This window comes from Arthrobacter sp. Soil762, from assembly GCF_001428335.1.
Lineage (GTDB): Bacteria > Actinomycetota > Actinomycetes > Actinomycetales > Micrococcaceae > Arthrobacter.
The window spans coordinates 396,576-454,246 of record NZ_LMSG01000019.1 but is presented as its reverse complement, the minus strand read 5'-3'; the positions used below and the strand labels follow the sequence as shown (position 1 = coordinate 454,246).

The following is a 57,671-nucleotide window of genomic DNA, read 5'->3' as shown; positions in this document are numbered from 1 at the left end:
AGGATGGGCGTGAGCGGAAACAGCGGGACCCGGAAGGTCCGCTTGAGTTCGGGCCGGGTGCGGCGCAGGTAGATCACGGCCACGTTGACCAGGGCGAAGGCGAACAGGGTTCCGATGCTGGTGGCGTCAGCCAAGGCGCCGAGTGGAACCAGGCCGGCCGTGACTGCCACGAGGAGGCCCACGATCAGGGTGCCGGCAACCGGTGTGCCGGTCCTCGCGGAGACCCGGCCGAAGATTTTTGGAATGAGCCCGTCGCGGGCCATGGAGAGAAGAATGCGCGTCTGTCCGTAAAGGACAGTCAGCACGATGCTGGCGATGGCAAGGACCGCGCCGACGGCGAAGACCAGGGCGATCCACGGCTGTCCGGTGGTTTCCTCAAGGATCTTCACGAGTGCTGCTTCATTACCGTCGAACCAGCCCCAGGGACGGGCGCCGACGGCCGCGACGGCAACCAGGACATAGATGGTGGTGACGATCAGCATGGAGAGCATGATGGCCCGCGGCAGGTCGCGCTTGGGATTGCGGGCTTCCTCACCGGCCGTGGACGCCGCGTCGAAGCCGATGTAGGAGAAGAAGACGCTGGACGCGGCGGCTGAGACACCAGCTGCGCCCATGGGCAGGAGAGGCTCGAAGTTGCCGGCGCTGAAGGCGGTGAAAGCCACGGCGCAGAAGAAGATCAGGATTCCCACCTTGATCACCACGATGGCGGTGTTAATCCAGGCGCTTTCCTTGGCGCCGCGAACCAGCAGGATCATGGCGAGCAGAACGATGACCATCGCCGGGACGTTCATCACGCCGCCGTCTCCGGGTGGCTGGGAGATTGCGTCGGGCAGGAACTGGCCGAAGACCGCCAGGGACTCGTTCACGTACTGGCCGGCCCCAACTGCCACCGCCGCGACCGAGACTGCGTATTCGAGCACGAGGCACCAGCCACAGATCCAGGCCATGCCCTCGCCCAAAGTGGCGTAGCTGTAGGAATAGCTGGAACCTGCCACCGGAACCAGGCCGGCCATTTCGGCGTAGGACACCGCGGACAGCAGGGCGGCGAGTCCAGCGATGGCAAAGGAGATCCAGATGGCCGGCCCGGCCAGCGGAACCGATTCGCCCAGGATCACCAGAATACCGGTTCCCAGGGTCGCGCCGACGCTGATCATGGTCAACTGGAAAACGCCAAAGCTGCGGATCAGGCGGGTGCCGCCATGGCCTGTTTCGGCCTCATTGACCATCTGTCCGATCGGCTTGCGGCGCAGCAGCTGCGCGGCCAGGCCGGGCCTGCCGGCAGGCGGTGCCGGCCGGCGTTCTGTGTAGGTGGGCACAGTCATCGTTGACGTCCGTTCGTGAGTAGTTGTCGTTTCCCCTCGCCCAGCTTAGGCATGTGAGCCACCTCTCATAATTGTGCAAAATGACCTATAGTGTTCTGGCATGAGACGTAATGCACAACAGACCAGCACGCCTTCGGCAGTGCTTTCCGGCCGGGTCAGCGTTGATCTGGCCGCGATTTCCGATAATGTCCGCGCCCTCCGGAAACTCACTCCCGCACCGCACTTCATGGCGGTGGTGAAAGGCAACGCCTATGGCCACGGGCTTGTCGAGGTGGCGCAGGCTGCCCTGTCTGCCGGCGCTGACTGGCTCGGAACGGCACAGCTCACGGAGGCTCTTGCGCTACGCCGCGCAGGCATCACGGCGCCGGTGCTGTCCTGGCTGTACCTCGCCACAGCGTCCAGCGAGATCATTCGCGAAGCTGTGGAAAACGACGTGGACCTGTCCTTGGGCAGCACCGCCCAGCTGGAAGTCGTGGCCGGCATTGCCCGCACGCTCGGAAGGCCGGCCGCGGTCCACCTTGAGCTGGACAGCGGGTTGAGCCGCGGCGGCGCCCGCGCGGAAGACTGGCTTGACCTCGTGGCCGCCGCACGCAACGCCGAGCGCGAGGGGACCCTCACTGTCCGGGGCGTCTGGACCCACTTGGCCTGGGCCGACGTACCGGCCCATCCAGGGAACGCCGCAGCGGTGGAAGCCTTCGGGGAAGCCGTACGGCAGGCCAGGGAAGGCGGCCTGGACCCGGAGCTGAGGCATGTGTCCAGCTCTGCCAACATCCTGGACCGCGCTGAGTTTGCCTTCGACATGGTGCGGGCCGGGCTGGCCATCTATGGCCTGGCGCCCGCCGACCATCTTGACCCCGCGGATTTCGGGCTGCGCCCGGCCCTGACTGTCACGGCTCCCGTGGTGCTCATGAAGAAGGTTCCGGCCGGCACCGGCGTGAGCTACGAACACCAGGCCATCACCCATGAGGCAAGGTACCTGGGGCTGATCCCCCTCGGCTATGCGGACGGTATCCCGAAAGGCATCTCGGGACGCAACATTGTCCAACTGGGCGGCAGGCGGGTGCCCGTGATCGGCAAGGTGTGCATGGACCAGTTCATGGTGGACCTCGGCCCGGAAGCCCACGGAGTTTCCGTCGGCGACACGGCCGTGCTGTTCGGTGATCCGGGCACCGGGGCGGCGAGCGCGGACGAATGGGGCTCGGCCATCGGCAGCCACGGCGACGAAATCATCAACCGGATCGCGCCGCGCCTGCCCAGGGCCTACGAGTGCCCCGACTACCAGGAACCTGAAGACGGTGTGCCGCATGTCGCCTGAAGCTGCCGCCGGAGCGGGAACCAGAGCCGTAACCGGAAGGGGGACCGGTGCGGAGCGGCTCAGCGCCGTCACGTTGGAGCAGTTCCTGGAAAAGTTGCCGCCGGAGTTGACGATTCTGCACGACGGCGGCAACGGTTCCGGCCTGCTGCGCTGGGTGGAGCCCAGCGAGCTGGAGGACCCCACGCCGTACCTGCTCGACGGTGAGTTCCTCCTCACGGCGGGTCTGCCGTTTGTGGGCGAGGCAGGCAACCAGCCCCGGGTCGACGCGTACGTGCGGCGTCTGGTGGGAGCCGGGGTGGGGGCCCTGGGCTTCGGGCTGGAACCCTACTTCGACGCAGTGCCGGAGGCACTGGTGAAGGCCTGCGTCCGGCATAACCTGACTCTGGTTCAGGTACCAGGCACTGTGCCGTTCGCTGCCATCGGGCTGGAATTTTCGCAGCTGCTCGAATCGGATAACGCCAAAGCCTTCAGGCAGCTGGCGGACATCAACCGGCAGCTGATGCGCGCAGTCCTCTCCGCCCGCCCCGAGCATGAACTCCTGGCCGCACTGGCCCAGCGGGTTCCCGTGTGGGCAGTGCTGGTCGGCGCGGACGGAAGGGTCCGCGCCCGGGCGGGCACCGGCGTCGAACGTCCCGCCCTGCAGCAGATCCTCGACCGGCTGCTCGGCGGCAGCGGCCCCCGGGTGGAAATGGATTCCTTCGACATTCCCGGCTCTGCCCTGGTGTTCGGGCACCCCCTCCGGAGCACCAAGGACGCCACCCTCGGCGCTTTGATTCTCGGGACGGACAGGGCGCTGACCCCGGCGCAGAACAGTGTGGTGTCCTCGGTAGTGGGGCTGCTGGAACTGCTGGTCCGCCAGCGCACCAGCGGCTCGCTCGCCCCCAGCCAGCTGGCAACGGCGCTGCTGCTGCATCCGGAGAGCCTGGCCGCCGGCTCAACCCGGCAGCTGAACGCCCTCAGGGACCTCCTGGCGCAAAGCGTTTCCGGAACCCGGTCCGGTGCCCTCCGGGTGGTTCAGGGCGTGCGGGCGGACGCGTCGGCGCCCGCGTCGGCCGATGGCCCTGTCAGGGAACTGCTGCAGTGGCGCAGGCTGTTCGACACGAAGATGGTGGAACTGACGGACTATGGGTTTGCCGCCGTCACCCGGTTCAAGGTGGACGACACGCTGCTGCATGAAGTGGAGGAACTGGGCTGGCGCCTGGTGGTGGGCGATCCGACGGAAATGGCCGGACTTCCTGCCGCATACCAGCGCGCGGCGTCGCTGCGGGCCCGCGTCCAGGCCAGCGGAGAAAGCGTGCGCGTGGATGACGTGACGTGGTCGGTCACGGGGCTGTTGGGCCGCAGCGCCGGCACCATGCTTGCCGCCCGGCTGCTGGAACCGATCCTGGCGCAGGAGCCTGACCGAATCAGCCCCCAACTCAGTGTCCTGAAGTCGTGGCTGGGCGAAAACGGCAACTGGGATGCCACTGCCAAGGTCCTGGGGATGCACCGGAACAGCGTGCGGCGCCAGATCAACGCACTGGCCGAGCTGCTGGCCACGGACCTTGGCTCCGCCCAGGTGCGGGCAGAGCTGTGGATTGCCCTGCAGTACGTGGACAGCCTGGAGGACGGGTAGGGCAAGATGCCTCAGATGCCCCAGAACCGGTAGAGCTCCGGGCGGCGTTCCCGGAGATAGGGCACCACGTCACGGGCATGTCGGGCGGCGTCCGGATCCACTTCGGCGAACAGGAGTTCGGCTCCCGGTCCCGCCGTGGCCAGCAGCGAACCATCCGGTCCGGCAATGACACTGCCGCCGAGGAATTCGCAGCCGTCCTCGGTTCCTGAGTGGTTGGCATAGGCGATGGTCAGCTGGCTTTCCAGCGCGCGGGCCCGGAGCAGGACCTGGGGAACTGTCTCGAAACCGTGCGCCAGTGCGGTGGGCACCAGGAGCAGCTCTGCCCCACCCAGCGCGGCGGCCCTGACCGTTTCCGGAAATTCCACGTCATAGCAGATCACCATTGACGTCCGGAAGCCGTTGAAATCGACGACGGCGGGACCCGCCTCCGCGGGGCTGAACGCCGCGCGTTCGTCATCGCCAAAGAGGTGCACTTTTGCGTAGGTGAGAAGCTCACCCCCCGTGGCGTCCACGAGCGTGGAGGTGATGTGCCAGCTGCCCCTTTCCGTGACTGACGGCAGGCTGTAGACCAGTCCGATTCCGTAGCGGCGTGCGATGCCTGCCAGCGCCTCCCTGATGGCGGGAAGCCCAGTGGGGTCCAGCTCCGCGCGAACCCTCACCGGGGCATAGCCCACGGCAAACAGTTCGGGAGTGACAAGGACTGCTGCGCCTGCCGCGGCAGCCGCCCGGGCCGCCGCATCCAGGGCAGCGCAGTTCGCATCGACGTCCAGCACGCGGGCGTTTGCCTGCATCAGGGCCAGCAGCACTGTTACCACCTCATATGATCAGGACGGCCACAGGAAGTATGTGTCCGGCTTTTCCAGCCTAGCCACCGGCCCTGAACGGCATCCCGGGCCAATTGCACCGGCCAAGCCTGGGAGTGGGCGGATCGTCCCATCATTTCGTCTTATCCGACAGACTCCTTGCGTTAACTTCTTGACTACAACAGTCAATGTAGGGCAATCTTCTTTTCATGTCCGCCACACCGCGCTCAACGAGGAGCAAGCCAAAAAATCCGGGATCCCAGTCAGCCCTCCGGCAACTGAACCAGCAACGGATCATCGAGACCCTCATGAGCGGTCCGTCCACCCAGGCCGAGCTTGCCCGCCAGACCGGCCTCTCCACCGCCACGGTCTCCAATATCGTCAAAATCATGCAGGATGCGGGCCTGGCGTCGACCGAACCGATCACCAGCTCCGGCCGCCGGGCACTCAATGTGCGGCTCAACAGCAACGGCGCGGTGGCGGTGGGGATCGACTTCGGGCGGCGGCATCTCCGTGTGGTCCTGGCGTCCCTGAGCTACCACGTGATCGCCGAGGAATCCGTCCTGCTGCCACTGGGACACCAGGCCGACGAAGGCATCCGGGCAGCCGTCGGGCTACTGGACAAACTGCTGCAGCAAAGCGGCGTGGAGCGGACCCTGGTGGTCGGCGCCGGCGTCGGGATTCCCGGCCCCATCGACCGCCGGACCGGCACCGTGGCGCAGGGCGCCATCCTCCCGGAATGGGTGGGAATCAACATCCTTCACCATCTGGAGGAAACCCTCAAAATACCCGTCTTCGTTGACAACGACGCCAATCTTGGCGCTTGGTCCGAGGTTACTTGGGGGCCACATTCGGGCGTGAGCAACCTGATGTTCCTCAAGATCGGCTCGGGCATCGGCGCGGGCCTGATCCTCAACGGCGCGCCCTACTACGGCAACGTGGGCATTACCGGCGAAATCGGCCATGCCACTATCCACGAGCACGGACTCGTGTGCCGCTGCGGCAACCGCGGCTGCCTGGAAACCATTGCCTCCACCACCACCATGATGGAGCTGCTCGGCCGCGGGGAAGACCCACCCCTCACACCTGCGGACATCGTGCGCAAAGCCCTGGCGCGCGACTCCGCAACGCTCAGGGTGGTGGACGATGCAGGCCTGGCAGTTGGACGCGCCCTGGGCAACGTCGCGAACCTGATCAACCCTGAAGTCATCGTGGTGGGCGGTCCCCTTGCGGGCCTGGGCGACCTGCTGCTCGACCCCATTCGGCGGGGGCTTATCCGGCATGCAGTGCCGGTGATCGGCGAGACCACCACACTGACGATGTCCTCACTTGGGGACCGCGCGGAGGCTTTGGGAGCAGCCGCACTGGTGTTCCAGCATGCCGGGATCCGGCGTACGTAGCCGTTTCGTTATCCCGCTAATTGCGTTAAAGACTTGACGACAACCCGTGTGATCCAGTTTACTTTTTCATCAGACGACCCTGCGCTTTGCTGGGCGGACAAAGAAGTCATGCATTGGAGGCGTAAGGACAAATGTCGTCCCACACCACGCACACTGACCCGGTCATCCTCGAGATGCGCTCAATTACCAAGGAATTTCCCGGCGTCAAGGCTTTGGCGGAAGTAAGCCTCCGGGTCAAGGCCGGCGAGATCCACGCAATCTGCGGCGAAAACGGCGCTGGCAAGTCCACGCTGATGAAGGTGCTTTCGGGCGTCTACCCGTACGGCAGCTACGACGGCGACATCGTGTACCAGACCGAGGTCCAGCAGTTCAAGGACATCCGCGCGAGCGAGCACGCCGGCATTGTGATCATCCACCAGGAGCTGGCCCTGATCCCGGAACTGTCCATCATGGAGAACATCTTCCTGGGCAACGAACCGACCAAACGCGGCGTCATCAACTGGGCGGAGGCCCGGCAGCGGTCCACGGAGCTGCTGGCCCGGGTGGGCCTCAGGGAAGACCCGGACACCCCCATCAAGGAGATCGGCGTCGGCAAGCAGCAGCTGGTGGAGATCGCCAAGGCCCTGAACAAGTCGGTCAAGATCCTCATTCTGGACGAGCCCACCGCTGCGCTCAACGAATCCGATTCCCAGCATCTCCTGGACCTGATGCTCGGCCTCAAGGGCAAGGGCATCACCTCGATCATCATTTCCCACAAGCTCAATGAGATTGAGCAGATCGCCGATTCCATCACCATCATCCGGGACGGCAAGGCGATCGAAACGCTCGACGTCAAGGCCGACGGCGTCGACGAGGACCGCATCATCAAGGGCATGGTGGGCCGGGCCCTCGAGTCCCGCTTTCCTGACCACACGCCGAAGATCGGCGAGGTGTTCTTCGAAGTCAAGGACTGGTCCGTGGGCCACCCCGCCATCCAGGACAGGCTTGTCTGCAAGGGCTCCAACTTCTTCGTACGCCGCGGGGAAATTGTGGGATTCGCCGGGCTGATGGGTGCCGGCCGCACCGAGCTGGCCCGTTCTGTCTTCGGCCGCTCGTACGGACGGTTCATCAATGGCCACATCTACAAAGACGGCAAGGAAGTCGTCCTCAAAAACGTTCGGCAGGCGATTGACGCCGGACTGGGTTATGTGACGGAGGACCGAAAGTCCCTGGGCCTGAACCTGCTCGATGACATCAAGGCCACCACAGTTTCAGCGAACCTCAAGAAGATCAGCCGAAACAGCGTGGTGGACACTGCCAAGGAATTCGCAGTAGCCGAGCAGTACCGCAAGGCACTGCGTACCAAGGCGCCCTCCGTGGAGGAAGGCGTCGCCAAGCTCTCGGGCGGCAACCAGCAGAAGGTGGTCCTGGCGAAGTGGATGTTCACGGACCCGGACCTCCTCATCCTGGATGAACCGACGCGGGGCATCGATGTGGGCGCCAAGTACGAGATCTACGGCATCATCCAGCAGTTGGCCAACCAGGGCAAGGGCGTCGTGGTCATCTCTTCCGAGCTGCCCGAGCTGCTGGGTCTTTCCGACCGCATCTACACCATCTTCGAGGGCGCCATCACCGGCGTCCTGAACAAAGAGGAAGCGAGCCAGGAAAGCCTCATGAAGCTGATGACCTCCGCCCGCAAGGCCGCCTGACCCTCTGGAATCCTCCAGATCCTTCCAGATACAAGGACTGAAACAATGAACGCGCTTAAGAAGCTTTTTGGCGGCAACACCCGCCAATTCGGGATGATTTTCGCTCTGGTCGCGCTGATCATCTTCTTCCAATTCACCACAGAGGGCCGCACGCTCACCCCGGGCAACGTCATCAACCTCTTCAATGGCAACTCGTACATCCTCATCCTCGCCATCGGCATGGTGCTGGTCATCATCGCCGGTCACATCGACCTCTCCGTAGGATCCGTGGCCGCATTTGTGGGTGTGACAGTGGCCCTGGCCATCCGCGACTGGGGTATCCCCTGGTACGCCGGAGTGCTCCTCGGCCTGCTGCTCGGTGCGCTGATCGGAGCCTGGCAAGGTCTATGGACGGCGTACGTGGGCATTCCCGCGTTCATCGTCACCCTGGCCGGCATGCTGCTGTTCCGCGGCTTCAACCAGTTCGTGGGCAAGTCCAACACCATCCCGGTACCCAATGACTTCCAGTACCTGGGTTCCGGCTACCTTCCTGAGGTTGGGCCCAGCACCGGATACAACAACCTCACCCTGCTGATCGGCCTCGCTGCTGTCACCTTTGTGATCTTCAGCGAAATCCGCCGCCGCCGGACCGCGAAGGTGCTGGGCGCCGAAGTGGCAGAGACCTGGGTGGTCGTCCTGAAGCTTGTCCTGGTCTGCGCGGCCATCCTGTACGCCACGTACCTCTTTGCCACCGGCCGTCCGGGCACGTCCTTCCCCATCCCCGGCCTGATCCTCGCCGTCCTGGTCCTGATTTACGGTTTCGTCTCCTCCAAGACCGTGGTGGGCCGCCACATTTACGCCGTGGGTGGCAACCGGCATGCAGCCGAACTCTCCGGCGTCCAGTCCAAGAAGGTCAACTTCCTGGTCATGATGAACATGTCCATCCTGGCCGGCCTCGCGGGCATGATCTTCGTGGGCCGCTCCACCGCTTCGGGCCCGTTCGACGGCGTCGGCTGGGAACTGGACGCCATCGCCGCAGTCTTCATCGGCGGCGCGGCCGTGACAGGCGGCGTGGGCACCGTGATCGGTTCCATCATCGGTGGCCTGGTCATGGCAGTCCTGAACAACGGTCTGCAGCTCCTCGGCGTCGGCGCCGACCTCACCCAGATCATTAAGGGCCTGGTCCTGCTGATCGCCGTGGCGTTCGACGTCTACAACAAGTCTCAGGGCAAGCGGTCCATCATCGGACTGATGATGCAGAACTTCAACCGCCCAACCGGCGGGCCCGGCACAACCCTGCAGCCCGACGAAACCACCTCCACCAAGGAAACGATCGCCAGGGAAGCCTGAGCGATTCAGGTTCCGGAACCAATACCCCCAAAGAGAAAGTGGACCAAGAAATGCGAATGATTGGTAAAGCAGGAAAGGCAGCAGCGATAGCTGCAATCGCAGCACTGGCGCTGACAGCCTGCGGACGGGCCGAACCCGGCACCACCAGCACTACCGGAGCCGGCGGCTTCGAGAAGAACTCCTCCATCGGCGTCGCGCTTCCCCAGAAGACCAGCGAAAACTGGGTACTGGCGGAGAAGCTGTTCAACGACGGGCTCTCCAGCGCAGGCTTCAAGCCCGACGTGCAGTTCGCCAACGGCGGCGTCTCTGAGCAGCAGAACCAGATCAGTGCCATGATCACCAAGGGCGCCAAGGTCATCATTGTCGGTGCCATCGACGGCGCCCAGCTGGGCACCCAGCTGAAGCAGGCGAAGGACTCCGGCGCGACGATCATTGCGTATGACCGGCTACTGCTCAACACCGAGAACGTGGACTACTACGTGGCCTACGACAACTTCAAGGTGGGCGTGCTGCAGGGCCAGGCGCTGCTCGACGGAATGAAGACCAAGAAGCCGACCGGCCCTTACAACATCGAGCTCTTCGCCGGTTCACCGGATGATGCCAACGCGAAGGTCTTCTTCGACGGTGCCATGAGCATCCTGAAGCCCAAGATCGACGACGGCACGCTGAAGGTACTCTCCGGCCAGGCCAGCTTCGAACAGGCCGTCACCCAGGGCTGGAAGGCTGAGAACGCCCAGCGCCGCGCCGACACCCTGCTGACCGGTTCCTATGGAACCGCTTCGCTGGACGGCGTCCTTTCACCGAACGACACCTTGGCCCGCGCTGTCCTGACTTCGGTCAAGGCCGCCGGCAAGCCGCTGCCCATCATCACCGGCCAGGACTCGGAAGTTGAATCCGTCAAGTCCATCCTTGCCGGCGAGCAGTACTCCACCATCAACAAGGACACCCGCAAGCTCGTTGAGCACGCGATCGTGATGGTCAAGGATCTCCAGGCAGGCAAGACGCCTGAGATCAACGACGACAAGTCCTACAACAACACGGTGAAGACCGTACCCGCCTTCCTGCTGCCGCCGGTCATCGTGACCGCCGCCAACGTGAAGACGGCCTACGCGGACGATCCGGTACTGGGCCCGCTGACCAAGTAACGCGGTCTAAGTAACGCGGTCTAAGTAACGCGGTCTAAGTAACGCGGTCCGCCGGTCACCACCGGTTTACATCGAATGCCCCGGCTCCCCACAGGGAGCCGGGGCATTCCGTGTCCCAACGCTCTCTCACTTAATGCACGCTTTTCACTAACGCTCTCTCAGTGCCCGCCGCCTTTCACAGCCCAAACACAGCTTCGGCCGCCTTCCTGCACAGGCCCGGCCGCGAGGGTAGGAGCAGATGCCGGCCTTCCGCTGGCCCCAGATCCTAGGAGTACAGTGAGCGTCCTTGCCCGGAGTGTTGGCAGTGCCTTCAGAAACAAGGTCCGAACAGCCGCGGTGGTGGCAGTCCTGGCCGTCGCGATCGGACTTGCGCTGGCCATGCTGGTGGCCAATCAGGCCGTCGGAGCCAAAGTCCAGGAGCTGAACGCGTCCGTCGGGACAGTCCTGACCGTCAACCCGGCCGGCGGCCAGGGCTTCGAAGGCGGCGGCGAACCGCTGACTTCCGAGCAGGCCGCCACCGCAGCGGCCGTCCCCAACGTCAGCTCCGTCGTCGGAACCAGTTCACTCCGGCTGCGGAACGCCGCCGAAGCTGCAGCGCAGGCGGCGTCCGGCACCCAAGCTGGCCCCGGCGGCGGCCAGGGCGGTCCCGCCGGACAGAACGCCACCACGTTGACCACCAGCCTTACCGCAGCCATCGACGCCGGCACCCTCGGTGGACGGAACCAGGCGGCAAACGGCACCACGGGAACCACCACCGCACAGCCGGTACACTCGCTTCCCATCACTGCGACAGGAATCGGCGGCGAAGTGGACTCCACCGGCAAGGCCCTGACCATCACCGCAGGCACCGGGCTCGGCGACTACACGGCTGAATCCGCCAACGCCCTCCTGGGAACCACCCTGGCCGAGAAGAACAACCTGACCATCGGTTCAACGTTCACCATCAACGACCAGACGTTTACCGTGGCAGGCCTCTTCGATTCAGGCACCACGTTCGGCAACAACGCCCTGTACCTGACCCTCCCCACGGCGCAGACCGTCGCGGAACTGCCGGGCGAGCTGTCATCGATGATCGTCACGGTGGACAGCATGGAAAACCTCGAGGCGGCCAAGGCCGCGCTTGAGTCCGCCCTCGGCACGGACAAGGCCGACGTCACCCAGGGCCAGAACCTGGAGTCGGCGGTCAGCTCGCTCGGCAGTGTCAAAAACATCTCCTTCATCGCCTTCGTAGCAGCCCTGGGCACCGCCGGACTGATCATCCTGCTGATCATGGTCATGCTGGTCCGCGAACGCCGCCGGGAAATCGGTGTCCTGAAGGCGATCGGAGCACCCAACCGCACGATTGGCCTGCAGTTCGTGCTGGAGGCACTGGTCCTCGTGGCCATGGGCAGCGCCGTGGGCGCCGCCGTCGCCTCCTTTGCCAGCGGCGGCATCGCTTCCGCGCTGATCAGCACCAACACCACCACGACGGCGGCAACCACCACCGGTCGCGGGGCCGCCATGGCCGGCGCTGCAGGCGGCGCCGGAATGCCGGGCGGCGGTGCTGGCTTCCCCGGCGGCGCTGGCCTTCCCTCCGGGAACCCCCTTGGTGGCGCTTCCCAGCTGCTGACATCGGTCACCGCCAGCGCCTCCCCCGGCGTCATCGCCGCCGGCATCGCAGCGGTGTTCGGCGTGGCCATCATCGGCGCGCTGGTCCCTGCACTGCTCACGGCACGCATCCGTCCCATCGAAGTCCTGCGAGGAGAATAGCCATGATTGAAGTCAAGAACCTGGTCCGCACTTTCAACTCCGGTGACCGCACCATCAAGCCGGTCAACGACGTCAGTTTTGTTCTGGAGCAGGGCACGCTGGCGTCCATTGTCGGCAAGAGCGGCAGCGGCAAGAGCACACTGTTGTCCCTCCTGGGTGCGTTGGACAAACCGACCAGCGGAGACGTCTTCGTCAACGGCGTGAGCCTGGCCGGGATGCCGGACGGCAAGCTGACCGAGTACCGGCGCCGGGATATCGGGTTCGTTTTCCAGCAGTTCAACCTGATCCCGAATCTTTCTGCGATGGACAACGTCATGCTGCCCATGGAGTTCGCGGGCGTGCACAGGACGGAGCGTCGGCAGCGGGCAACGGACCTTCTGGAGCAGGTGCAGCTGGACCCGGAGAAACAGGTGCGGCGCATCAACCGGCTGTCCGGCGGCGAGCAGCAGCGCGTGGCAATTGCCCGGGCGCTGGCCAACGAACCCAAGCTGATCCTCGCGGACGAACCCACCGGCAACCTGGATGAGCAGACGGGCGATCACATCATTGAGCTGCTCAGCTCGCTCAGCCGTGACCACAACACCACCATCCTCGTGGTCACGCACGACAAGGCGTTGGCCAACAAGACGGACCGCCGCTTCAGGCTCCAGCAGGGCAGGCTGACGGAAGAACCGGCGCGCGCCTTGGTCTGACGCCCGCACTGGTCACAATGAGAGGATGGGCACCATGAGCGCGCCCATTGCCACACCGTGGCTGTCCACCCAGTCCGATCCGGATCCCCGGTCTGCCACCGGAAAACGCCTGCGGTGGGGCGTCATAGCCACCGGCGGGATCGCGCGGTCAGTGTCGCAGGACCTGGCACTGCTCCCAGACGCCGAGCTCTATGCCGTCAGTTCCCGCTCACAGGGCACTGCGGAGAGTTTCGCGGCGGACTACGGTTTCGCCAAGGCCTACGGGGACGACGACGGCGTGCCCGGCTACCAGCGGCTGCTCGCCGATGACTCGGTGGACGTTGTCTACGTCGCCACCCCGCACGCCCAGCACCACCAGATTGTGCTCGCTGCGCTCAATGCGGGCAAGCACGTCCTGTGCGAAAAGGCGTTCACCATCAACGGCAGGGAAGCGAGCGATCTCGTCGCACTTGCCCGGGAGCGGAAGCTCTTCCTCATGGAGGCAGTGTGGTCCCGCTTCCTCCCGGGCATGCAGCGGGCGTTCGAGATTGCCGCGTCCGGGGAGCTCGGGGACGTGCACTGGGTGAGCGCTGACCTGGGTTTTCCCGCGCCCTATTCCCCGACGTCCAGGTTGTGGGCCAGACAGGACGGTGGCGGCGCCCTCCTGGACATCTCGGTCTACCCCCTGCTGTGGGCAGTGGGAACACTGGGGTTCCCGCAGACCGTCAGTGCCACCGGCTTCATTAATGACGACGGCGTGGACGCCCAGAATGCGTTGACGCTCGGCTACAACCATGGTGCCCAGGCCCAGCTGACGTCCTCGCTCTTGGCGTACGGTCCGCGGACTGCCACCGTGGCCGGCAGCCTGGGCTACCTCCAGAGTGTCGGTTCCATCAACAATCCGCGGGAGTTGGTGATCGGCATCGGACGGGAGGGCCTGCGCACGGAGGCGTTCGACGTCGTCGGCATCGGCTATACCTACGAACTGCGCGAGGTGACGCGCTGCATCCAACAGGGTCTGACCGAGAGCCCGGTCATGCCGTTGGAGGATTCCATCAAAACCATGCGACTATTTGACGGAGTGCGCGGGCAACTGGGGGTTAGCTACCCGAACGATGCCCATTGAAGGGCAGAATCTCTCCGTTCGGGCCTATGACTTTTTTGTAAATAAGTTTTGACACTCCAGTTTCGAATATCGATGGCTGAGTGACAAGTTAGTAAGCTTGCTGGATTTATTTTCCGTTTCCCTAGACTTCCTGCACGCGAGAGTCCTACGCTGTTGAAATCGTTAGGTCTCAACGGTACTGGGGGTGGTACGCATGGCTAAAGTTCGCTCGCCGTGGCGTGCCCTCCGGCCGCTTCTCCTCGCAGGTGCGGTGACCGCCACTTGGCTGACACTCTCCGCTTCAGCCGCGACGGCAGACTCTTCACGAGATTCAGGATCCCTTCTGGGCGGCCTCACGTCATCAGATTGGTCCCTGACTGCACCGTCGGCCAGCGCCGTCTCCCCCATTCTTGAGGCCGCGTCGCCGGCTCCTTCACCCACCGGACTCCTGCAGCCCGTAGTAGGCAGCGTGTCGGGCACGGCTGATCAACTGATCGCCGCCGTCCCTGTAGTCAACAGCGTGGTTCCGGCGGGGACCGTCGCGGTCGTGGCTGTCCCGATTGCCGCAGTGGTGGATACCGCTGCAGATGACCTGGTTGAGACAGTCGCCTCTCCGCTCACCGATGCCGCACCGGTTCTTGAGCCTGTTCTGAAGCCCGTAGTGGATCTGGTAGATGCGACTGTTCCGTCCGCACCGGTCAAGCTTCCCGGGCTGCTGCCGCTTGAAGAGACTGCCGTTGCCGGCGCGATCTCGACTGGCACGGACGCACCCGCTGCAGGGCACATCACAGCCGACTCCCCCGGCACTTCCGAGACCCCGCTGTCCGTTACGGGAACGTCTTCGCTGCCGGTTCCGTCCGGCACAGAAATGCACGCAGTCCCAGCAGAAAGCCCCTGGACCGCCGACGACCTTTCCACGCCACCGGCTCCGGCAGGACCTGCATCGGGAGTAGGGAGCGGCGCTTCGCCCTCCGGCGCCTCAGGCTCTGCTGTATGGCTGGACGAGTTCCGTTTAAACCTGCCGCTTTCGGGAGCCTTCCCCATCAGCGGATCACCTGAGCATGCCCCTTCACCGGTGTCATTCGACCCCGGTTCCTCACCTGACTAGTTGATGCCTCCTGCCCTTGTAATGGGCAGAACACGGCCTCCAGGCGCTGACAAGCGCCCCACATCAACTTCTCAGGAGACACCATCATGAATTGCAACCTTCGCAGGGGGCTGCTCAGCACCCTCTTTGCCGGCGGGCTACTGGCCTTCGGCGCCACCGCGGCCAGCGCCGCGGACACAACCAGCGGACCGGACCTTTCCGCATCCGCCCTGGTCTCGGCAGCGGCATCCGTTGACACGACGTCGTTGGGCCTGCTGGGTGGCCCAACGCAGTCGGATACTGCGGATGTCGCTGCCGTAGTCGACGTCAACCTTGGCCTTGGCAACGGCCTCCTCGGCAACACCAACAGCGGCGGGACCGACAGCACCACCGCCGTAGCCGCAGCGGCCGACATCAACCTCGGCCTCGGTGACGGCCTCCTCGGCAACACCAACAGCGGCGGGACCGACAGCACCACCGCCGCCGCCGCCGTAGCCGCAGCGGCCGACATCAACCTCGGCCTCGGTGACGGCCTCCTCGGCAACACCAACAGCGGCGGGACCGACAGCACCACCGCCGCCGTAGCCGCAGCGGCCGACATCAACCTCGGCCTGGGCACGTCCGGCGTTCTTGACGGCGCGAATGTTGCTATTGATGCATGCGTCATCATTGGCGGCGGCACCGATGGCTGTGGAACCCCAGGTACTGAAACCCCCGGTACGGAAATGCCCGTTACGGACACAACGGACCCGGGAACCGGCACGACGGGTGACACGGACACCACGGACCCGGGTACCGGAACTACCGGCACCACCGATCCGGGTACCGGAACTACCGGCACCACGGACCCAGGTACCGGAACGACAGGCACCACGGGAGGTGGCACGGGAGGTGGCACGACCGGTATCACTGTTGTTCCCGCCGGCACCACCCCCGGTACGGTATCTTCCGCAGCAAACACCATGGGCAACACCTCGGGCCAGGGCGGCACCGCTGCCCTGGCCAAGACGGGCATGGATGCTTCACTGATCCCTCTGGCCGCCATCCTGCTGCTTGCCGGACTGCTGATGCTCAAGCGGCGCCGGAAGGCCTAGCAGACTCCGCACTCAGCGGACTGCGACGGCTAAGACCGTCAACGCACCGGCTCCGCCGTTCGCGGCCTAGCCAACTTTTCAGAGAGGAGGTGGCCACCAGAGAGCTCAACTACCAGCGCTTGTCCTTGTGACCGGAGGTCCGGCTGAGAAAGTCCCAATCACTTCTTAGCCGGGCCGCCGGCGTGCCGGCAGACGGCTCAAAGGATGCCCTACCGGCCGGTATTATTGAGCAGGAATAGTGCCGCAGCGCACCGGGAGGAACTGGTCATGGTGGCGGATTCGCCTAGCTCAATTAAGAATGAAATGCTCGGCGGACGCTATCGGCTGGCGGACATTATTGGCCGCGGCGGCATGTCATCCGTCTACCGCGCCCGGGACGAAAACCTGGGCAGGGATGTCGCCCTGAAGCTCTTTGCCCCACAGGCACCGGATGCCAATGAGCTCAGGCGCCAGGAAGCCGAAATCCAACTGCTGGCAACGCTCAACCATCCCAGCCTGGTCACGCTGTTCGATGCAGGCATCGATACCCGTGTCCTGGACGAACCTCGGCCGTTCCTGACAATGGAGCTCGTGGAGGGCCAGGACCTCCGCAGCCGGATCAGGCATAGTGCAGTTCCCTTGGACGAGCTTGCAGTCATCGGGGCAGGCGTAGCTGACGCGCTGGCCTACGTGCACAGCGTGGGCATCATCCACCGCGACATCAAGCCCGGGAACATCCTGCTCGTGCAGATCCGTCCGGGTGAACCTTTGCGACCCAAACTCACGGATTTTGGCATCGCCAGGATGGCGGATTCAGCCCGGCTGACCGCCACGGGAACCATGGTGGGGACGGCCGCGTATCTCAGTCCGGAGCAGGCCATGGGTTCTCCCCTGTCGCCCGCCACTGATATCTACTCGCTGGGTCTGGTACTGCTGGAATGCGTCAAGCAAACCGTTGAGTTCCCGGGCAGCGCCGTGGAATCCGCAGTGGCCCGGTTGCACCGGGCACCCGAGATCCCCGCTGACCTTCCAGCGGAGTGGGCTGATCTGATCCGTTCAATGACTGCCATTGAACCGCTGGAACGTCCCGTCGCGTCCGATGTTGAATTCGTTTTGCGTCAAGCCCTGGTGTCACCCGTGTCCGCACCGGGCGAGCTCGCGCCGGAGACAACCCGCGTACTCCCGGCTATGCCGTTCAGGCCGCCGTCCATCGCCATCACCGCGGAATCAGATCTGCCTCTAGTTCGGTCCAGCAAAGGCAAGCTGGACATCACCCGCGGTCCTGACGCGCGGGCGTGGGTCCCGGACTTGTCTCGTCTCCGCCACACCGGAAGGCGCTTCTGGACTGTCACCGCACTGAGCGTGCTCGCCGCTGGAGCAGCCGCGGCGGGGCTGACCTTGAGCCTGGCACCTCAGCCAACGCCCGACGTCGTTCCTTACCCCGCCGTCAACGGCACCTTGGGCGACCACCTCAAGGAACTTCAGGAGAGCGTGGAACCATGAACCCTGCACCGAAGCACGGCGGGCGTTCGGCCACTGCCAAATGCCTGACAGCTGCAGCAGCATTTCTGCTCGCCGGTTCACTGGCAGCGTGCGGTCCGGCTGAGACCGGCCTTCAAGGTGATGCCGCCCGCCAACTCCAGGAACGAGTCCTCGGCGTCACCCAGGCCTCAGCAAATAATGACCCCGCTGGCGGATTGGCAGCTTTGGATAGCCTCGAGGCCGACCTCGCGTCCGCTGCGGGGACCGGGCAGGTTTCCGAGGAACGCCGGCGCAGCATCACGACGGCCGCCACAGCCGTCCGGGCAGACCTGACGGCGGCCAAGGCCGTAGCCGACGCCGCAGCAGCGAAGGCCGCAGAGGACGCAGCCGCTGCGCAAAAGCAGGCAGACGCCGATGCGTCCCAGAAAGCGGTCACCGCGCCCGTAGCTCCCGCACCCGATGACAGCAAGGGAAATAGAGGCAAGGGCAAGGACGGCGACTGAGTGCGGGCGGACGGACGGCACATGAGGTTACTAACCCATCTGTGCTTCATCGGCTCCCGTCGCCTAAGCGATGTCGATTAGACGAAAGAGGCGGCGCCCCGGTGTCATGTCCCGGGGGCGCCGCCTTCTAAGGTTCGGTGCCGCTTAGTTCAGGGTCGCAATGACCTTGTTCAGCGTGGCGGACGGACGCATCACGGCAGAGGCCTTGGCCTCGTCCGGCCGGTAGTAACCGCCGACGTCCACCGCTGAGCCCTGCACCGCGGCCAGCTCGCCCACGATAGTTTCCTCGTTGGCGGAAAGCTCCTTGGCCACAGCCGCGAACGATGCCGCCAGCTCCGCATCCTCGGTCTGCTTGGCCAGTTCCTCGGCCCAGTAGCGGGCGAGGAAGTAGTGGCTGCCACGGTTGTCCAGCTCGCCGGCGCGGCGGCTCGGGGACTTGTTTTCCAGCAGGAAAGTTCCCGTCGCCTTGTCCAGGGTGTCTGCCAGGACCTGCGCGCGGGCGTTGTCCGTGGTGGTGGCCAGGTGCTCGAAGCTGACGGCCAGAGCCAGGAATTCACCCAGGCTGTCCCAGCGCAGGTGGTTTTCCTTGAGCAGCTGCTGGACGTGCTTGGGAGCAGATCCGCCGGCGCCGGTCTCGAAAAGGCCGCCACCGTTCATCAGCGGAACAACCGACAGCATCTTGGCGCTGGTGCCCAGTTCCAGGATGGGGAACAGGTCCGTGAGGTAGTCGCGGAGGACGTTGCCGGAGACGGAGATGGTGTCCTCGCCCTTGCGGATGCGCTCCAGGGTGAAGGCCGTTGCCTTCACCGGGGACATAATTTCGATCTGCAGGCCCTCGGTGTCGTGGTCCTGGAGGTATTCGTTGACCTTGGCGATGAGGTTGCGGTCGTGGGCGCGGGTCTCGTCGAGCCAGAAGACGGCAGGCGTCTTGGAAGCGCGGGCGCGGGTGACGGCCAGCTTAACCCAATCGCGGATGGGGGCATCCTTGGCCTGGCAGGCGCGCCAGATGTCACCGGGAGCAACCTCGTGTTCGATCAGCACGGCGCCGGAACCGTCCACGATCTGCACCGTGCCGGCTTCCTGGATCTCGAACGTCTTGTCGTGGCTGCCGTATTCCTCGGCGGCCTGGGCCATCAGGCCGACGTTCGGGACGGTGCCCATGGTGGTGGGGTCGAAGGCGCCGTGGGCACGGCAGTCGTCCACAACAACCTGGTAGATGCCGGCGTAGGAGCTGTCCGGAAGGACCGCCAGGGTGTCGGCTTCCTTGCCGTCCGGGCCCCACATGTGGCCGGAGGAGCGGATCATGGCGGGCATGGAAGCGTCCACGATGATGTCGGAGGGAACGTTGAGGCTGGTGATGCCCTTGTCCGAGTCCACCATGGCCAGTGCGGGGCCGTCGTCGAGGCCCTTCTGGATGAGCGCCTTCACGCCTGCACGGACGTCTTCCGGCAGCTCCTCGAGGCCGCTGAGGATGGCGGCCAGGCCGTTGTTGGCGCTCAGGCCGGCGGCGGTGAGCTGCTTGCCGTAGGTCTCGAACAGTTCGGAGAAGTAGGCCTTCACCACGTGGCCGAAGATGATGGGGTCCGAGACCTTCATCATGGTGGCCTTCAGGTGCGCGGAGAACAGGACGCCCTCTTCCTTGGCGCGGACTACCTGGGCTGCCAGGAACTCGTCCAGCGCGGCGGCGCGCATAACGGTACCGTCGATGACTTCACCGGCCAGCACGGGGAAGGCCTTCTTCAGGACCTTGACCGAGCCGTCTTCGCGGACCAGCTGGATGGCGATGGTTCCGTCAGACTCGATGACCACGGACTTCTCGTTCGCGCGGAAGTCGTCAGCCGTCATGTATGCGACGTTGGTCTTGGAATCCGCGGACCAGGCACCCATGGAGTGCGGGTTCTGGCGGGCGTAGTTCTTGACGGACAGCGGCGCACGGCGGTCCGAGTTTCCCTCGCGCAGGACCGGGTTCACAGCGGAGCCCTTGATCTTGTCGTAGCGGGAGCGGACGGCCGTTTCCTCGTCCGAGGAGGGGTTGTCCGGGTAGTCGGGCAGGTTGTAGCCCTTGCCCTGCAGCTCGGCGATGGCGGCCTTCAGCTGCGGGATGGAAGCGCTGATGTTGGGCAGCTTGATGATGTTGGCGTCCGGCGTCTTTGCCAGCTCACCCAGTTCAGCAAGGGCGTCGCCGATCTGCTGTTCCGGGGTGAGGTAGTCACCGAACACGGAGATGATGCGGCCTGCGAGCGAAATGTCACGGGTCTCCACCTCCACACCTGCGGTCGAAGCAAACGCCTCGATGATCGGCAAGAACGAATAAGTAGCCAGCATCGGCGCTTCGTCGGTGTGGGTATAGATAATCTTGGACATGCGCGGGCGTCTCCCTGGAGGTCGGCTGATTTTTTTGGAAATTTTGTTCTATTTCACCACCCCCTAACTTACCCGAGGACACGGCTTTGAACCGTACTGGGGCGGCCAGACGGCCCTGCATTACAGCGGATTGGGGCATGGGAAAACGCCCGACGGCGGTGCGCACGCGCCGGGCGGCCAGCCGCCGTCGCGCCTTACCGCCGGGAGCCACCGGCACAGGTGCGGATCCGGTCAGCGCCTCTTGTGGGGTATGTCACTGGGCCAGAGCTGCACGTATTTGGGGTCCTGACGGCGCAGCTCCTCCGTCGCTGTGAACGAATGGATGGGATCAACGTCCCGCAATTGCAGGCCTGCTGCGTAGGCTTCAACATCCGGGGAAGCACTTTGGCCCCCGGCGTTGGCTGTTACGTGCCGGCCATTGACGACGGACCTTTTGGCGGACTTCCAGAAAGCAATCACGAGGGGACCCCAATTCGCTGAGAGTCCGGAGCCCAGATCGGACGTGTAACTGTATAGAGAAAAGTACCCTCCGGCGGTCGTTTTTGCCAGAGCGGCGCACCCGCACCACCAGATCCGAGCCGTGTTTGCGGACCATACTTCTGGCGTCACTACTATTTACAAACTTGTCATGTCTCGATAGGTTACATGGGTCACGCGGCTGGCTCTCCCGGGCACGCCTTCGAACGTTTTAGACAGGACAATAATGACGCGTACCAGGTCCTTGGCTGCCACCCTCCTGAGCCTTTCGGCGGCTGCCCTCCTGGCGCTGGTTGGCGCCGGAAGTGCCCATGCTGCCCCATCGTCGTCGGGCGATAAAGCAGCTCCTTCGGTGGCCAGCGCAATCGTAGACGGCACCGGGGCGGCGGACTACTGGACATCAGACCGCATGCGCGCCGCGATTCCCGGTGATGTCCTGGCCGGAAAGGCGCTGGAGCGCGGTAAATCATCCAGTGCGGCCAGTGTGCTGAAGGGACCCAAAACCAAGGTGGCGGGCACCACGGGAAAGCCCTCACTCGCTCAGCCTGCGAACCCTGTAGCCCACATCGGTAAGGTGTTCTTCACCCTCGGCGGGGCGAACTACGTCTGTTCCGGAAATGCCGTATCGGCGCCGAACAAGAGTACCGTGGCCACCGCCGGGCACTGCCTCAATGAAGGTCCCGGCGCGTTCGCCACCAACTTTGTCTTTGTACCGGCCTACGAGAATGGCGCCAGGCCTTACGGTACCTGGACAGCCAAGGCGCTTTACACCACGGCCCAGTGGAAGGGCTCCGGGGACATCAGCTACGACACCGGCTTTGCGGTCATGAGTCAGCTTGGCGGCAAGTTGCTGACCGACGTCGTCGGGGGCTCCGGCGTGGCATTCAATGAAGACCGCGGCCTTCAGTACACCTCCTACGGCTACCCGGCCGCCAAGCCCTTCAGCGGCCAACGGCTCTGGAGCTGCACTGGCACAGCCACCAATGACACCAACAACACGGCGTTCACGACCCAGGGCATCCCCTGCGACATGACCGGCGGCTCCTCCGGCGGCCCGTGGTTCATCGGCAGCGGCTCCGACGGCCTCCAGAACTCCATCAACAGTTACGGCTACAGCCCGAAACCCGTGATGTACGGCCCGTACTGGGGCGCCGCCATCAAAACGGCCTACGACATTGCCGCAGCAGCCTAGGAAATCCCCGCCTGAGAAGGCATCCGGGAACGGAACCGTCAGCCACAGCGAATCGGGCCAGACCCGCGGGGAGATCCTCGAATACTGGACCAAACAGCGAATGGCCGCTGCAAAGCCCCGGGAGCTTCGGCTTCCGGAAGGGGGTCCGCGCCTCATGCAGCGGGGCGCGGACCCGGCACCACGACCTTCCTAGAAGCTGCCCGTTAAGGCCCGACGGCGCCTGTCCCCTCAGCGGGGACAGGCGCCGTCGACGTTTAACCCTGGGCCCACGCCGGCAGGGTTCCCTGACCGAGCTTGCGAGGTTAGGGAACCGGTGGGGACTAGTGGAAGAAGTGGCGGGCACCCGTGAAGTACATGGTGATGCCGGCCGCGTTGGCCGCGGCTACGACTTCCTCATCCCGGACGGAACCGCCCGGCTGGACCACGGCGCGGACGCCGGCGTCGATCAGGATCTGCAGGCCGTCAGCGAACGGAAAGAACGCGTCGGAGGCTGCGACGGCGCCGCGGGCACGCGCGGGTGCGCCGGTCGCGTCGGCGTTTGACGCACCGCCAGCACCTTCGACGTCGGACTCCACCGAAACGCCCAGCGTGTTGGCACGCTCGACGGCCAGGCGGCAGGAGTCCAGCCGGTTGACCTGGCCCATGCCGATGCCCACGGCTGCGCCGTGATCGGCGAGCAGGATGGCGTTGGACTTGGCGGCACGGCAGGCAGTCCAGGCGAAGGCGAGGTCCGCGAGGGTCTTTTCGTCAGCGGCTTCGCCGGCGGCGAGGGTCCAGTTGGCGGGGTTATCGCCGTCGGCGTCCACCTTGTCGCTCATCTGGACCAAGACACCGCCGGAAACCTGGCGCATTTCTGCCGGGTAGCGGTCGTAGCCTTCGGGCAGGGCCAGCAGGCGGATGTTCTTCTTCTTGGAGAGGATCTCCACGGCTTCCGGCTCGAAGTCCGGGGCGATGACAACCTCGGTGAAGATGCCGGCAACCGTCTCGGCCATGGCGGCAGTGACCGTCCGGTTGGCAGCGATGACGCCGCCGAAGGCCGAAACGGGGTCGCAGGCGTGGGCCTTGGCGTGGGCGTCGGCGATCGGGTCTGCAGCATCAGCGGAACCGACGGCGACACCGCACGGGTTGGCGTGCTTGATGATGGCGACGGCGGGCTCGGCGAAGTCGAACGCGGCACGGAGGGCGGCGTCGGCGTCGACAAAGTTGTTGTAGCTCATGGCCTTGCCGTGCAGCTGGTCGGCCTGCGCGATCCCGGCCGGGGCTGCCTTGTCGACGTAGAGCGCAGCCTGCTGGTGCGGGTTTTCGCCGTAGCGGAGAACCTCGGAGCGCTCCAGCGACAGGCCGGCGTAGGCAGGCCAGTCGATGACGCCGTCGCCGTCTTCATCCAGGAACTGGCTGGCAGTCCAAGTGGCCACGGCGTTGTCGTAGGACGCGGTGTGGGCGAACGCCTTGGCGGCCAGCCGCCGACGGGTCTTCAGGTCAAAGCCGCCCTCAGCGGCGGCGGTGACCACTGAGCCGTAGAACGCGGGGTCAACAACAATCGCGACGGCGGCGTGGTTCTTCGCTGCCGAACGGACCATCGCGGGGCCGCCGATGTCGATCTGTTCAACGACATCGTCCTGCGCGGCGCCGGACTTCACGGTCTCAACGAACGGGTAGAGGTTCACCACCACCAGGTCGAAGGTTTCAATCTCCATACCGGCGAGGGTTTCCATGTGCGCGGGGACGCGGCGGTCCGCCAGGATGCCGCCGTGGACGCGCGGGTGCAGCGTCTTGACGCGGCCGTCCAGCATTTCCGGAGACCCTGTGACTTCTTCGACTTCCTGGACCGGGATACCGGCCGCGGCGATCTTCTTGGCCGTGGAACCGGTGGAGACGAGCTTCACGCCGGCTGCGTGCAGGCCCTTGGCGAGATCCTCCAGACCGGTCTTGTCGTAGACCGAGATCAGCGCCCGGCGGATGGGAACACGGTCGATGGATACACGGTCAGGCTGCGTGACGCTCACAAAAAGTCTCCGTCTGATCTCGCGGAACAGTGCCGCGGTTGGTGGGGATGGGCTCAGTTTATCGTGTTGCGCGGTTTGCCCCGCTTGCCGGCGGCAGTGTGAACGTCAGTGGGCACGGTTAGAGTTTTCACAGGAGGCTGCGATGAATACTTACACCACTGTGCCCAGCGGCGAACAGGTGGTCCAGGAACTGCCCTGGCGTTGGAAAGTCCAGGGCAGGATCTTCGTGATCGGCGGCCTCGGCTTTATGTTCGATGCCTGGGACGTGACGCTTAACGGCATCCTCATCCCGCTGCTCTCGACGCACTGGGCCCTGGCTCCCGGCGAAGTGGCCTGGGTGGGTACGTCCAACCTGATCGGCATGGCCCTGGGCGCGTTTGTGTGGGGAACCATCGCGGACACGATCGGGAGGAAGAAGGCGTTTACGGCCACGCTGCTGATCTTCTCGCTCTTCACGGTCCTGGGCGCCTTCTCCCCCGACTTCATCTGGTTCTGCGTGTTCCGCTTTATGGCCGGCTTCGGTCTGGGCGGCTGCATTCCCGTGGACTATGCGCTGGTGGGTGAGTTCACACCCCGCAAGCAGCGCGGGAAGGTCCTCACCGCGATGGACGGCTGGTGGCCGGTGGGCGCGGCCCTTGCCGGTTTTGTGTCCGCCGGCCTCGTGGCGGTGTTCGGCGACTGGCGGCTGACCATGCTGGTGATGGTGCTGCCTGCGCTCCTGGTGTTCTGGGTCCGGCGCAGCGTTCCGGAGTCTCCGCTGTTCCTCATCCGCAAGGGCCGCCGCGAGGAAGCCGCCAAGGTCATCGACGACCTCGTGGTTGCCACCGGCGCCGAACCCCGCGCCTACAGCCTGCCCGACGCGCAGGAAGTTCCGCGGCTCTCCGCCGGCAGCGCCTGGCATCAGCTGAGGCTGGTGTGGCAGTTCAACTGGAAGATCACGGCCACGGCCTGGGCCCTGTTCTTCAGCATCCTGCTGGTCTACTACCTGTCCCTGACGTGGATGCCACGGATCCTGATCGGCGCGGGCTTCGCCGAATACAAGGCGTTTGTCACCACGGCTTCCATGGCGGCTGTTGGGCTCTTGGGTGTGGGTGTTGCCGCGCTGCTGGTGGAGCGTGTGGGCCGCAAATGGATCCTGGCCATCACCGGCCCGCTGTCCGCCCTGACCCTGGTGATCGTGGCGATTGTGGTGGACATCCCCACGGCAGCCGTGTTCTGGCTCCTGGTATTCGGCTTTGTGGTGCAGATAGCGATTCCGGTGCTCTACGCGTACGTGTCTGAGCTGTACCCCACCGAGCTCCGCGGCACGGGTTTCGGCTGGGCGTCAACATTTTCGCGGCTGGGGGCTGGTTTTGGGCCCCTGATATTTGCGAACTACTTCTGGCCCGAGCTCGGCCTGGCCACGTCCTTCGCCCTGGCCGGCGGGCTGGTGCTGGTGGCCGTCCTGTGGATGGCGTTCTTCTCCCCGGAGACCAAGCAGCGCCGCCTCGAGTAGCCCCCGGAGCCGCCGGAAAATCAGGCGGCGGCGAGGGCGGCCAGGGTGTTGACCAGGAGGCGGCGCTCCACCACCTTGATGCGTTCGTGCAGCGATTCCTCGGTCTCCCCCGGTTCAACCGTGACGGCTTCCTGGGCGATGATGGGCCCGGTGTCCACCCCGGCGTCCGCCCAGTGCACCGTGCAGCCGGTGACCTTCACGCCGTAGGCCATCGCATCGCGCACTCCGTGGGCGCCGGGGAACGCAGGCAGCAGGGCCGGGTGGGTGTTGAGGTACTTGCCGTGGAACGCAGCGATGAAGTCGGCGCTGACGATGCGCATAAAGCCGGAGGAGACCACCACGTCCGGGGCGTAGGACGCCACGCGGGCGGTCAGTGCGGCATCCCATTCGTCGCGGGTGGGGAAGGAATTGAAGTTGACCACAAACGTCTCCAGCCCGGCTTCGGAGGATCGTTCGACGCCGTAGGTCCCCTCCCGGTCGGCACCCACCGCGGCGATTTCCACGTCCAGCTCCCCTGCCTTGACGGCGTCGATGACTGACTGGAGATTGGACCCGGTACCGGAAACGAGGACTACGATGCGCATGGGTCTAGCTTATGGGCACGCTCGCGTAGGCTGGAAAACATGAACAACACCCCGGAACCGGCTGGCCAGCAACGGACCAAACAGCCGCTCAGCGACGCCGCCAAGGACTCGCTCACCAAAACCCGCAACCTGTTCCGGATCTTCATTGTCACCGTGCTGGGCGCCTTCTTCGTCTACCAGCTCGACGTCAGCTACCTCTGGCTCACCGGCATCCTGACCGCGGCGAGCTTTGTGCTGGGTGTCCTTCTGCTGGTCAGGTCGGCCAGGCTCAAGGAGTCCAAGCTGGTCCTGTTCGGCACCATCTCGGGGCTGGTGGTATCGCTGATCATGCTGCTGGTCATCCTGGCCACGGCGTTGTTTTTCCGCCAGGTCCAGGACTTCCAGACTTGCTCACGCGAGGCCCTTACCGACCAGGCGCTCTCCAATTGCCGGGTCCAGCTGGAAAGCTCGCTGCCGGGTCTCCGGTAGCAGCCACACCACTGGCAGCCACACCAGCAGCCGCCACGAAAGTCAGCGGGCCAGTTCCGCTTCCTCATCCACGTGCTGCTGGCGTTCCAGCCACGGTCCGGCCGCGTAACCGATCACGACGCCGATGCCCACCTCCGCGGCAATCCAGAGTCCCATCCACAAGGGGTCGGGTCCGATGGCCGTGAGGCGGCCCAGCCCGGCGGAGCCGCGGGCCAGCCAGGCCAGGCCCGCGGCCAGCAGCCCGGACACACCGCCGACCAGCGCTCCGAGGGCAAGGGTGGACACCGTGGCCGTGAACCAGCGCGCGTCAATCTTGATGGAGAGCCACTCGTCGAAGTGGTTTTCGCCTTCGCGCAGGAACCACCAGCCGGCCAGGATCCCCGCCAGAACGGGCAGCACCAGCGCCACGAACCCGTAGTCCAGCGGACCCGACGGGATAGCGGCGAAGACCGGAATGGACGGCAGCGGCCCAGTGGCGGTGCCCAGCGGCCCCACCTGCGAGCCCACGCCCAGGGCGAAGCCCGAACCCGAGACCCAGGCCAGCGCAAAAACCACAAGGTTGGGCAGATACCCAAGCTGCGCGATGGTGAGGGCGGCACCCCCTACCGCGCCGGCGTCGAGCGCTTCATAGACAGCAATCACCAGGTTCCAGTGGATAAAGAAGTCCACGGCCAGGAGCACACCTGCGAGCGCAAAGGCCGCCAGAAGAGCCACACAGCCCGCCTTCGCCGCGGAGCCAAAATAGGAGCCGGCCCAGCGGGAATGCTGGCTGGTGCGCGAGATCCAGTCGACGGCGTCGACGCCGATCAGCCGGCTCCATGAGCCTGCCTCGCGGCGGGCGCCGATCACCATGCCGAGGGCGAACGGGACGAGCGGGATGAGCATTGCCAACCAGATGTTAATGACGACGTCGGCCGTGCGGCACACAAAGCCGGTGGCAGCGCCGAACGCCGAGTAGACCACCCAGGACCCGAGCAGCGCCTGCCACAGCTGGTCCGTATAGGAGGCCCGGGCCAGGCGCCGCCCCGCACGCCAGGCGAGCAAAAACGGGATCAGGGTCAGGCCGAGGGGCACCAGGGTCAGCAGGCCGGAGCCTGGACGGCCGGCCGCACCAGCCTCGCCGGAGACCACGGCGAGCTGCAGCGGCACCCCGTGAATCAGCAGCCAGCCCTGCCCGGCGAGTCGGGCCAGGGAATCAAAAGCGGTGTTCTCGAAGCCCGCAGTGGCCCACACGGCCACAATGGGAACCACCGCCAGGAGCGCGGAGATGATGGCAGCCTGCGCCGTTTCGAGGCCTCCCTGCAGCCACAAGGGCATGGGAAGGCCTCGGTCTCCGGTCTGATCAGCGCGCAGTTTCATCGTGTCCCATGGTGTCACGGCCGGGGCTTCGGACCGGGCTTCGACAGGCTCATTCTCCCTGCGAGACGCGCCTCACCAGAGTTCGTAGTCCGCCTCGCTGAACGCGAACCCGCGACGGGTGCGGAGGTGGGCGCAGGCCATCCAGCCCGGCTCCCGCGAACACACCATGTTGCACTGCCTGTCGGGGCGCCTCGTCCGGGTCGCTCATGTCGCTGGGCAGATGTCCCCATCCGGGCCTGATTCGGCGCTTTTTCCGCGGGTCCGCCGTAAAATTGGAATGTCCGCAATCAGTGGTTGGAGGCAGAAAAAATGACTACCGCATCCCCACATGCACACGTTCATTTTGGGCGCGCAGACGTCCAGAATGCCGGCATGGGAGTAGGTATCCTGTTGTTGGTGGTGGGTGCCCTGGGCTTTATCCCCGGCGTCACCACCCAGTACAGCGAATTGATGTTCCTGGGACCTGATTCCCATGCCATGTTCCTTGGGCTGTTCCAGGTGTCCATGCTGCTCAATATTGTGCAGCTGGCCATCGGCGCAACGGGCTGGGCGATGTCCCGGACCGAACATGGCGCACGGAACTTCCTCATCGGAGCAGGCGCGCTGTACATCATCCTCAGCATTTTCGGGCTCAGTGTCGGCGTTGACTCGGCGGCCAACTTCCTGTCGTTCAACATGGCTGACAACTGGACCCACCTGGTGCTGGGCGTAGCGATGATAGCTGCTGGCTGGCTGTTCTCCAGGAACATGTCCGGCGAGAGGAAATAGCCCGGAAATGACAAGCCGGGATACGGGAGCCGCGAATGAGAAATGATCAATAAGTTCTGAATTTTCGTCCTACTCGCCGGTGCAGTTGCCGCGTTCCGCGAACAGCTGCACCGGCTTCTTGGTGCGCGACGGCGGTGAAAACTAATGCTGGACGGCGGCCGGGGCCGAGCGTACGCTAATCGGCGAGGGGGGAATCGGATGGGGGCGATACTGCGGGCTCGTTGCCGCTCCGCGTCCCGGCCTGTCTTGTTGGCCCTCCTGGTCGCGCTGGCGTGGCTCGTCTGGGGAGCCGGAACAGCCACCGCGTCCAGCCCCGTCCCGGATGCCGGAGACCTCCTGAAGCCGGCTTCCGCGGCACTTGCGAAACCGCTTCCTGTACCGGCGCATCCCGCCGTGGTGAGCTCAAGCGGAACTGCACTGGCAACCGCAACGTCCCTGGCGGATTCGGCCGCGGCCGCCGCAAACGCGTTGGCTGCCCCTGCGCTGCCGGCGGTCACCGGCACTGTTGATACTGCCACTGCTTTGGTGCCCGGGCTTCCCGATCTGCCGCTGGTACAGGCGCCCCTCCCGCTTCCCCTCCCCGATGTCCTGCCGCTGCCTGAGCAGTTGCCGCCGCTCCTGCCCGCGCCTGGCATCGCCCCGCTGCCTGGCCTGCCGCGTACGACGACGGCACCCGGCCCCCTGCCGACGGCGGCACCCAGCCTCCCGGCGTCGAGCGCGGCTGCGAAGGGCAGCATTGCGAGCGTTAGCCCGGCACCGGCACGCCCTGTTAGCCTGGCGGCCACCAACACCCCGAGGTTCGGCTTCGGCCCGGCCCAGGACCGGTCAGGCTTGGCCTCTCCGCCAGAGGCATCGGCAAGCCCTACCGGCCCCGAAAACGGGCCGCAGAACCCTGACCCGCGGACTCCCCCTGCCTTAGCAAATGGCGCCGGGACGGCCAGTTCCGGGTCAGTCGGAGGCTCCGAGGGTGCGGCTGACCTTGGCGGGTCCTGGCCGTCCCTCCCCACAGCCAACAGTGGACCACATCTGTCCGGCGCCGTGACGCTGCCGGCCGGTCCTTCCTTCGACCCCGGCTGCTCACCCGACTGAACAGGTCATCTCTGCCCTTTTCGCGGCAGACCATGACCACCCGCGCACCACCGGCGCGCGGACACCACGTTCAGTCAGGAGAATCTGTCATGTCCATCTACAGCGCTGTTATCAACCGCTCCCACGTCATCTCGACAGTGGGCAACTGGCCCGACCCCATGCGCAAGCTCGGCTAGCTCCAGGTGCGGTGGGCGGCTGAGACCGCCGCCCACCCGCCCAGACAACACTCCTGTAAAAACCTTCACCTCATATAAGATGAATCGCTGACCGCTAGCAGGCAGCAATTTGAGCAGAACCAGGCGGTGGTGCGCACCGCCGTCGAACGCCGTGAACGTGCCATTCGGCAGGGTAAAAGACTCCTCTACAAACACGTTCCGAGAGCAGGGCAGATCCGCGCTGGACTTCTTCACGTGGGGCAAGACCGTCTACACCGGCGTGTAGCCAGCCGTGACGTACGTGATCGCGCAACCGTGCGTGGATGTGAAGGACAAGGCGTGCATCGAGGAATGCCCGGTGGACTGCATCTACGAAGGCGAACGCTCGCTCTACATCCATCCGTCCGAGTGCGTGGACTGCGGGGCATGCGATCCGGTGTGCCCCGTGGAGGCAATCTATTATTCGGACGACGTCCCGGATGAATGGGCCGACTATGTCCGGGCCAACGTGGATTTCTTCGAGGACCTGGGATCCCCGCAAGGAGCCGCCGGCCTCGGGAACCTGGGCCGCGACCATCCGGTGGTGGCCACCGAGCCGGTGGTCGCGGTTGTCCGCGGGTGAGGCTGCAACAATGGCCCCATGAGCGACATCATCCTGGGCTGGGACCCGGCCGGCTGGAACCGCTGGAACTACCCGGCTGTTACTGAACAGGTCGCCGCGACAGGGCTGCACCTGGAGCCCTGGAGCGTGGACCGGGGCGTTGCCCCCGGCACCGGCGTGTGGCTGCTCCTGCTGGGAGCGCACGGCCCCGGCCTGATCGGCCATGGCGTTGTCCTGTCGGGGCAGCCCGGGCACCCGGATCAAGCGGCCTCGTCGGGCCAGCCTGAGTTCACCGTGCAGGTGGCGTTCGATGCGCTCCTGCCGCTGGGCGACCACGTGCCTGCTGCGGTCCTCGACGCAGCGGTGCCCGGCGTCGTGTGGGACAGCGCCGAAACCGGGGGCATGGCGCTGGAGTCCGGCGACGAAGCCGCGGTCCGGGCGCTCTGGGCCACTCACGGACCGGCACAAGGATCTGACCCAACCCAACCTGTGCCCGGCACGTACCCCGAGACCGCCGTCGTCCGTGTCACTGCCAACCGCTACGAGCGTGACCCCGAGGCCCGGCGGGCGTGCATCGCGCACCGCGGCAGCAGGTGCGCGGCCTGCGGGTTCTCCTTCGAACTGGCGTACGGCGAGCTCGGCAAGGACTTCATCGACGTCCACCATATGGTGCCGGCGGCCCAACTCGGCGGCGGCTACCAGCTGGATCCGCTCACGGATCTGGTTCCGCTCTGTGCCAATTGCCATGCCATGGCCCACCACGGAGTCAGCACGCCGCGCACGCAAGCAGAGCTGCGGCAAATCATGGCCACCGCCGGATACCTCCGCGGAACCACCGTTGCCCCTGAGGAGATTGAGGCCCAGCGCGTTGCCCGCGAGATCCTCGGCAAATAGGAACCGGTGATCGGGCCGGTCGAGATCCAGCCTGTTGAAACCCCACGCAACAGCCCGCGCTCTGGACTCTTGGGCGGGCGCCAACCAGACTGTCTACAACAGCTGGCCAGCAGGCCGAGATTGGAGACACGCAATACCGGCAAGGCCTGAGCAGCTGCCATTATTGGGGCCGTCCTGGGAGGCCTGTGCCGCACGCGAAAGGACCTCGTCATGCCGGATCTGTCAGCATTCTTCCCGCTTCTTGCCGCGATTATCGGGGCAATACTGGTGGTCGGCTTTGTCTGGGCGGCCATCAAACTGATGTGGAAAGTGGCGGAGCCCAATGAGGCACTGATCATCTCCGGCCTGACCCGCGGAACCCTGGAAACCCGGGCCGGAATGGACTTCAAGATTGTCACCGGAAAGGGCGCCCTGGTATTTCCGGGCCTGCAGACCGTCCGCACGCTTTCCCTGACGCTGAATGAAACGGAGCTAAAGGTTTCCTGCGTGACTTCGCAGGGCATCCAGGTGATTGTGGAAGGCGTGGTAATTTACAAAATCGGTGACGCCCCGCCGTTCATCGCAAATGCGGCCAGGCGTTTCCTGGGCCAGCAGCCCAAAATGGAAAGCCAGGTCTACAACGTCTTTGAGGGCCACCTGCGGTCCATCATCGGAAGCATGACCGTGGAAGAGATCATCCGCGAACGGGACAAGCTGGGGTCCCAGGTCCGCAGCGCCAGCGGAGTGGAAATGGAGAAGCTGGGTCTGGTGGTGGATTCGCTGCAGATCAAGGACCTGCAGGACCCCACGGGGTACATCCAGAACATCGCCAAGCCCCACATTGCCCAGGTCAAAATGGAGGCCCGGATCGCGGAGGCCACGCGGAACCGTGAGGCGGCCGAGAAGGAAGCCGAGGCGGCTGCCATGATCGCGGACGCGCAGAGCGTTTCGGCCATCCGGCAGTCGGTGGCGCAGGCGAACGCCGAGCGGGCCAAGGCCGAGGCCGCCCAGGCGGGACCGCTGGCGGATGCGACCGCCCGGCAGCACGTCGTCGTCCAGGAAACGGAAGTGGCCAAGCTTGAGGCGGACCGGGAGGAGCAGAAGCTCCAGACCACAGTCCGGAAGCCCGCCGACGCCAAGGCTTACGCCAAGCGCACCGACGCGGAGGGCCAGAAGGCGGCGGACATCAGCGCCGCCGAAGCGCTGGCCCGCCGCACGGAACTTGAGGCCCAGGCCAACGCCCGCCGGACGGAACTGACTGCGCAGGCGAACGCCACTGCCGCGGCGGCCGCGGCCGGTGCCACGAAGGTCACCGGCGAGGCCGAAGCCGCTGCCACCAGGGCCCGTGGTGATGCCGCGGCATCCGCCATCAAAGCCAAGGCGCTGGCCGAGGCAGACGGCATCAAGGCGCGGGCCGAAGCGCTCGGGACCAACCAGGACGCCGTCATTTCGCAGCAGCTGGCCGAAAACATGCCGGCCATCATCGCCGCAGCGGCCGAGCCTTTCTCCCACGTGGGGCAGATGACCGTGCTGAACGGCGGCGAGGGCGTGAACAAGATGCTGGGCGGCATCCTGGCCCAGGTGGGCGACTACCTTCCTGCCTTGTCCTCGGCACTGAAGAACAGCCGGGAAGGCAAGCGCCCCGCGAAAGGCCCCGATGCATAGAAACGTTGACCGGAGCCTGACCGGCAAGATCGGCCGCGTGACCGGGCGCATTGGGCCGGGAACCCTCGGCGAGGTCATGCTGCCCTACCTGGGCGGCACCAACGCGTTCCATGCCCACCCCTTCGACAAGACGAGCGTCTTCGCAGTCGGTGACGAAGTGCTGGTCATCTATTTCGAGCCGCCGCAAACGGTCTATGTCGATGAACTGCCGGACGTGCTGCGGCACGGTGAAGACGGCTGACCCCATGCGCTGATCTGTTAACCCAACCTTTCCCTCGACTCAACCCGGGTGACCCCGCCCCGACAGGCGCCGCGCCCACCGTGGAGGGGTGAGGATCGCAATTGTTGCCGAGTCATTCCTGCCGCTGATGAACGGAGTGACCCACTCCATCCTGAGGGTGCTTGAACACCTGGAGGACCAGGGCCACGACGTCCTGGTCATCGCCCCTTCCACCTATGCTGTCGCCGAGTTCGTGGGACCGGCCGAGGTGGTTCACGGCGCGACGGTGCACCGGGTTCCCGCGGTTCCCCTGGCGGGATACACCAACGTGCGAGTGGCGATGGGCGGTGTGTACCGGGTCAAGCGAATCCTTGCCGACTACGCACCCGACGTTGTCCACCTCGCATCGCCGTTTATCCTCGGGTGGCGGGCAGTGCAGGCCGCGCATCAGTTGGGGATCCCCACCATAGCCATCTACCAGACCGAGGTTCCCAGCTACGCCGCCCGCTATGGTGTGCCGTTCCTGGAAAACTGGGCGTGGAGCCGGGTGGAGAATATCCACCTGCTCGCCACCCGGACCCTGGTGCCGTCCACCTTCGCGCTGAACCAGTTGCGCGGCCGCGGGATTCCGCGGGTGGGCATGTGGCGGCGCGGTGTGGATACCGCGCGGTTTTCGCCGGAAAAGCGCGACGCCGGGTGGCGGACAACGGTTGCCCCGGGCGGTGAGCGCATCATCGGCTACGTCGGCCGGCTGGCCATCGAAAAACAGGTAGAGGACCTCACCGCGCTCGCCAACGTCCCGAACACCAAGCTGGTGATTGTGGGCGATGGACCCCAAAAGTCCTTCCTGCAGGAAGCCCTGCCGGACGCCGTGTTCACCGGGTTCCTAGGCGGTGAGGAGCTGGCGAAGGCGGTGGCGTCCTTCGACCTTTTTGTCCATCCCGGCGAGTTCGAGACGTTCTGCCAGACCATCCAGGAGGCCATGGCATCGGGGGTGCCGGTGGTGGCCACGGGCCGCGGCGGACCCCTGGACCTGGTGGAAAACTCCCGTACAGGCTGGCTGTACCAGCCCGGCGACCTGGCCGGTTTCCGGGCCCGGGTGATGGACCTCATGGGCGACGACGCCAAGCGCCGCGCGTTCGCCAGGACAGCGCACGCCTCGGTCCAGGCGCGGACATGGCCGGTGCTCAGCGCCGAACTGGTGCGTCAGTACCAATCAGTAATCGCCGGCGAACCGTTGGCTGAAACCGTCGAAACCAAGAGCCGCCGCCCGGTGGTTGAGCCCGCCCAAACCAAAAGTGGAGCGTCCCTGTGAAAATATCGGTGATCGGCTGCGGCTACCTCGGCGCCGTGCACGCCGCGACGCTCGCGTCCATGGGCCACACCGTGGTGGGCATCGACGTGGACGCCACCAAAGTGGACCAGCTGGGCCGCGGCCAGGCCCCCTTCTTCGAACCCGGCCTGGACGAACTGCTCCGCGACGGACGCAGCACCGGCCGCCTCACGTTCTCCACCGACGTCGCCGCTGCCGCCGGCGCCCAGGTCCATTTCCTGTGCGTGGGGACGCCGCAGTCCAAGACGTCCGACGGCGCCGACCTCACCTTCCTCGTTTCCGCCACCGAGGCACTGCTCCCGCACCTGGCGAGGGGCGCCGTCGTCGTCGGTAAATCAACGGTGCCCGTGGGCACGGTGGACATGCTCCAGAACGTCCTCGCGGGGCGGACGGACGTGCAGCTGGGCTGGAACCCCGAGTTCCTGCGGCAGGGCACTGCAGTGAAGGACTCGCTGGTGCCGGACCGGCTGGTCTACGGTGTGGCGGGCGGACGCGCCGCGGCCTTCAACACCAAAACCGGGGCGCCGCGTGCGGTGACGGCTGCGCTGGATGCCGTTTATGAGCCGCTGCTGAACGCCGGCATCCCGCGCCTGGTGTGCAACTTCGCCACGGCGGAGCTGATCAAGTCGGCCGCCAACGCGTATCTGGCCACCAAGGTCAGCTTCATCAACGCCATCTCCGAACTGTGCGACGCGTCCGGCGCGGACGTGGCCGAACTCAGCGAGGCCATGGGCATGGACCCGAGGATCGGGAACCGCTACATGCATGCCGGGCTGGGCTTCGGCGGCGGGTGCCTGCCCAAGGACCTCCGCAGCCTCCGCAGCCAGGCCGCGGCTCTGGGCGTGGACCCGGTGAACGACTGGATGGGTGTGGTGGATGCCATCAACGTCCGCCAGCGGACCCGGACGGTGTCCCTGGCCGGGGAACTGTGCGGCGGCGGGCTCTCCGGACGCGCGATCACCATCCTCGGAGCCTCCTTCAAACCGGAGACCGATGACATCCGCGACTCCCCCGCCCTGGACGTGGCGGCCCGGCTGGCAGCGGCCGGCGCGCATGTGACGGTGACGGATCCGAAAGCCGTCAACCACGCGTGGCTGCGATATCCGCAGCTGCGGTTCGAAGCCTCCGCGACGCGGGCCTTGGAGGGTGCCGAGCTGGTGCTCCTCCTTACTGAGTGGGACGAATACCGGCGCCTGAGCCCTGCCGCTGCGGGCGCTTTGGTGCGGCGGCGGGTGATCCTGGACGCCAGGAACGTCCTTGATGCTGCTGCCTGGCAGGCGGAGGGCTGGGTGGTCCGCGGCCCTGGCAGGCCTGCGGGGGCAATTCCCATCACATTGCCGACGCGGGCCGGCTGAGTACCGTTCCGGCAAAATGATGGCGGCCCGCTGGATGCGGGCCGCCATCATGTGGACCGGGGTGCGGAGCCCGAAAACGGTCCAGGATTTGCGGGGAGGGGCGCAGTCCAAGTTCGGTGTCCAGCAGTGTGCTGTACTGGCGAAGGTATTCGTGTGCCGCGGCAACGTTACCTTCGTCCAGGCAGACGTCGATGAGGACGGCGTGCACTGATTCGCGCAGGGGCTCAATGGCCTTGGCACGGAGTGCGGCGTCGATGGCTTCCGGATAGCGGCCCAGTTTCCGGAGCCGGACGGCGAGCGCTTCCAGCGCATGGAGCTGCAGTTGCCTGAACCGCTCCCGTTCCACCAGCAGCCAGTCTTCATCCCAGGACGGCAGGAGATCTCCGGTGAGCGGGGAGCTGTTGATATCGCCGACGGCCAGCTCTTCGCCATCAGACAGGAGCCGGGCGGCCTGGTCCCGGCATTGCTGCAGGTCCACGGTAACCTCCGGGCCCAACGCCAGTTCATTCCGTCCCGCCGGCACCAGGTCCTGCCGGATGGAACGAATTCGCCACAGCGCGGTACGCAGGCTTCCGTGCGCATGGTCAACGGACGAGTCAGCCCAGAGCCTGCTGACCAGGGCGTCCCGCGAACACTTCACGCCGTCCTGCCGGGCCAGCGCCAGGAAAGCGAGGACCCGCTGGGCGTGAAGCGGCAGCCGGATCCGGTCTTCGGCCAGGAAAAGCGAAAAGCCGTTCAGGAGATACAGTCTCGGCTGGACATCGGCAACGGGTGCCGGGAGGGAGGGTGCAGACGTCATTGAAGGATCCATGTTCAATCGGACACAGAAAAGTATGGGAGACCGGCCACGGTATTTGCGTGGCGATGATCAACATCACTACGCAATGTTGATGCCCGCTAAGGCTTTGGGGCGGATCATGTCCGCCATGACTGCCGAATACTCCGTGATCGTACTGCGGGCCTGGCGTAACCCACAAGGGCTGATTATCAGGGTGATGACCACAGACGGGACGCGACGCAGCTGGGTGGTTTTCGGTATGGCAAACCTGGTTGCCCTTTTGGAATCACTGACCTCCGATGCCGAACCTCCCGGTCCCGGCACAACAGCAGAAGTTACTACAGACGGTTGACGCTGGCACATACAACGCCGCCCCACTCTGGAATCCCCATCCTGTAAGGAGGCTGTCATGGACGTCCAGTCCGGCTTCGCCAGCGAGGCGCTCTTCTCCGGCCTGTCATTGGCCGAACCTCCCGCTGACCCGGCCAGTCCCCAGGCCGTGCCGGAGGCCACCCTGAATTCCCCCTTCCCGGCCCGTTTCATCGCCGAGGCTTTCGCGCCTGAGGTGGAGGAGGGTGCCGCGTTTTTCGCGGAGCTGGAGGACGAAGACTTTGCTGATTCGCTGGAGCAGCTCATCAACGATGCCGCCGCCCACCAGCTTGCCGACCAGCGGAACTGGTCCTCCCTCCCTGCCGAGGCCGATGCGAGGGCCTCGCTCGAGGACTGGATCGAACCAGTGGCGACGGAAGCCGAACGCGCCCTTGACGGGTTCGCCGAGCGGTTGCTGGGCCGGGACATCTACGGCTTGCCCGCGCAGGACTTCGAGCAGCTCCTGGACGCGGCCAGCAACGAAGCCCAGTACGGATTGACCGGCTATGAGGACTTCCTCGGCGGCATCATCCGGGCCGGCAAGAAGCTGGTGAGCGGCGCCGTCGGCCTCGTCAAAAAGGGTATCGCGGCGGTGGGCAAGGTCCTGCCGGTAAACCTGCTGCTGAACAAGCTCAAAGGCCTGGTGCGTCCGCTGCTCAAACGCGTCATCAGTGCCGCCATGAACCGGCTCCCGGCCAGCGTCCGGCCACTGGCCCGCAAGCTCGCCGCGAAGCTCGGTGTAGCAGAGGCCGAAGCTAAGGACCATGCCTCGGCCGAGGGCTTGGCCGAAGTCTTCGAACTCGAAGTCGCCGCGCTGCTGTACGCTCCCGAGGCGGAGGAGGAGCTGGGTGAGAGTTTCTTTGAGCCGCGGGAATACGAGTCGACGGATTCGCTGGCCGCCCTGGACACGGCGCGGGCCAAGTTCACGGAGCGGCTCGCAGCCATGCCGGACGGCAGCACGCCGTCGGCGGAAGTTGAGCAGTTCCTGCCGGCAGTGATGGCCGTGCAACCGCTGATCAAACTTGGTATCTCGATCATCGGCCGGCAGCGGGTAGTGAAGTTCGTCGCGGACATCCTCGCCAATCTGGCCAAGGGCCTGATCGGCGAAGGTCCCGCCCGGATGCTGGCCACTCCGGTGGCAGACCTGGGGCTGAAGGTTTTCGGATTCGAGGCGGAGGCGGAGTCGGACCGGATGCGGGCGGCGGAGGCGGTGGCATCCACCGTGGAGGGGGCCACACTGCGGCTCCTGGAACTGCCTGAGGCCGTGTTCGAGGACCAGCTCCAGCTGGCTGCGGCCGTGCAGGAAGCCTTCGTGGAAGCCGCCGCCGCGTACCTGCCGGACAAGGTCCTGCACCAGGACCTGCCGGAACGTGAAACAGCCGGCGAATCCGGGGTGTGGGTGCTGATGCCCCGCTCAGCCAAGCCCCGCTACCGGTTCCGCAAATACACCCGGGTTTTCGCCATTCCCATCACCCGTCAGGCAGCGCGGGCCATCCGCTGGTCGGACGGCGGCACCCTGGAGGGGCACCTGCTGGACCGGGGCGTGCGGCGGTGGCCGCTGGAAGCGGAAGTGGACCTGTTCGAGGCCATCCCCGGCACCCAGTTCGGCCACCTGACCCAGGACGAGGCCACGGATGAGGCCCTCGCCGCGGACAGCAGCGAGTTCCAGCTCCTCACACCGGAGATCGCCGGACTGCTGCTGCGCGAACCCGGACTGGGCAAGGCCTCCGCTGCAGGCCCCGCCGTGGGACGCGCCAGGCCGGAGGTGGGACGCCGGTACTTCCGGATCCGCTCGGCTGCCCTCGGCCGGATCAACCGGACGAAGCGGCTGGCACGGCGGCTTCGGGTTGTGCTGGAACCGTCCAAGCGGCGCCTGCTTGTGCAGCTGCGGCTCTCCGAGCGCCAGGCCCAGCAGCTCCTGACGCTCCTGCAGCCACCGTCACCTACGGCCCGGCGGGATCTTCCCTCGGTGCTGGCGGCGCTGCGGCAGCTGTACGAACCCCGGCTGCCGCAGATCCTGGCGGCCCGGATGGTCCGGCACGCGCTGGCAAAAGATGCCGCCGAAGCGGCAGCGCCGGTAGAGGCCCTGCTCAAGGCCCTGGCCGCGGCACTGTCCAAGTTCCTCACCCAGCGGGCTGCCCAGCTGGCAGCGGCGGTGGCGGAGCCGGCCAGCGGCATCACCATCTCCCTCACGTTCCAGGACCTCACCAAGGAAAAGCTCGGCGCAACAGTCCAGCTGCCCGAGGTGGCAGTGCAGGCGGGGTGGAAGTCCGTTGGCCAATGACTTCGCCGCGGAAAAGGACGCCCTGGCCCTCGAGGTGCGGCACTGGTCCCGGGCCAGTACCGCACTGGCGGACCTGGAGGTCCTCGCTTCGTCGGCCTCCTGGCAGGCGCTGGAAAGCTACATGGGGCTCAGCATCCGAACCAGCCTCCGCACGCTGGCCACAGGCGTCGCCGCCGAGGCTGGTGTCCTTGCCGCGAGGCTCACCACGGCCACGGCGCCCGCGGAGCTGGCAGCAATCCGCACCGGCATGCTTCGGCTGAGGCGCCGGTACGAACAGGTGGAGACCGTCCTGGATTTCTACGGTGACGCAGTAAATACCCGGACAAGCCCGCGCCTGGGCGCCGTGCTCCGGGGGCTGGATGCCTTAGCCGTGGACAGCATGGACCGGGTTCTGCGGCCCCTGGGCATGAGCACTCCGCCGGTCCTGACCTACTTGGACAAAGGGATCGGCGCGTCCATCCTCCGCTCCGGCGCACGGCTCTGGGACGCATCCCTCTCACCGGTGGCAGCTATCAAGATCACCCGGCACAATCTGTGGCGCCCCACCTCCTTAATTCACGAGACAGGCCACCAGGTGGCGCACATGACGGGCTGGACGGCAGAACTTGGGTCAGCACTGTACAACCGGATGGCTCCGGTCTCCGTCCTGGCCGCCGAAAGCTGGCGCTCCTGGGCCAGTGAAGTGGCCGCCGACGTATACGCCTTTGCGCTCCTAGGCTACGCACCCCTGCCAGCCCTGGCCACGGTGGTGGATGGTCCCACCAGCAAGGTCTTCCGGATGCCGCCGGGCGATCCGCATCCGTTTGGCTGGGTGCGCGTGCTGTTCAATGTGGGCTTGTGCCGGTCCTGGTTCGGGCCCGGGCCGTGGGACGGCATCGCGCGGACATGGATGCTCCGCCACCCAGTGGAGAAGGCATCGCGGGACGTCCAGGCCATCTGCCGGGCGAGCCTGGCCCAGCTGCCGGCCTTGGCGGACGTGTGCACCCGCATGCCGCTGCGCGCGTTCGGCGGCGCGTCGCTCGCGTCGCTCGCGGACCCGCGGGCTGTTGCCCCGGCGGAGCTTGCCCGACTGGCCGAAAGGGCGGGCGCTTCCCTCTACACGTCCAGCTACCTGCAGCGCCTGGAGGCGATGCGCGTGCTGGCCTGGACGGTGCTTAACGGGCAGTCAGCCACCGGGTCCGACGACGGCGTCGAACTTTGGCTCCGACGGATCGGCGGCGCTGCGGCCGCCGCAGCCTGACCCACCCAACAGAACATCAGCAAGAAAGGACGAACGTCATGGCAGAGGACACGGGCACGGCCCGGGCATCATCCCGCAGTTCCGCGGCCAAAGCAGACCAGGCCAAGGACGAGGCCAATGGCCAGACCGAGGCGGCGGACCTGAGGGTGGCTGAAGCGGTTGCCAGGGCACTGGGTGAACAACTCAGCGGCGCCATCAGGGAAGTCTTCACCGAACAGCGCGACATCTTCGCAGGGCAGGCCGCCCTGCGCGAGGCTGACTACGTGCTGGTCCGGGAAATGGTGAAAGAACAGCGCGATCGGCGTGACAAAGACGCGGAACTGCTCAAGAAGATCGAGCAGGCCGAAACAAGGCGTCCGGAGCCGGCCACGACCCGCCGCATCGACGCCGAGCCGGGGCAGCTGCGGCTGGGCCTGCAGTTCAACGCCCTGAGCAACGTCCTGGGCAGCCGCAAGCGCACCCGGGTGGGCCGTGACGACTCGCTGATTCCTCCGCCCGAGATCCGCACTGTCACCACCAGCGGGAAGCAAGTCTTCGCTCTGACCTTTACCGCGCCCCTGCCGGCCGGAGCAGTGACCGTGGGGATCCAGTACCTGGATAACAATCCCAAGGGCCTGGTCCGGGTGGAGAAAATCTCGGGCAACAGCCTGGATCTGGCTTCGGACCAGGTGCAGTTTGTTGAGCTGCTGGATGGGCGGGCTGTTCCCATCGCCTACGGAATCCCCTACCGGCGCTGAAATCAAGAATCACTTGGAGGCTCACGATGTTTCGTACCCTAGCCCGGCTGGTCGTTGATCCGACCCTGTTGAACCCCGCAGCCATACCGAATCCGGACGTGGTGTTCGCGCACAATCCCCGCCAGCTCAGCCGATGGCTGGAGGAAGTTTTCGCGGTCAACGGCGTGGTCAAATACTTTCCGAATCCGGCGCCTCCGTTGACCGCTTCCACCGGTCAACAGGCTGTGATTAACGGACTCAAGATGCCACCCGGGCTGCTGACCGAACTTCCCAGCGCCATCACCCAGGGCACCGCCATCCCCCCGGGTTACAAAGTGAACCCGCTGTTGGGGACCACCACCCCACTGCCGTGGGACCACCTGATCTATGCCTTCCTGCTCGAGAACACCGGGATCGTGGAGATCCTGGGCGAGGTGGTCCGGCGCTACAAGGTGGGCGAAACCCTGGCACCGCCGTCGGTACAGACCCTTGTCTGGGCCAGGAACACAGAGGAGCTGTTCTTCCGCGATCCGCCGGCTTTCCACATCCTGGGTGTCAGCAGCCAGCTCCGTCCGGATGCACGGGTGAACCGCCGCAACGCCTATTGGCGCATGTTTGGGCGGGACCTGTCCCATCCGCCGCTGGGCGCACCGCTGGAGGGCCAGCCGTGGAAGCGCGACGTCGGCGCCGGAACGAATGCACGGTTCTTCGACATCTGGGAGGAGCTGCTGCGGCAGGTCTGGCAGGGCATCCTCAACGACCGGAACCAGGGCGGCCCAAACGCCACGGACCGCAGCTACATCGCCTACCTCTGCCAGTCCCTTTCGGAGATGCTCACCATGCGGCGGCGGGGCGGAATGCTGGCGCAGGAGGAGTTCGCGTACGTCACCATGCTCAACTGGTTCCACCTGACGGTCGAGTATGAGACGCCGGTGGTCAGGGACCTCAAAGCCGAGGCCGGCACCAACGGCAATCCGGCGGATCGGCTGGCCGCGATCGGCGCCCGCGTTGGGATCACCCCGCCGCGGGAAAGCCGCGAGCTGTTCGAACTCGCCGGCCTGCTATCACCGCTGATGTGGTTTATCGAAAACGGCGCGTTCAACGATGAATCCGACGCGGAGATGCTGTACCACTCAAATCTGGTCCCCAACCCGGTGGTCGCCGACGCGATGATCCGGATCATCGACCTGTGGCAGTCGGCCACGGGCACCCGGATCAAGGACCCCACCGTTGTATCAGTGAGCCCGGATGCCAGGCGCCCGGCCCAGCCGCTGCGGCTGCCCGAGCCCACGCCCACCGCTGCCGCGCCGGTGTTTACGCCGTCCAGCAACGGCAACAAGGCCAAGGTCTAGGAGCGGGGGGCACGTCATGGAGGACTACACAGTGGCGCAGCTGTTCGCAGTCAACCGGAACGGCGACGCGCACCAGGAACACCCCGGCTGGCCGGTGAAGCAGGACGTTTTCTCCTTCCAGGACCAGCACGAATCCCAGCAGGATGAGGACCAGCAGGATGAAGCCCCGGGCGGCACGGCGACCGGGGCTGAGGATTACGACAACCTCAGCTGGGGCGAGCAGGAAGACCAGGCGTTCGCCTCCTGGTCGGAAGCCGCGGACCTGCAGGAAGAGGATGAGGCCACTACTTGGGAAGTACAGGAGGATCTGGCAGGCGGTGAAGCCGACGTCGGATTCGCCGATTCCGCCGGCCAGCGTTGGGAGGCCGGGCTGGCACGCTCGGTGCCCGGCGGGCGCCTGGTGATAGGCCGCTTCCCGCAACTCCGGGGGCATAAGGGCACGGCCCCGGACCTCCTGCTGAAGTGGAACGGCATGCCCCAGGACGTGCAGACCGTGGACGTCGTTGTTCATCTGCACGGCTATTCAGACAAACGCGCCACGATGAGCATCACCCGCGACAAGGAACCTGCCAGCGGGCTGGATTTCAGCGATCCCGCCCAGCCAGGGACGCCCGGGCGGACCACGCCCACCCTCGCCCTCCTTCCCCGCGGCAACTACTTCGGCGGCAACAGCGGCGCCGGATACTCCTTTCCCGAGCTCACCAAGCCCTCGGCCATCCAGAAACTCGTGGCTGCCGGGCTGGAGGCCTTCAACAAGGAAGCCGGTACCAGCGCCACGTTGGGCAAACTGATCCTGACGGCGCACTCCGGCGGCGGCGCCCCGCTGATGGCCATCCTCCGCCACACCGATCCGGACGAAGTCCACACCTTCGATGCCCTCTACTCGGATCCTGCCGCGCTGATCGCCTGGGCCCGACGGCGGATCGCGGCCGGGACAGGCGCCCTGCGCGTACTCTTCCGTCCGGGCGAGCCGACCGCTCGGAACAGCGAGCGCGTGGCGAAGGCACTGAAGCAGCTGGCCGTACCGCCGTCTTTCCGAGTGGAATCCACGAGGGTGCCGCACAACGACATTCCACGGAAATTCGGGTGGCTTTTGCTGCAGGACTCCAGCGCACCAATCGCGGGCACCATCGCCCGGGAAGCAGAGGAGGAAAACGCAGACCTGTACTTCGCCGAAACTGGCTGGCGCTTTGACGGGACGGGCCAAACCGAGGCTGAACCCGCCGTCGGGCTTGCTGAAACCGAGACGGATGAAACTGAAACGGATGAAGCCGAAGCCGGGGAAGCCGAAGCCGGCGAGTGGGAACTCGCCGCCGCGGAGGCAGAGGCCGAGGACATCGGCGAGCACGAGGTCTTTCCCTCGGGCGAGTCACTGACTGTCACCACCGGTCAGACAGGTCAGGGCGAGGAGCACTGGGATCCAAACAACGCAGGGCTGCCGCTCTATGACACGGGAGCAGCTGTCCGGACCCGGAAGCTGTCGCCCAACTTCACGGTGGGCGAGCTCGTTTTCAGCGGCAATCAGTTTGCCGAGAAGGCACGCATCTCCCCGGCTCTGGTGGCGGCGCTGCAGAAGATCCGTGACCGCGTGGGACGTCCTGTCCGGATCACGTCCGGGTACCGGTCCTGGCAGCGGAACGTCGCCGTATACAGCCAGGCCCGTCCACCCAAGAAGCCAACCCTGAGCAGGCACTGCAGCGGTCAGGCAGCCGACATCACCGTGGCCGGGATGTCCGGGCTGGAGATCGCCAAAGCTGCCGTGGACGTGCTCGGGGACGGGATCGGGGTGGGCATCGGTGCCGGCTTCACCCATATCGACGTCCGCGGAAAGTGGACCGTCTGGACGTATATTTCCGGGGCCGCCGGAGCAGCAGCCGTGGCGGAGCTCAACGCCCACCGCACTGACAGGAAAGCATCGCCTGCCCCGGCACCGGCACCGCAGACCTCGGACCGGGCCGCCGGCCGGGTGATCCGCGGAATGTTCATTACGTGTGCCACGGGTGAGCAGCCGGGAGCGCGTGCCATGGCCGACCAGTGGCGCAGGCTCACCGGCCGGCAAGCGGGTACGTTCAACTGCCGGAAAACCGAGGCGGGCACGCCATCGCTCCATGGCGAGGGGCGGTCCATCGACCTGCACGGACGGGTCGACCGGCCCGCAGAAAAGGCCCAGGCGGACGCCTATGTGGCGTGGATGCAAAGCAACGCCGTGGAACTGCAGGTGGCGTACCTGATCTGGAACCACAACCAGTGGAGCTGGGCGCGCCGCGCAGAGGGCTGGCGTCCATACGGTGGAAACAACAAGCACATCGACCACATCCACGTGGACCTGAGCTGGGAGGGGGCCCGAAACCCCAGCCCGCTCTTCAGCGGCGGCGTGTCGGGCCTGGGCGGGGCGCCCGCCCCGACGCCACAGCCAGCGCCCGCCCCTGCGCCCAAGTCCGGAGTACCGGCGCACGTCCAGGAATTTGTTCGGCGTTATGGACCGGAGGCGCGGCTCGGGCAGCAGAACAGTGGAGTCCCGTGGCTGGTGACGCTGGGCCAGGCCGCGCTCGAATCCGGCTGGGGCAAGAAGGCACCGCGGTTCAACTTCTTTGGCATCAAGGCAAAAGCCACCGATCCCGAGCCACGCAGGCAACTGCTGCAGACCCGCGAAGTGTTGAGCCACCCGAACGGCAATTTCCCCCGGGTCATTTCGGTGACGCCCCGGGCCGACGGGAGGTACGAGTACGTGGTTATGGACTGGTTCCGGGCCTACGCCTCGGCGGAGGAATCCTTCGCGGACCATGGCAATTTCCTGGTCCGCAATTCCCGCTACCGGCCGGCGTTCCAGCACACCAACGATCCGTACGCGTTCGCCAGGGCTGTCGCAGCGGCCGGTTACGCAACCGACCCGTCCTACGCCGCCACGCTGACGTCGGTGATGCGCCTGATTGAACGGTCCCCCTGATGGCAGTCCATGACGGCTGGCCGCTTCCCTGTCGCAGGGGAAGCGGCCGGCGCCGTTCCGGGCTTGGAATCTTTCCCTGCCCGTCCCCCTCGATGTGGCCTCCCGCGCTTTATGATGTGCGTGGGGGTGGTGACGCATGGGGGGTTCCAGGCGGCAGGGCAAGGATGTGGGCGCATCGAATTTCGATGTGTTTCTTAATAGCAGCCAGGATGCGCTTCTGGCGGTCAACGCGGACCGCACCATCAAAATGGCCAACGCGGCAGCCAGCAAGCTGTTCGGTTACACTCGCGCTGAGCTGATCGGCAGCGACCACTGGCTGCTCCTGTCGGAGGGGTTCCGGAACGAAACGCGGCTGCTTCAGGAGCACCTGGAGGCGCAGCCCGCTGAACCGTTGCCGCCGCGTGAAGTGTACGGACTGCACCGGGACGGCACAGAGTTCTCCGCCGAGGTGGCAGGCTCACTGCTGGACGACGGCGGCTCGCAGGTTTTGCTGGTTTCGGTCCGGAGCACGGAACACCGCAAGGGAGCTGACGCTGACCTCCTCGAGGCCATGTCACTGCTGACGGCCACCCTCGAATCCACCGCGGACGGCATCCTGGTGATCAGCTCCGACGGCAGTGTTGCCGGGTTCAATGACCAGTTCCTGAAGATGTGGGGCATCCCGCCGGAACTCCTGGACGGCGACAGTGATGAGCCCGTCATGCGGCTGATCCTCTCCCAGATCGCCAACCCGGAGGCCTTCATGGCCAGGATCGCCCAGGTTGTGGACACCCCCGGGGCCGAGAGCCATGACGTGCTGGACTTCAAGGATGGCAGGACGTTTGAAAGGTATTCGCGGCCGCAGCGCGTGGGCGAGAGGATCGCGGGCCGCGTGTGGAGCTTCCGGGATGTCACTCCGCGCAGGCAGGCGCAGGAGCAGGCCGAGCAGGCCCTGACTGACCTGGCCGCGCAGGCGGAACAGCTGAGAGCACTTGCGTTCCAGGACCCGCTGACGGGCCTGGCCAACAGGGCAGTGTTCAATGCCGAACTCGTCCGCGCATTGGGGGAGCCACGGCTCAAATCCGTGGACGTACTCCTGCTTGATCTGGACGACTTCAAGGAGGTCAACGACATTCTCGGCCACCAGGCCGGTGATGACATGCTGGTGGAAGTGGCCCGCCGGCTCCGGGGCTGCGTCCCCACCGCCGATGTGGTGGCCCGGCTGGGCGGCGACGAGTTTGTGGTGCTGCTGACAGCCTGTACCGACGCCGACGCTATCGCCGAGTGCATTGTGCGCTGCCTGCACGTGCCGTTCTCGATCGAGGGCAGCATGCTGCGCCCCAGCGTGAGCTTGGGGCTGGCTTCGATTGGCCGGGATGCCCGGGGCGCTTCTCAAGTGCTGCGTGAGGCGGACATCGCCATGTATGCGGCCAAGGCGGCGGGAAAGAACCGCTTCCTGCGGTTCCACCAGGACATGATGACGGCCCTGGTCCAGCGGACCGATCTGGAAGCAGGCCTCCAGCTGGCCATTGCCCGGGGTGAGATTTCTGTGGAGTTCCAGCCGATCGTGTCGCCGCGCATGGGCAGGGTGGTCAAGTTTGAAGCACTGGCACGTTGGGACCGCGAGGACCAGCGCGTCCCGCCCGCGGTGTTCATTCCCTTGGCCGAACGCAGTGGCCTCATCGACGAACTCGGCAACGAGGTGATGGCGCAAAGCCTGAAGCAGCTGGCGTCATGGTTGCGCGAGGATCCCTCGCGATCGCTGTCCATGAACGTCTCGGGGGTCCAGCTGCAGGAACTCGACTTCGCCGAGAAAGTCCTGGACCTTTCGGAATCGTGCGGCGTGGGCGTTTACCAGCTGGTTTTCGAGGTAACCGAGAGCGTGTTCTTCGACGCCGACTGCACCGTGATCGAACAGCTCAGCCGGTTGCGGGAGGCCGGCGCCCGGGTGGCGCTGGACGATTTCGGTACAGGCTACTCCTCGCTGGGACGGCTGCAGGAGCTGCCGGTGGACATCGTCAAAATCGACAAGACCTTTGTCTCCATGGTTCGCACCGGCACGGAACGCCTGCCCATCCTCAGCTCCATGATCAATATGGCGCACAGCCTGGGACTGACCGTCACAGCAGAAGGCATCGAAACCGACGAGCAGGCGAATTACCTCATCGCACTCGAATGCGATTCGCTGCAGGGCTACCTGTTCTCGCACCCGGAACCGGCCGACCGCTTCGAGCACGCGCTGAAGAACGCCGGACATGCGCTCCAGGCGTTGGCGAGCCGCTCCGGCTCCAGCTAAGCACCCTTCGAATGAGAATCCGGGCATACATCGGGCGACGCGAGGGACAATGAACCTATGGACGTTGTTGTCATCGAAACGCGGCCGCTCGGGGACCGCAGCTACCTGGTCCACGACGGCGAGGTGGCGCTGGTCATCGATCCGCAGCGGGACACGGACCGGGTGGAGGCCGCGGCCTCGGAGGCCAACGTCCGCATCACCCACGTTGCCGAAACCCACCTGCACAACGACTACCTCACCGGCGGGCTCGTCCTCGCCCACACGCACGGTGCCACGTACCTGGTGAACGGAGCGGACGGCGTCGGGTTTGAACACCAGCCAATAGCCGACGGCGGCACGGTCCAGGTGGGCCGGCTCACCGTGAGGGCCGTGGCCACGCCCGGCCACACCCACCACCATCTCAGCTACGTGGTCAGCGATGGCGAGGACCAGGCGGTGTTCTCCGGCGGCAGCCTGCTCTACGGGTCCGTGGGCCGGACGGATCTGGTCAGCGACGAGGACACCGAAGACCTCACCCACGCCCAGTACTCCTCGGTCCGCCGCCTCGCCGCCGAGGCCAAGCCGGACGCAGCCCTGTACCCCACACACGGGTTCGGCTCGTTCTGCTCGTCCCTGCCGGCGTCGAGCGCCCCTTCGTCCACCCTCGCCGAACAGCAGGTAACCAACCACGCGTTCACGGACGCCGATGAGGACCACTTTGTGCGGGAGCTCATCAACAACCTGACGGCCTACCCGTCCTACTACGCGCACATGGCGCCGGCGAACCGGCAGGGCCCGGGGCCGGCGAACCTCTCCGTGCCGGTGTCCCTCGATCCAGCAGAACTTGACCGCCGTCTGGCCGACGGCGAATGGGTGGTGGACCTGCGCCACCGGGTAGCCTTCGCCAGCCGCCACCTGCAGGGCTCGGTGAGTTTTGAGTACGGCCGCGGCTCGAGCTTCACCGCCTATCTGGGCTGGGTCCTGCCATGGAACCGGCAGCTGACCCTGGTCGGCGCCCGCGACGACGTAGAGAAGGCCATCCGGGACCTGTCCCGGATCGGCATCGACTCCCCCGATGCCGCCCTCGGAACGGAACCGTCGGCACTCGCACCGGGCACCGCCGTCGTGCATTATCCGCGTGTGGACTGGGCCGAAATGCTGCACGGGCGGGGCTCCGGGGACGTGGTGCTGGATGTCCGCCGGACGGATGAGTACGACGCTGGCCACCTCGCCGGGGCGGTGAACATCCCGCTGCATGAGCTGCTGGGGCGGATGGCCGAGATTCCGGCCGGCACGGTGTGGGTGCACTGCGCCAGCGGATACCGCTCCGGGGTGGCGGCGAGCCTGCTGCAGCGCGCCGGCCGGGACGTTGTCCACGTGGACGCGAAGTACGGTCCTTCTTGAGTTGTGAGGGATATCATAAGGATGCGTCTTCGCCCAGGTCTCGGCGGGCCCGGGTCTCAAGCTTTGCGGGTGACGGACGCACCTATGGGGAGGGAACCGCGTGTCTCAGAATGGTCTCCTGGAGCAGCGTCCTGCCACGGTGAGGAGCACGGCCAGACTGGGTTGGCTGATCGCGCTTGGTGCTGTGGTGCTGGGCGTTTTTGGACTGTATTTTGCCGCCAACAGCGGCACGCCCGCGGCCGTAGTGGCGGGTGACTTCGCCATCCTCATTGCCGCCGTGCTGGCAGGCCGCAGTTGCGCCAGCGCCGCGCGCCGCGGCGGTGTGAACGCCCGGGCCTGGGCCCTGATGGCGGTGGCCGCCTATGTCTGGGCCGCCGGGCAGGCAGTCTGGACCTACTTCGGCCTTGCCAACAACCATGTGGCCCCGTTCCCCTCCCTGGCGGACGCCCTGTTCCTGGCGTACTCGGTACCGGCCGCCGTCGCGCTTTTCAGCTTCAAGCGGCCCGGCGGCACCACCCGGGTGGGGCTGGCCCGGACCGCATTGGACGCGGCGGTGATCGCCGGCGCAGTCCTGGTGATCAGCTGGTACACGGCGCTGGGCCCGGCTTTCAGCTCGGAAGGTGACCTCCTGACCCGGCTCACGTCGATGGGCTACCCCGTGGTGGACGTGGTCATCACGTCCCTGGTACTGGTCCTGGGGATGCGCCGGCAGCCCGGCGAGCGGCTGCCCTGGATGTGTTTCGGCGGCGGCCTGCTGTTGCTCACCATCACGGATAGCACCTACGTGAAGCTGACGTTCGACGGCGTCACTGGCGTCACTGGATCGCCCCTCGCCCTGGGCTGGATCGGCGCCTTCCTCCTGATCGCGCTGGCACCGCTGCTCCCCTACGCGGAGAACCCCCGGCGGGACCGCCAGGCGTTTGCGCTGGCCCTTGAACTGCTCCCCTACGCGCCGATCCTGGTAGCCGTCATGATGATCGCCCAGCCGCACGTCAGCGAGATGAGCGCCTTCCTGTTGACGGTGGCCAGGATCACGGTGGCCCTCATCCTTGTCCGCCAGGTTCTGATCATCATCGAAAACCTCACCCTCACCACCGGGCTGGAGCAGGAAGTCGCCGCCCGGACGGCTGAGCTGGAGGGCCTCGGCGCGATCGTCAACTCCTCCTCGGACGCCATCCTGAGCACCACGCCAGAGGGCATCATCACCAGCTGGAACCCGGGAGCACAGCATCAGTACGGCTACACGGCCGGGGAAGCGATCGGTCGCGACGCTCGGTTCCTGCTGGCGCCGGGCGGTATCGCCGGTGCCGCCGAGGTGTTCGACCAGCTCCGCGCCAGCGGCCAAGCCATGAGCTTCGAGATGGAGCACCTGACGAAGGACGGCGCCGTCATTTCCGTATCGATGACCGTCTCCCCCATCCGGGACGAGACCGGCCGGCTCACCGGGTTGGCCACCATCGCCCGGGACATCACCCTGCGCCGGGCCGCCGAGCAGGAGCTGAAGGCCGCGCGGGAAGCCGCCTTGGAATCGAGCCGGCTCAAGTCCGAGTTCCTGGCCACCATGAGCCACGAGATACGTACCCCCATGAACGGCGTGGTTGGCCTAACCGCGCTGCTGCTGGAGACGCCGCTGGACCAGACGCAGAAGCAGTACGCCCAGGGCGTCAAGGGCGCCGGCGAGGCGCTGCTGGCACTCATCAACGACATCCTGGACTTCTCCAAACTGGAAGCCGGCAAGGTTGACCTGGATATCCGAGCCTTCGACCCCCGCACGCTGGTGGAGGAAGTGGCGGGCCTGCTGACGGAGCCCGCACAGGCCAAAAACCTGGAGCTGATCGCCTACTGCGAACCGGACGTTCCGGCCAGGCTGCACGGTGATTCCGGCCGGATTCGGCAGATCCTGCTGAACCTCGCCTCCAACGCCGTGAAGTTCACGGCGGCCGGGGAGGTCGCCATTCGCGTGACCACCGAGACGCCGGACGCGAAACCCGGGGCCACCGCGATGGTCTGCTTCGAGGTCCGCGATACCGGCATCGGCGTCGACCCTGCCCACCACGCGCGGCTGTTCGAGTCCTTCTCCCAGGCGGATGCTTCCACTACCCGGCGCTACGGCGGCACCGGGCTGGGCCTGGCCATCTGCAGCAGGCTCACCGAGGCCATGGACGGCGAGATCGGCCTGGACAGCTCTCCGGGCGCGGGCAGCATGTTCTGGTTCCGCATCCCCGTGCCCGTGGCCCAGCCGTCGACAGATCCCGTGCCGGCCGCCGGTTTCCTCACCGGGCTGCGCGTCCTGGTGGTGGACGACAACGCCACCAACCGCCTGGTGCTGGAATCCCAGCTGCGCGGCTGGAAGCTGCAGCCGGAGGCCGTGCCGGATGCCCGCGCCGCGCTGGCCCGCGCCCACGAAGCCGCCGCCGACGGAGTGCCGTTCCACCTGGCCGTACTGGACCTCTGTATGCCTGACACCGATGGCCTGGAGCTGGCCCGCGAACTCAAGTCCGACCCCGCACTGGCGGACATCGAGCTGATTATGCTTACATCAACCATGCAGGTCAACGCGGCCGACATCACCGACGCTGGAGTCCGCGAATGGCTCATGAAGCCGGTCCGCAGCTCCGAGTTCTACAACCGCCTGGTCCGGCTGATGTCCACGAGTGAACACCATGCCCCCTCCGGAACCGCCCAGCTGTCCGACGCTGATTTGTCGGCGGAGCCCTCTGCTGAATCCTCCGCCGAGTCCTCCCTCGAGTCCTCCCTTCGGGGGGCGCCCCCTGAGCCGTCACGCGGCCGCATCCTGGTGGTGGAGGACAACGAGGTGAACCAGCTGGTGGCCCGGGCCACGGTGATCAAGTTCGGCTATGCGGTGGACGTGGTTGCCGACGGCGCCGAGGCCGTGGCCGCCACCGCCAGCACGCGGTACGCCGCCGTCCTGATGGACTGCCACATGCCGGTGATGGACGGCTTCGAGGCCACGCGCGTCATCCGCCGGCGCGACGGCGGGGCCAGCCATCTCCCGATCATCGCCATGACCGCCGGCGCCCTGGACGGGGACCGGGAACGCTGCCTCGCCGCCGGCATGGACGACTACCTCTCCAAACCGGTGGACGCCGCCGAGCTTGAAGCCGCCCTTGCCCGCTGGGTCCCCGAGCAGGCCACGGAGGTTCCTGGGCCGCCGGAGCCGGCGGCGCCTCAGTGGGAGGAGGCTCCCCAGCGTGAATCTCCCCAGCAGGTGGCTCCACAGCTGCTGGCCGTCACCGGTGGAAGTGCTCCCGCGCTGGATGCGGACCGGCTCGCCATGCTGCGCGGCCTCGGCCCGGAGGACGGCCTGGGCTTGCTGCCCGCAACTACAGAGGCGTTCCGGAAGGACGTTCCCGCGCGGCTCGCCGCACTGCGCGAAGCGGTACGCAGCGGCGGCGGGCCGGCCCTGGCGCAGGCGGCGCACGCCCTGAAGGGTGCGGCGGCCAACATCGGGGCCACCGCCGTCTCAAGCCTCTGCGGCGAGCTGGACGTTCTGGGACGCAGCGGCACGCTCGACGGCGGCCCGCAGTTAGTCAGCCGGCTGGAAGCTGAGCTGGTGCGGGTGGACTTTGAACTCGGGCTAGCGCTGGAGGTTGCACGGTGAAAGTCCTGGTGGCAGATGACGATCCGGGCTCGCTCCTGGTGGCCCGCGCCGCCGTCGAACGTTCCGGGCATGACTGCGTGACGGCGGCCGATGGTGACGAGGCGTGGGCCCTGTACCTGGAACACCAGCCCGATGTTGTGGTCACGGACTGGATGATGCCCGGGATGGACGGGCTGGCGCTGTGCCGGGCCATCCGGGCGCGCGGGGCGGACCTGTACACGTACATCGTCCTGCTGACGTCGCAGGGGTCCCGGGACGATGTGCTCGCCGGACTCGAAGCCGGGGCGGACGACTACGTCACCAAGCCGCTGGACCCGTTTGTCCTGCATGCGCGGCTGCTGGTGGCGCTCCGCGTGACCACGCTGCACGCTGATCTGGCCCATTACCGGAAGGTGCTCTCGCAGCAGGCGCGGACCGATCCGCTGACCGGCCTGCACAACCGGCTCAAGCTCTCGGAGGACCTTGAGCAGCTGCATGCGCGCAGCCAGCGGTACACGGAGGGATATTCCGTGGCCATGTGCGATGTGGACAACTTCAAGAGCTACAACGACATCTACGGGCACCAGGCGGGCGATCTCGCGCTGCGGGCCGTGGCGGGGGCGCTGGTGGGTGCGGCGCGAAAGAGCGACGGCGTGTACCGGTATGGCGGCGAGGAGTTCCTGCTGGTGCTGCCGAACCAGTCGCAGCTGAGCGCCAAGGCCTTTATGGAGCGGGCGCTGGACACCGTGCGCGAGCTGGAAATTGTCCACTCCGGGGATCCGCTGGGGCAGCTGACGCTGAGCGCCGGGATTTCCGCGTTCACCGCCGATCACCCGGCCGACGCCGACACCCTCCTGGGCGAGGCCGATGCCGCGCTTTATGTAGCCAAGGCGGCCGGCCGGAACCGGGTGGAGCTGGCGCTGCAGTAGCGGCTACGCGGCTTTTTTGCGCTGCTTCGTCTGGGCCGGCCGCTTATTGGCGGTCTGCTGCTTGGCAGGCTGCTGCTGCTGCACCGGATGGTGCTTCACGGGCTGCTGCTGGGTTACCGGGCGGTGTTCTGCGGGCTGTTTCGGGGCGGACTGCTTTGGGGCTTCGTGCTCGGCGGGCTGTGCCGGGGCCTCCTGCACCGTGACCTCTTCGTCCTGCGCAATCTCAACGAACGCGTACATGCGGTTGCGGCGCCAGCGGCGGACCAGGTCCACACCGGCCAGGATGCCTGCCATCGGCGTCAGGACAGCCGCGGCATAGACGAACAGCATCCACGTCAAGGTAGCCATGGGCGGCTGGTTGTTGTTCAGTAGGGAGAGCCCGCCGAACATGCCAATGATCCAGAAAAGCAACACCGCCGTCAGCACCGCGGCCGCGGGGAAGTACTGGTTGCGTACGATCTTCTTCAGGGTTTCCATGCATTTTCCTCCTGCCTGGCCGGGGTGCGGTGAGAGGCCGCATGAACACCAGTATGCGGCTGCAGACCCACGGATTTGCGCAACACGCAGGCGGTGGTGACGAACCTAACGGCGGCCAGGTTTCGACAGGCTCAACCACCGGTAGGGGTTCCCTGTTGCGGGCACAGCCAATAGCGTGGATGACAATTGCCCCTGATCTTGGAGGTCCCCATGCGCAAAGTCACGTCCGGCCTGTTCCACTCCGTAGACGGCGTGGTCTCAGACCCGTTCCTCTGGCAGTTCGACAGCTTCGACGACGACCTCGGCCAGGCCCTGACCCGCATGATGGAAAGCGTGGACACCGTGGTGCTGGGCCGGGTGAGCTACCAGGAGTGGGCTGGGTACTGGCCCACAGCTTCGGTGGATGAGGACTTCGCCGCCTTCATCAACCCGGTGGAAAAGTTTGTGGCGTCCCGGACGCTGACGGAGCCGCTTGAGTGGCAGAACTCCCACCTGATCGAGGGACCACTGGAGGAATTCGTGGCGGGCCTGAAAGAGCGCGACGGCGGCGAAATCGCCGTAACAGGCAGCATTTCGGTGGTGCGCCAATTGCTGTTCGCCGGGCTGCTGGATGAGCTGACCCTGATCACCCACCCCGTGGTGGCCGGCAGCGGCCGGAAGCTGTTCCAGGACGGCGACCCGGTGACGCGGCTCGGCCTGAAGGACCAGTACCGGACCACGAAGGGCAACGTCGTCAGCACCTACGGGCTCTTGGGCGAATAGTCGGCAAACGCGACGGTCACCACGGCGCCGCGCTGAGGGCAGGTTCCGTGCGTTGGTCGAAGGGTGAATGAAGGTGCTGGTCGGCGACGGGTTCCTGCTGACTACTCTCCTGTTTAGCCTTGAGCACCTCGTGGAGGACCTGGGTGAGTGTTAGCGCTTGGCCGCCCGCCCACGCCAGGCCGAAGCGGATCGGACCGGCTTCGGTGCGCGCCTTCGTGATGACCGATTCGATGTGTGGCTGTTCTCCAGGAGAGCGCGGACACCCCCGCTCGGTGCGGTAGACATCAGCGGCCGCGAGCACGCGAATGGCCAGCTCAACGCGGTGCAGTTCGACGTAGACGTCGGCGAGCTGCTCGAGGAAATTCGTGACCTGGCCGCCCTGAGCACCAAGCTCGAGTGCCCCGCCCACTGCCTCGAGGACCAGCCGTTCCGCAGCGACGAAGTCACCTGCTTGCTCCAGGCACTCGGCCAAGTTGGTCAGGACTATTCCCAGGAGGAATCGATCACCCAGCGGTCGGGCAAGCTCCACACTCTCACGGCGCAGTTCAAGGGCTCGGGCCTTGTCGCCGGCGTAGAACGCCAGCAAACTCAGAACAGTCAAAGCGCCGATACGAGTGCGGGGACTGGCCCGTAGAGACGCCAATGCTACGCCGCTGAGTCGCTGAGCGGTGACTGCGTCCTCACGTTCCAGCGCCTGCGCCGCGAGGCACATCGTGGTCCAGGCGACGCCTTGGTGGTTGCCGGCGGCCTGGAAAGCCTGAAGCGCCCTGCGGTGGAGGTCGATCGCCTCGTCGTAGTGGCCGAGGATCCAGCACAGGGTGGCTGTTCCACTGAGCGCGGGAGCGTTCAGCGCGGGTGAAGAATTCGCCGTGCCGGCGACCAACTGTACGGCGACCTCGCACTGCTCGGCCACGTCCCCGGTGAGCTCCCAGTAATGCCAAAGATGCCCGACCAGACGCAGCGCCAGGTCAGTCGAGCCGTCCGGTCCGGTGGCCCAGAGCAGGGCACCGCGCAAATCCGGTGCATCAGCACTAAGCAGCCGGAAGGCGTCCACTTGATCGCGGCCCCACAGCTGAGGGCTGACAGTCTCGGCGAGGCCGAGGTAGTATTCGGCGTGCCGGCGCTGCCCCGTTGCCGCCTCGCCACGTGATCTGAGGCGGTCGCGGGCGTACTCCCGGATCGCCTGCAACATCGACACGCGCTGTGCTCCCGCCGGGTCTGTATACCGACGCAGCAGGCTATGGCGTGCGAGTCCCGTCAGCAAGTCTTCTGGTTGAGCCTCTGCGACGGGAGTCGATCCCCAGATGCTGCCGACCGCGGCCACAGTCGGATCAGCCGCGAAGACGCCAAGCTGATCGAAAAGTCGCCGTTCGGCGTCACCGAGCAACCGGTAACTCCAAGCGATCGTGGCTGTGAGAGTTCGCTGGCGGTCCGGAAGATCGCGGAAGGCTGCCGGCAGCGCTGCAAGGCTGACCTCCAGGTCGTCCAGCAGTTCACGCTCGCCGCGGTGCCGCAATTGGGCAGCGGCCAGTTCGATCGCGAGCGGAAGGCCGTCCAAGCGATGACAAAGACGGGTTACCACTGCGGCATTATCGCCGTCGACGGTGAAATGTGGACGGACCGCCCGTCCACGGATCAGGAGCAGTTTCACGGCTGGCACCTCCTTCAGGAGGGGCGGCGGGAGGGGCGGGTCGAGCGGAGGCAGTACCAACGGTGCGAGCTCGTATTCGTATTCAGCGCGCAGTCCAAGTCGTCGTCGGCTGGTGGCCATGATCCGCAGGTCGGGGGCGGCGGTAAGCATGTCCAGCACCACCGGCCACGCCTCCTCCAGATGTTCGAAGTTGTCCAGGACCAAAAGCAGCCGGCGCGAGCGCAAGAAGCGAGCCACTACCTTCAACGTGTCCTCCCCCGCCCGGTCCTCCAAGCCGAGCGCAGCAGCTATGGCGACCGGCACTTGTTGGGTCTGGGTGAGCGGTGCGAGATTGACCCAGCCAACGCCGTCGGCCATCCGCTCACCGAGCTGGCCGGCGGCCGCCAGCGCGAGGCGGGTCTTGCCCGTCCCGCCCGGTCCGGTGACGGTCACCAGTCTGCAGCCTTCCCCGGCATACATTGAGCACAGCTCTCGTAGCTCGGCGTCCCGCCCGACCAGTGGCGTGAGTTCGGCCGGAAGGTTGTCCAGCCGTTGCCTGATCCGCCGGTGCCCGTTAGTTATGGGGGCCGCGAGCGACGCCTCCTGTTGCAGCACCGACCGTTCCAACTCTTGCAGG

The 57,671-nt window shown here is 65.9% G+C and carries 44 protein-coding genes (2 of these 44 cut by a window edge); 35 read left to right on the top strand and 9 right to left on the bottom strand.

Annotated elements, in window-relative coordinates:
• Positions 1–1,322 carry the 5' portion of an amino acid permease gene (locus ASG77_RS16030; protein ID WP_056347246.1) on the bottom strand. It extends 217 nt beyond the left edge of the window, so 1,322 of the gene's 1,539 nt are visible here — the first part of the coding sequence; it begins with the start codon at positions 1,320–1,322; its stop codon lies beyond the left edge, outside the window.
• Positions 1,323–1,422: 100 nt separating this feature from the next.
• Between ASG77_RS16030 and alr the strand changes: the two genes are divergently transcribed.
• Positions 1,423–2,637, top strand: a complete 1,215-nt coding sequence (gene alr, locus ASG77_RS16025) for an alanine racemase (protein ID WP_056347244.1) — start codon at positions 1,423–1,425, stop codon at positions 2,635–2,637.
• Positions 2,627–4,252 (top strand): PucR family transcriptional regulator, encoded by a 1,626-nt coding sequence (locus tag ASG77_RS16020; protein ID WP_082576091.1) that lies wholly within the window; start codon positions 2,627–2,629, stop codon positions 4,250–4,252. Before alr ends, ASG77_RS16020 begins: the two co-directional genes overlap by 11 nt.
• An 11-nt stretch (positions 4,253–4,263) precedes the next feature.
• On the opposite strand, the gene ASG77_RS16015 is transcribed toward ASG77_RS16020, so the two are convergent.
• Positions 4,264–5,058 carry a carbon-nitrogen hydrolase family protein gene (locus ASG77_RS16015; RefSeq protein ID WP_235564581.1) on the bottom strand — a complete coding sequence of 265 codons (795 nt, stop codon included), beginning with the start codon at positions 5,056–5,058 and terminating at the stop codon, positions 4,264–4,266.
• A gap of 206 nt (positions 5,059–5,264) precedes the next feature.
• Here ASG77_RS16015 and ASG77_RS16010 point away from each other — a divergent pair, with 206 nt between their 5' ends.
• The 11 genes from ASG77_RS16010 to ASG77_RS15960 all read left to right on the top strand — a co-directional run bounded on the left by ASG77_RS16010 (position 5,265) and on the right by ASG77_RS15960 (position 18,287).
• Positions 5,265–6,455 carry an ROK family transcriptional regulator gene (locus tag ASG77_RS16010; RefSeq protein ID WP_056347241.1) on the top strand — a complete coding sequence of 397 codons (1,191 nt, stop codon included), beginning with the start codon at positions 5,265–5,267 and terminating at the stop codon, positions 6,453–6,455.
• 131 nt (positions 6,456–6,586) lie between these two features.
• Positions 6,587–8,143 carry a multiple monosaccharide ABC transporter ATP-binding protein gene (mmsA, locus tag ASG77_RS16005; protein WP_056347239.1) on the top strand — a complete coding sequence of 519 codons (1,557 nt, stop codon included), beginning with the start codon at positions 6,587–6,589 and terminating at the stop codon, positions 8,141–8,143.
• Positions 8,144–8,188: 45 nt separating this feature from the next.
• Positions 8,189–9,472: a multiple monosaccharide ABC transporter permease gene (gene mmsB / locus ASG77_RS16000; RefSeq protein WP_056347237.1), complete on the top strand. Its 1,284-nt coding sequence runs from the start codon at positions 8,189–8,191 to the stop codon at positions 9,470–9,472.
• 50 nt (positions 9,473–9,522) lie between these two features.
• Complete coding sequence (locus ASG77_RS15995) at positions 9,523–10,617, top strand: substrate-binding domain-containing protein (RefSeq protein ID WP_056347235.1); 1,095 nt, start codon at positions 9,523–9,525, stop codon at positions 10,615–10,617.
• Between the two features lie 276 nt (positions 10,618–10,893).
• On the top strand, positions 10,894–12,366 hold the full coding sequence (locus ASG77_RS15990; protein WP_056347233.1) for an ABC transporter permease: 1,473 nt from the start codon (positions 10,894–10,896) through the stop codon (positions 12,364–12,366).
• Between the two features lie 2 nt (positions 12,367–12,368).
• On the top strand, positions 12,369–13,058 hold the full coding sequence (locus ASG77_RS15985; RefSeq protein ID WP_056347232.1) for an ABC transporter ATP-binding protein: 690 nt from the start codon (positions 12,369–12,371) through the stop codon (positions 13,056–13,058).
• A gap of 34 nt (positions 13,059–13,092) precedes the next feature.
• Positions 13,093–14,163, top strand: coding sequence for a Gfo/Idh/MocA family protein (locus ASG77_RS15980; protein ID WP_056347380.1), 1,071 nt, complete (start codon positions 13,093–13,095; stop codon positions 14,161–14,163).
• A gap of 193 nt (positions 14,164–14,356) precedes the next feature.
• Entirely contained in the window at positions 14,357–15,250 is an 894-nt protein-coding gene (locus ASG77_RS15975; RefSeq protein WP_156380350.1) for a hypothetical protein, read from the top strand.
• Between the two features lie 86 nt (positions 15,251–15,336).
• On the top strand, positions 15,337–16,323 hold the full coding sequence (locus tag ASG77_RS15970; protein WP_056347228.1) for an LPXTG cell wall anchor domain-containing protein: 987 nt from the start codon (positions 15,337–15,339) through the stop codon (positions 16,321–16,323).
• A gap of 267 nt (positions 16,324–16,590) precedes the next feature.
• Positions 16,591–17,805 (top strand): serine/threonine-protein kinase, encoded by a 1,215-nt coding sequence (locus ASG77_RS15965; RefSeq protein ID WP_056347226.1) that lies wholly within the window; start codon positions 16,591–16,593, stop codon positions 17,803–17,805.
• Complete coding sequence (locus tag ASG77_RS15960; RefSeq protein ID WP_056347224.1) at positions 17,802–18,287, top strand: hypothetical protein; 486 nt, start codon at positions 17,802–17,804, stop codon at positions 18,285–18,287. Before ASG77_RS15965 ends, ASG77_RS15960 begins: the two co-directional genes overlap by 4 nt.
• 144 nt (positions 18,288–18,431) lie before the next feature.
• Here ASG77_RS15960 and ASG77_RS15955 read toward each other — a convergent pair whose 3' ends face one another.
• Positions 18,432–20,651 carry an NADP-dependent isocitrate dehydrogenase gene (locus ASG77_RS15955; protein WP_056347222.1) on the bottom strand — a complete coding sequence of 740 codons (2,220 nt, stop codon included), beginning with the start codon at positions 20,649–20,651 and terminating at the stop codon, positions 18,432–18,434.
• Positions 20,652–21,354: 703 nt separating this feature from the next.
• Here ASG77_RS15955 and ASG77_RS15945 point away from each other — a divergent pair.
• Positions 21,355–22,320, top strand: a complete 966-nt coding sequence (locus ASG77_RS15945; protein WP_156380349.1) for a trypsin-like serine peptidase — start codon at positions 21,355–21,357, stop codon at positions 22,318–22,320.
• 320 nt (positions 22,321–22,640) lie between these two features.
• Here ASG77_RS15945 and purH read toward each other — a convergent pair whose 3' ends face one another.
• Positions 22,641–24,326, bottom strand: a complete 1,686-nt coding sequence (gene purH / locus ASG77_RS15940) for a bifunctional phosphoribosylaminoimidazolecarboxamide formyltransferase/IMP cyclohydrolase (RefSeq protein WP_056347216.1) — start codon at positions 24,324–24,326, stop codon at positions 22,641–22,643.
• Positions 24,327–24,468: 142 nt separating this feature from the next.
• Between purH and ASG77_RS15935 the strand changes: the two genes are divergently transcribed.
• Positions 24,469–25,821, top strand: a complete 1,353-nt coding sequence (locus ASG77_RS15935; RefSeq protein ID WP_056347214.1) for an MFS transporter — start codon at positions 24,469–24,471, stop codon at positions 25,819–25,821.
• A 20-nt stretch (positions 25,822–25,841) separates the two neighbouring features.
• Here ASG77_RS15935 and purN read toward each other — a convergent pair whose 3' ends face one another.
• Positions 25,842–26,405, bottom strand: coding sequence for a phosphoribosylglycinamide formyltransferase (purN, locus tag ASG77_RS15930; RefSeq protein ID WP_056347212.1), 564 nt, complete (start codon positions 26,403–26,405; stop codon positions 25,842–25,844).
• A 39-nt stretch (positions 26,406–26,444) separates the two neighbouring features.
• Between purN and ASG77_RS15925 the strand changes: the two genes are divergently transcribed.
• Positions 26,445–26,873 (top strand): hypothetical protein, encoded by a 429-nt coding sequence (locus ASG77_RS15925; protein ID WP_056347210.1) that lies wholly within the window; start codon positions 26,445–26,447, stop codon positions 26,871–26,873.
• Positions 26,874–26,915: 42 nt separating this feature from the next.
• Here the strand turns inward: ASG77_RS15925 and ASG77_RS15920 are convergent, their stop codons facing one another.
• Positions 26,916–28,232 (bottom strand): cell division protein PerM, encoded by a 1,317-nt coding sequence (locus ASG77_RS15920; RefSeq protein WP_056347208.1) that lies wholly within the window; start codon positions 28,230–28,232, stop codon positions 26,916–26,918.
• 309 nt (positions 28,233–28,541) lie between these two features.
• On the opposite strand from ASG77_RS15920, the gene ASG77_RS15915 reads away from it, so the two are divergent.
• The 9 genes from ASG77_RS15915 to ASG77_RS15880 all read left to right on the top strand — a co-directional run bounded on the left by ASG77_RS15915 (position 28,542) and on the right by ASG77_RS15880 (position 36,291).
• Entirely contained in the window at positions 28,542–29,000 is a 459-nt protein-coding gene (locus ASG77_RS15915) for a DUF4383 domain-containing protein (RefSeq protein ID WP_056347206.1), read from the top strand.
• 246 nt (positions 29,001–29,246) lie between these two features.
• The gene (locus ASG77_RS15910; RefSeq protein WP_162254945.1) at positions 29,247–30,089 is read left to right on the top strand and encodes a hypothetical protein; all 843 of its coding nucleotides are present in this window, start codon (positions 29,247–29,249) and stop codon (positions 30,087–30,089) included.
• 32 nt (positions 30,090–30,121) lie between these two features.
• Entirely contained in the window at positions 30,122–30,265 is a 144-nt protein-coding gene (locus ASG77_RS22035) for a hypothetical protein (protein ID WP_156380348.1), read from the top strand.
• Positions 30,266–30,536: 271 nt separating this feature from the next.
• The gene (gene fdxA, locus ASG77_RS15905; RefSeq protein WP_056347202.1) at positions 30,537–30,866 is read left to right on the top strand and encodes a ferredoxin; all 330 of its coding nucleotides are present in this window, start codon (positions 30,537–30,539) and stop codon (positions 30,864–30,866) included.
• Between the two features lie 18 nt (positions 30,867–30,884).
• Positions 30,885–31,739: an HNH endonuclease gene (locus ASG77_RS15900; RefSeq protein ID WP_056347199.1), complete on the top strand. Its 855-nt coding sequence runs from the start codon at positions 30,885–30,887 to the stop codon at positions 31,737–31,739.
• Between the two features lie 210 nt (positions 31,740–31,949).
• Positions 31,950–33,383: a flotillin family protein gene (locus ASG77_RS15895; RefSeq protein WP_056347198.1), complete on the top strand. Its 1,434-nt coding sequence runs from the start codon at positions 31,950–31,952 to the stop codon at positions 33,381–33,383.
• Positions 33,376–33,624 carry a hypothetical protein gene (locus ASG77_RS15890; protein WP_082576089.1) on the top strand — a complete coding sequence of 83 codons (249 nt, stop codon included), beginning with the start codon at positions 33,376–33,378 and terminating at the stop codon, positions 33,622–33,624. Before ASG77_RS15895 ends, ASG77_RS15890 begins: the two co-directional genes overlap by 8 nt.
• A gap of 88 nt (positions 33,625–33,712) precedes the next feature.
• The gene (locus ASG77_RS15885; RefSeq protein ID WP_082576088.1) at positions 33,713–34,918 is read left to right on the top strand and encodes a glycosyltransferase family 4 protein; all 1,206 of its coding nucleotides are present in this window, start codon (positions 33,713–33,715) and stop codon (positions 34,916–34,918) included.
• A complete protein-coding gene (locus tag ASG77_RS15880) occupies positions 34,915–36,291 on the top strand; it encodes a UDP-glucose dehydrogenase family protein (protein ID WP_056347196.1) in 1,377 nt (458 codons plus the stop codon). Before ASG77_RS15885 ends, ASG77_RS15880 begins: the two co-directional genes overlap by 4 nt.
• Here the strand turns inward: ASG77_RS15880 and ASG77_RS15875 are convergent.
• Positions 36,266–37,090, bottom strand: coding sequence for an AfsR/SARP family transcriptional regulator (locus ASG77_RS15875; protein ID WP_056347194.1), 825 nt, complete (start codon positions 37,088–37,090; stop codon positions 36,266–36,268). The two genes, ASG77_RS15880 and ASG77_RS15875, sit on opposite strands and share 26 nt — an antisense overlap.
• A gap of 388 nt (positions 37,091–37,478) precedes the next feature.
• Between ASG77_RS15875 and ASG77_RS15865 the strand changes: the two genes are divergently transcribed.
• The 9 genes from ASG77_RS15865 to ASG77_RS15825 all read left to right on the top strand — a co-directional run bounded on the left by ASG77_RS15865 (position 37,479) and on the right by ASG77_RS15825 (position 54,165).
• Positions 37,479–39,722: a hypothetical protein gene (locus ASG77_RS15865; RefSeq protein ID WP_056347190.1), complete on the top strand. Its 2,244-nt coding sequence runs from the start codon at positions 37,479–37,481 to the stop codon at positions 39,720–39,722.
• A complete protein-coding gene (locus ASG77_RS15860) occupies positions 39,712–40,962 on the top strand; it encodes a hypothetical protein (protein WP_056347188.1) in 1,251 nt (416 codons plus the stop codon). Before ASG77_RS15865 ends, ASG77_RS15860 begins: the two co-directional genes overlap by 11 nt.
• Before the next feature lie 38 nt (positions 40,963–41,000).
• Positions 41,001–41,699 (top strand): hypothetical protein, encoded by a 699-nt coding sequence (locus ASG77_RS15855; protein ID WP_056347186.1) that lies wholly within the window; start codon positions 41,001–41,003, stop codon positions 41,697–41,699.
• 26 nt (positions 41,700–41,725) lie between these two features.
• The gene (locus tag ASG77_RS15850) at positions 41,726–43,030 is read left to right on the top strand and encodes a hypothetical protein (protein WP_056347184.1); all 1,305 of its coding nucleotides are present in this window, start codon (positions 41,726–41,728) and stop codon (positions 43,028–43,030) included.
• A 16-nt stretch (positions 43,031–43,046) separates the two neighbouring features.
• Positions 43,047–45,977, top strand: coding sequence for a glucosaminidase domain-containing protein (locus ASG77_RS15845; RefSeq protein WP_200950781.1), 2,931 nt, complete (start codon positions 43,047–43,049; stop codon positions 45,975–45,977).
• A 136-nt stretch (positions 45,978–46,113) separates the two neighbouring features.
• The gene (locus ASG77_RS15840; protein WP_056347183.1) at positions 46,114–48,252 is read left to right on the top strand and encodes a putative bifunctional diguanylate cyclase/phosphodiesterase; all 2,139 of its coding nucleotides are present in this window, start codon (positions 46,114–46,116) and stop codon (positions 48,250–48,252) included.
• A gap of 57 nt (positions 48,253–48,309) precedes the next feature.
• Positions 48,310–49,635: an MBL fold metallo-hydrolase gene (locus ASG77_RS15835; protein WP_056347181.1), complete on the top strand. Its 1,326-nt coding sequence runs from the start codon at positions 48,310–48,312 to the stop codon at positions 49,633–49,635.
• A gap of 100 nt (positions 49,636–49,735) precedes the next feature.
• A complete protein-coding gene (locus ASG77_RS15830; protein WP_056347179.1) occupies positions 49,736–53,257 on the top strand; it encodes a response regulator in 3,522 nt (1,173 codons plus the stop codon).
• Positions 53,254–54,165, top strand: coding sequence for a GGDEF domain-containing protein (locus ASG77_RS15825; protein ID WP_056347177.1), 912 nt, complete (start codon positions 53,254–53,256; stop codon positions 54,163–54,165). Before ASG77_RS15830 ends, ASG77_RS15825 begins: the two co-directional genes overlap by 4 nt.
• 3 nt (positions 54,166–54,168) lie before the next feature.
• Here the strand turns inward: ASG77_RS15825 and ASG77_RS21460 are convergent, their stop codons facing one another.
• A complete protein-coding gene (locus ASG77_RS21460) occupies positions 54,169–54,642 on the bottom strand; it encodes a hypothetical protein (protein WP_082576085.1) in 474 nt (157 codons plus the stop codon).
• Between the two features lie 210 nt (positions 54,643–54,852).
• Between ASG77_RS21460 and ASG77_RS15815 the strand changes: the two genes are divergently transcribed.
• Positions 54,853–55,404, top strand: coding sequence for a dihydrofolate reductase family protein (locus tag ASG77_RS15815; RefSeq protein WP_056347175.1), 552 nt, complete (start codon positions 54,853–54,855; stop codon positions 55,402–55,404).
• A 16-nt stretch (positions 55,405–55,420) separates the two neighbouring features.
• On the opposite strand, the gene ASG77_RS15810 is transcribed toward ASG77_RS15815, so the two are convergent.
• Positions 55,421–57,671, bottom strand: the 3' portion of a protein-coding gene (locus ASG77_RS15810; RefSeq protein WP_056347172.1) for an AfsR/SARP family transcriptional regulator. 722 nt of this gene lie beyond the right edge of the window; the window shows 2,251 of its 2,973 coding nt (coding positions 723–2,973); its start codon lies beyond the right edge, outside the window; its stop codon occupies positions 55,421–55,423.

What these genes read in the sequence shown, in the direction of transcription:
- alr (WP_056347244.1), top strand. Translation starts at nt 1,423, where the DNA reads ATGAGACGTAATGCACAACAGACCAGCACGCCTTCGGCAGTGCTTTCC.
- ASG77_RS16020 (WP_082576091.1), top strand. Translation starts at nt 2,627, where the DNA reads ATGTCGCCTGAAGCTGCCGCCGGAGCGGGAACCAGAGCCGTAACCGGA.
- ASG77_RS16010 (WP_056347241.1), top strand. Translation starts at nt 5,265, where the DNA reads ATGTCCGCCACACCGCGCTCAACGAGGAGCAAGCCAAAAAATCCGGGA.
- mmsA (WP_056347239.1), top strand. Translation starts at nt 6,587, where the DNA reads ATGTCGTCCCACACCACGCACACTGACCCGGTCATCCTCGAGATGCGC.
- mmsB (WP_056347237.1), top strand. Translation starts at nt 8,189, where the DNA reads ATGAACGCGCTTAAGAAGCTTTTTGGCGGCAACACCCGCCAATTCGGG.
- ASG77_RS15995 (WP_056347235.1), top strand. Translation starts at nt 9,523, where the DNA reads ATGCGAATGATTGGTAAAGCAGGAAAGGCAGCAGCGATAGCTGCAATC.
- ASG77_RS15985 (WP_056347232.1), top strand. Translation starts at nt 12,369, where the DNA reads ATGATTGAAGTCAAGAACCTGGTCCGCACTTTCAACTCCGGTGACCGC.
- ASG77_RS15980 (WP_056347380.1), top strand. Translation starts at nt 13,093, where the DNA reads ATGAGCGCGCCCATTGCCACACCGTGGCTGTCCACCCAGTCCGATCCG.
- ASG77_RS15975 (WP_156380350.1), top strand. Translation starts at nt 14,357, where the DNA reads ATGGCTAAAGTTCGCTCGCCGTGGCGTGCCCTCCGGCCGCTTCTCCTC.
- ASG77_RS15970 (WP_056347228.1), top strand. Translation starts at nt 15,337, where the DNA reads ATGAATTGCAACCTTCGCAGGGGGCTGCTCAGCACCCTCTTTGCCGGC.
- ASG77_RS15965 (WP_056347226.1), top strand. Translation starts at nt 16,591, where the DNA reads ATGGTGGCGGATTCGCCTAGCTCAATTAAGAATGAAATGCTCGGCGGA.
- ASG77_RS15960 (WP_056347224.1), top strand. Translation starts at nt 17,802, where the DNA reads ATGAACCCTGCACCGAAGCACGGCGGGCGTTCGGCCACTGCCAAATGC.
- ASG77_RS15955 (WP_056347222.1), bottom strand. Translation starts at nt 20,651, where the DNA reads ATGTCCAAGATTATCTATACCCACACCGACGAAGCGCCGATGCTGGCT.
- ASG77_RS15945 (WP_156380349.1), top strand. Translation starts at nt 21,355, where the DNA reads ATGACGCGTACCAGGTCCTTGGCTGCCACCCTCCTGAGCCTTTCGGCG.
- ASG77_RS15935 (WP_056347214.1), top strand. Translation starts at nt 24,469, where the DNA reads ATGAATACTTACACCACTGTGCCCAGCGGCGAACAGGTGGTCCAGGAA.
- purN (WP_056347212.1), bottom strand. Translation starts at nt 26,405, where the DNA reads ATGCGCATCGTAGTCCTCGTTTCCGGTACCGGGTCCAATCTCCAGTCA.
- ASG77_RS15925 (WP_056347210.1), top strand. Translation starts at nt 26,445, where the DNA reads ATGAACAACACCCCGGAACCGGCTGGCCAGCAACGGACCAAACAGCCG.
- ASG77_RS15920 (WP_056347208.1), bottom strand. Translation starts at nt 28,232, where the DNA reads ATGAAACTGCGCGCTGATCAGACCGGAGACCGAGGCCTTCCCATGCCC.
- ASG77_RS15915 (WP_056347206.1), top strand. Translation starts at nt 28,542, where the DNA reads ATGACTACCGCATCCCCACATGCACACGTTCATTTTGGGCGCGCAGAC.
- ASG77_RS22035 (WP_156380348.1), top strand. Translation starts at nt 30,122, where the DNA reads ATGACCACCCGCGCACCACCGGCGCGCGGACACCACGTTCAGTCAGGA.
- ASG77_RS15900 (WP_056347199.1), top strand. Translation starts at nt 30,885, where the DNA reads ATGAGCGACATCATCCTGGGCTGGGACCCGGCCGGCTGGAACCGCTGG.
- ASG77_RS15895 (WP_056347198.1), top strand. Translation starts at nt 31,950, where the DNA reads ATGCCGGATCTGTCAGCATTCTTCCCGCTTCTTGCCGCGATTATCGGG.
- ASG77_RS15890 (WP_082576089.1), top strand. Translation starts at nt 33,376, where the DNA reads ATGCATAGAAACGTTGACCGGAGCCTGACCGGCAAGATCGGCCGCGTG.
- ASG77_RS15875 (WP_056347194.1), bottom strand. Translation starts at nt 37,090, where the DNA reads ATGACGTCTGCACCCTCCCTCCCGGCACCCGTTGCCGATGTCCAGCCG.
- ASG77_RS15865 (WP_056347190.1), top strand. Translation starts at nt 37,479, where the DNA reads ATGGACGTCCAGTCCGGCTTCGCCAGCGAGGCGCTCTTCTCCGGCCTG.
- ASG77_RS15855 (WP_056347186.1), top strand. Translation starts at nt 41,001, where the DNA reads ATGGCAGAGGACACGGGCACGGCCCGGGCATCATCCCGCAGTTCCGCG.
- ASG77_RS15850 (WP_056347184.1), top strand. Translation starts at nt 41,726, where the DNA reads ATGTTTCGTACCCTAGCCCGGCTGGTCGTTGATCCGACCCTGTTGAAC.
- ASG77_RS15845 (WP_200950781.1), top strand. Translation starts at nt 43,047, where the DNA reads ATGGAGGACTACACAGTGGCGCAGCTGTTCGCAGTCAACCGGAACGGC.
- ASG77_RS15840 (WP_056347183.1), top strand. Translation starts at nt 46,114, where the DNA reads ATGGGGGGTTCCAGGCGGCAGGGCAAGGATGTGGGCGCATCGAATTTC.
- ASG77_RS15835 (WP_056347181.1), top strand. Translation starts at nt 48,310, where the DNA reads ATGGACGTTGTTGTCATCGAAACGCGGCCGCTCGGGGACCGCAGCTAC.
- ASG77_RS21460 (WP_082576085.1), bottom strand. Translation starts at nt 54,642, where the DNA reads ATGGAAACCCTGAAGAAGATCGTACGCAACCAGTACTTCCCCGCGGCC.
- ASG77_RS15815 (WP_056347175.1), top strand. Translation starts at nt 54,853, where the DNA reads ATGCGCAAAGTCACGTCCGGCCTGTTCCACTCCGTAGACGGCGTGGTC.